This window comes from Puia dinghuensis, assembly GCF_014642875.1.
Lineage (GTDB): Bacteria > Bacteroidota > Bacteroidia > Chitinophagales > Chitinophagaceae > Puia > Puia dinghuensis.
Genome location: NZ_BMJC01000001.1, coordinates 1263092 through 1320762 on the forward strand (window position 1 = coordinate 1263092; position 57671 = coordinate 1320762).

General features: G+C 55.0%; 45 protein-coding genes (2 of these 45 running past the window's edge). 10 read left to right on the forward strand and 35 right to left on the reverse strand.

Annotated elements, in window-relative coordinates:
* The 24 genes from IEY39_RS29720 to IEY39_RS05090 form a co-directional block, all read right to left on the reverse strand.
* Positions 1-1942: the 5' portion of an eCIS core domain-containing protein gene (locus tag IEY39_RS29720; protein WP_229688774.1), read on the reverse strand. The gene continues 569 nt to the left of window position 1, outside the view; only the first 1942 of its 2511 coding nucleotides appear in the window; it begins with the start codon at positions 1940-1942; its stop codon lies beyond the left edge, outside the window.
* Positions 1943-1944: 2 nt separating this feature from the next.
* On the reverse strand, positions 1945-3180 hold the full coding sequence (locus tag IEY39_RS04980; protein ID WP_188929103.1) for a class I SAM-dependent methyltransferase: 1236 nt from the start codon (positions 3178-3180) through the stop codon (positions 1945-1947).
* Positions 3158-5293: a glycosyltransferase gene (locus IEY39_RS04985; RefSeq protein ID WP_188929105.1), complete on the reverse strand. Its 2136-nt coding sequence runs from the start codon at positions 5291-5293 to the stop codon at positions 3158-3160. Before IEY39_RS04985 ends, IEY39_RS04980 begins: the two co-directional genes overlap by 23 nt.
* Complete coding sequence (locus tag IEY39_RS04990; protein WP_188929107.1) at positions 5290-6246, reverse strand: hypothetical protein; 957 nt, start codon at positions 6244-6246, stop codon at positions 5290-5292. The genes IEY39_RS04985 and IEY39_RS04990 overlap by 4 nt, the downstream gene beginning before the upstream one ends.
* 2 nt (positions 6247-6248) lie before the next feature.
* Positions 6249-9815 (reverse strand): DUF6519 domain-containing protein, encoded by a 3567-nt coding sequence (locus IEY39_RS04995; RefSeq protein WP_188929109.1) that lies wholly within the window; start codon positions 9813-9815, stop codon positions 6249-6251.
* 26 nt (positions 9816-9841) lie between these two features.
* Positions 9842-12013: a hypothetical protein gene (locus tag IEY39_RS05000; protein WP_188929111.1), complete on the reverse strand. Its 2172-nt coding sequence runs from the start codon at positions 12011-12013 to the stop codon at positions 9842-9844.
* Positions 12010-14703 (reverse strand): putative baseplate assembly protein, encoded by a 2694-nt coding sequence (locus IEY39_RS05005; RefSeq protein WP_188929113.1) that lies wholly within the window; start codon positions 14701-14703, stop codon positions 12010-12012. Before IEY39_RS05005 ends, IEY39_RS05000 begins: the two co-directional genes overlap by 4 nt.
* On the reverse strand, positions 14700-17231 hold the full coding sequence (locus tag IEY39_RS05010) for a baseplate J/gp47 family protein (protein WP_188929115.1): 2532 nt from the start codon (positions 17229-17231) through the stop codon (positions 14700-14702). The genes IEY39_RS05005 and IEY39_RS05010 overlap by 4 nt, the downstream gene beginning before the upstream one ends.
* A gap of 7 nt (positions 17232-17238) precedes the next feature.
* The gene (locus IEY39_RS05015; RefSeq protein WP_188929117.1) at positions 17239-17589 is read right to left on the reverse strand and encodes a GPW/gp25 family protein; all 351 of its coding nucleotides are present in this window, start codon (positions 17587-17589) and stop codon (positions 17239-17241) included.
* A gap of 42 nt (positions 17590-17631) precedes the next feature.
* On the reverse strand, positions 17632-17952 hold the full coding sequence (locus IEY39_RS05020) for a hypothetical protein (protein WP_188929119.1): 321 nt from the start codon (positions 17950-17952) through the stop codon (positions 17632-17634).
* A 13-nt stretch (positions 17953-17965) separates the two neighbouring features.
* On the reverse strand, positions 17966-18490 hold the full coding sequence (locus tag IEY39_RS05025) for a phage baseplate assembly protein V (protein WP_188929121.1): 525 nt from the start codon (positions 18488-18490) through the stop codon (positions 17966-17968).
* Positions 18487-19611 (reverse strand): hypothetical protein, encoded by a 1125-nt coding sequence (locus tag IEY39_RS05030; protein WP_188929123.1) that lies wholly within the window; start codon positions 19609-19611, stop codon positions 18487-18489. The genes IEY39_RS05025 and IEY39_RS05030 overlap by 4 nt, the downstream gene beginning before the upstream one ends.
* A gap of 2 nt (positions 19612-19613) precedes the next feature.
* Positions 19614-20009, reverse strand: a complete 396-nt coding sequence (locus tag IEY39_RS05035; RefSeq protein ID WP_229688775.1) for a hypothetical protein — start codon at positions 20007-20009, stop codon at positions 19614-19616.
* 18 nt (positions 20010-20027) lie between these two features.
* Positions 20028-20702, reverse strand: coding sequence for a hypothetical protein (locus tag IEY39_RS05040; protein ID WP_229688776.1), 675 nt, complete (start codon positions 20700-20702; stop codon positions 20028-20030).
* Entirely contained in the window at positions 20702-20950 is a 249-nt protein-coding gene (locus tag IEY39_RS05045) for a hypothetical protein (protein WP_188929125.1), read from the reverse strand. Before IEY39_RS05045 ends, IEY39_RS05040 begins: the two co-directional genes overlap by 1 nt.
* Positions 20947-22911, reverse strand: coding sequence for an ATP-binding protein (locus IEY39_RS05050; protein ID WP_229688777.1), 1965 nt, complete (start codon positions 22909-22911; stop codon positions 20947-20949). Before IEY39_RS05050 ends, IEY39_RS05045 begins: the two co-directional genes overlap by 4 nt.
* A gap of 17 nt (positions 22912-22928) precedes the next feature.
* Positions 22929-24275 (reverse strand): Pvc16 family protein, encoded by a 1347-nt coding sequence (locus IEY39_RS05055; RefSeq protein ID WP_188929128.1) that lies wholly within the window; start codon positions 24273-24275, stop codon positions 22929-22931.
* Complete coding sequence (locus tag IEY39_RS05060; RefSeq protein WP_188929130.1) at positions 24272-25060, reverse strand: hypothetical protein; 789 nt, start codon at positions 25058-25060, stop codon at positions 24272-24274. The genes IEY39_RS05055 and IEY39_RS05060 overlap by 4 nt, the downstream gene beginning before the upstream one ends.
* Positions 25060-25791 (reverse strand): T4 family baseplate hub assembly chaperone, encoded by a 732-nt coding sequence (locus IEY39_RS05065; protein ID WP_188929133.1) that lies wholly within the window; start codon positions 25789-25791, stop codon positions 25060-25062. The genes IEY39_RS05060 and IEY39_RS05065 overlap by 1 nt, the downstream gene beginning before the upstream one ends.
* Before the next feature lie 9 nt (positions 25792-25800).
* Positions 25801-26331, reverse strand: coding sequence for a phage tail protein (locus IEY39_RS05070; RefSeq protein ID WP_188929134.1), 531 nt, complete (start codon positions 26329-26331; stop codon positions 25801-25803).
* A 42-nt stretch (positions 26332-26373) separates the two neighbouring features.
* Entirely contained in the window at positions 26374-27987 is a 1614-nt protein-coding gene (locus IEY39_RS05075; RefSeq protein ID WP_188929136.1) for a phage tail sheath family protein, read from the reverse strand.
* Positions 27988-28304: 317 nt separating this feature from the next.
* Entirely contained in the window at positions 28305-29474 is a 1170-nt protein-coding gene (locus IEY39_RS05080; RefSeq protein WP_188929138.1) for a hypothetical protein, read from the reverse strand.
* Positions 29475-29503: 29 nt separating this feature from the next.
* On the reverse strand, positions 29504-31582 hold the full coding sequence (locus tag IEY39_RS05085) for a hypothetical protein (RefSeq protein ID WP_188929140.1): 2079 nt from the start codon (positions 31580-31582) through the stop codon (positions 29504-29506).
* A gap of 273 nt (positions 31583-31855) precedes the next feature.
* Positions 31856-32914, reverse strand: coding sequence for a glycosyltransferase family 4 protein (locus IEY39_RS05090; RefSeq protein WP_188929142.1), 1059 nt, complete (start codon positions 32912-32914; stop codon positions 31856-31858).
* 280 nt (positions 32915-33194) lie between these two features.
* Between IEY39_RS05090 and IEY39_RS05095 the strand changes: the two genes are divergently transcribed.
* The 3 genes from IEY39_RS05095 to IEY39_RS05105 are packed head-to-tail and all read left to right on the forward strand — an operon-like array spanning position 33195 to position 36200.
* Positions 33195-34001, forward strand: coding sequence for a glycosyltransferase family protein (locus tag IEY39_RS05095; RefSeq protein WP_188929144.1), 807 nt, complete (start codon positions 33195-33197; stop codon positions 33999-34001).
* Between the two features lie 5 nt (positions 34002-34006).
* Entirely contained in the window at positions 34007-35818 is a 1812-nt protein-coding gene (locus IEY39_RS05100) for an ABC transporter ATP-binding protein (protein WP_188929150.1), read from the forward strand.
* Positions 35819-35867: 49 nt separating this feature from the next.
* Positions 35868-36200 (forward strand): hypothetical protein, encoded by a 333-nt coding sequence (locus IEY39_RS05105; protein WP_188929152.1) that lies wholly within the window; start codon positions 35868-35870, stop codon positions 36198-36200.
* A gap of 27 nt (positions 36201-36227) precedes the next feature.
* On the opposite strand, the gene IEY39_RS05110 is transcribed toward IEY39_RS05105, so the two are convergent.
* The gene (locus IEY39_RS05110) at positions 36228-36842 is read right to left on the reverse strand and encodes a peptidylprolyl isomerase (protein WP_188929154.1); all 615 of its coding nucleotides are present in this window, start codon (positions 36840-36842) and stop codon (positions 36228-36230) included.
* A 142-nt stretch (positions 36843-36984) separates the two neighbouring features.
* On the opposite strand from IEY39_RS05110, the gene IEY39_RS05115 reads away from it, so the two are divergent.
* Entirely contained in the window at positions 36985-37701 is a 717-nt protein-coding gene (locus IEY39_RS05115) for a 3-keto-disaccharide hydrolase (protein ID WP_188929156.1), read from the forward strand.
* On the opposite strand, the gene IEY39_RS05120 is transcribed toward IEY39_RS05115, so the two are convergent.
* Entirely contained in the window at positions 37696-38205 is a 510-nt protein-coding gene (locus IEY39_RS05120; protein WP_188929158.1) for an OmpH/Skp family outer membrane protein, read from the reverse strand. The genes IEY39_RS05115 and IEY39_RS05120 overlap by 6 nt on opposite strands.
* Positions 38206-38321: 116 nt before the next feature.
* Between IEY39_RS05120 and IEY39_RS05125 the strand changes: the two genes are divergently transcribed.
* Entirely contained in the window at positions 38322-38861 is a 540-nt protein-coding gene (locus IEY39_RS05125) for a hypothetical protein (RefSeq protein ID WP_188929159.1), read from the forward strand.
* On the opposite strand, the gene IEY39_RS05130 is transcribed toward IEY39_RS05125, so the two are convergent.
* Positions 38848-40215 carry an alpha/beta hydrolase family protein gene (locus IEY39_RS05130; RefSeq protein ID WP_188929161.1) on the reverse strand — a complete coding sequence of 456 codons (1368 nt, stop codon included), beginning with the start codon at positions 40213-40215 and terminating at the stop codon, positions 38848-38850. The genes IEY39_RS05125 and IEY39_RS05130 overlap by 14 nt on opposite strands.
* A gap of 84 nt (positions 40216-40299) precedes the next feature.
* Here IEY39_RS05130 and IEY39_RS05135 point away from each other — a divergent pair, with 84 nt between their 5' ends.
* On the forward strand, positions 40300-40938 hold the full coding sequence (locus IEY39_RS05135; RefSeq protein WP_188929163.1) for an HAD-IA family hydrolase: 639 nt from the start codon (positions 40300-40302) through the stop codon (positions 40936-40938).
* On the opposite strand, the gene IEY39_RS05140 is transcribed toward IEY39_RS05135, so the two are convergent.
* Positions 40925-42136, reverse strand: coding sequence for an acyltransferase family protein (locus IEY39_RS05140; protein ID WP_188929164.1), 1212 nt, complete (start codon positions 42134-42136; stop codon positions 40925-40927). The two genes, IEY39_RS05135 and IEY39_RS05140, sit on opposite strands and share 14 nt — an antisense overlap.
* Before the next feature lie 190 nt (positions 42137-42326).
* On the opposite strand from IEY39_RS05140, the gene IEY39_RS05145 reads away from it, so the two are divergent.
* Positions 42327-44711 (forward strand): ABC transporter permease, encoded by a 2385-nt coding sequence (locus IEY39_RS05145; RefSeq protein ID WP_188929167.1) that lies wholly within the window; start codon positions 42327-42329, stop codon positions 44709-44711.
* Here the strand turns inward: IEY39_RS05145 and IEY39_RS05150 are convergent.
* From IEY39_RS05150 to IEY39_RS05160, 3 genes are all read right to left on the reverse strand, one after another.
* Positions 44697-45530 (reverse strand): isocitrate lyase/PEP mutase family protein, encoded by an 834-nt coding sequence (locus IEY39_RS05150; protein ID WP_188929169.1) that lies wholly within the window; start codon positions 45528-45530, stop codon positions 44697-44699. The genes IEY39_RS05145 and IEY39_RS05150 overlap by 15 nt on opposite strands.
* 5 nt (positions 45531-45535) lie before the next feature.
* Complete coding sequence (locus IEY39_RS05155) at positions 45536-47248, reverse strand: vWA domain-containing protein (protein WP_188929171.1); 1713 nt, start codon at positions 47246-47248, stop codon at positions 45536-45538.
* Positions 47249-47341: 93 nt separating this feature from the next.
* Positions 47342-48241 (reverse strand): EamA family transporter, encoded by a 900-nt coding sequence (locus tag IEY39_RS05160; RefSeq protein ID WP_188929173.1) that lies wholly within the window; start codon positions 48239-48241, stop codon positions 47342-47344.
* A 213-nt stretch (positions 48242-48454) separates the two neighbouring features.
* Here IEY39_RS05160 and IEY39_RS05165 point away from each other — a divergent pair, with 213 nt between their 5' ends.
* Positions 48455-51397 (forward strand): FG-GAP-like repeat-containing protein, encoded by a 2943-nt coding sequence (locus IEY39_RS05165; protein WP_188929174.1) that lies wholly within the window; start codon positions 48455-48457, stop codon positions 51395-51397.
* A 1-nt stretch (position 51398) separates the two neighbouring features.
* On the opposite strand, the gene IEY39_RS05170 is transcribed toward IEY39_RS05165, so the two are convergent.
* Genes IEY39_RS05170 through IEY39_RS05175 form a run of 3 tightly spaced genes read right to left on the reverse strand, consistent with a single transcriptional unit; the run spans position 51399 to position 55116 of the window.
* A complete protein-coding gene (locus IEY39_RS05170; protein WP_308423210.1) occupies positions 51399-53762 on the reverse strand; it encodes a phosphoketolase family protein in 2364 nt (787 codons plus the stop codon).
* The gene (locus IEY39_RS29725) at positions 53678-53941 is read right to left on the reverse strand and encodes a phosphoketolase family protein (RefSeq protein WP_229688778.1); all 264 of its coding nucleotides are present in this window, start codon (positions 53939-53941) and stop codon (positions 53678-53680) included. Before IEY39_RS29725 ends, IEY39_RS05170 begins: the two co-directional genes overlap by 85 nt.
* A complete protein-coding gene (locus tag IEY39_RS05175; protein ID WP_188929176.1) occupies positions 53938-55116 on the reverse strand; it encodes an acetate/propionate family kinase in 1179 nt (392 codons plus the stop codon). Before IEY39_RS05175 ends, IEY39_RS29725 begins: the two co-directional genes overlap by 4 nt.
* A gap of 57 nt (positions 55117-55173) precedes the next feature.
* On the opposite strand from IEY39_RS05175, the gene IEY39_RS05180 reads away from it, so the two are divergent.
* Together IEY39_RS05180 and IEY39_RS05185 are read left to right on the forward strand one after the other, a co-directional pair.
* Positions 55174-55743 carry a hypothetical protein gene (locus IEY39_RS05180; protein WP_188929178.1) on the forward strand — a complete coding sequence of 190 codons (570 nt, stop codon included), beginning with the start codon at positions 55174-55176 and terminating at the stop codon, positions 55741-55743.
* Positions 55744-55764: 21 nt separating this feature from the next.
* Entirely contained in the window at positions 55765-57096 is a 1332-nt protein-coding gene (locus IEY39_RS05185) for a vanadium-dependent haloperoxidase (protein WP_188929180.1), read from the forward strand.
* Between the two features lie 127 nt (positions 57097-57223).
* On the opposite strand, the gene IEY39_RS05190 is transcribed toward IEY39_RS05185, so the two are convergent.
* Positions 57224-57671, reverse strand: the 3' end of a protein-coding gene (locus IEY39_RS05190; RefSeq protein ID WP_188929182.1) for a nucleoside phosphorylase-I family protein. The gene runs 659 nt beyond the window's last position; the window shows 448 of its 1107 coding nt (coding positions 660-1107); its start codon lies off the right edge, out of view; the stop codon is at positions 57224-57226.

Here is a 57671-nt window from a genome sequence, read left to right on the forward strand (position 1 = left end):
AATCGATCTTCGACTGACCGCCCGCGTCATCGCTATCATCGGAGAACGATCGGAAATTGGAGACAACTTTAATTGTCGTAGGCGGTGCCATGGCATTCAAATTGGCGACAGCCGTATCCACCCGCATTTTGATCCGTCGGAAAATATCATTCTTCCTGGACATCCGGCCCGTGAGGAAGCCGACCTGCTCTGCGGCGCTAAATTCCATGATATCGCGAACAATGTCCCGGTCAGCAGCATTGTCGGCTGTCGACGGATCATCCAAAAAAGCCCGCACCGGCCGCAGATATGCCTGCACGGTACGGCTCTCCGTACCCTTTCCCTGGCCCAACGGCATAAATCCCGGCGCCTCCATGGTGATGACGGGTATGTTCTGCCCCGGCTGGGCTTTACCCGGCGCCCAGGCCCCCAGGGAAGTGGCAGCGCTGACCTTCCCGGGCTGGTCCAGCGGATAGACGGGATTGAAGTCTTTCGGCTTAGTGCCCAGCTTGTTGCTGGGAATATCGGTGTCGGGATGCACCACCGTGGTTGCCATTCGTCTTGCCAGGGCTATTGCCTGGGGATCCGTGTTGGGGTCGGCAAATATGCCGCCGCTCTTAAGCTCACTGATGGCGTGCGTAGTGAGGATACGATCCGGCTTGAATTTCTGGATCACGTCCATGACAGCCTTCACTTCAGGCTGGATGGGAGCATTGTCCGTGTTGGCACAACCTTTATCCCCGGCCTTATCGCCCGTCGGAAAATTCCGGTTGAGATCGACGACCTGTCGGTTGCAGCGGTTGCGCCACATCTTTATCCCCGAGAGTTCATCCTCGATAGCGCCCGGATTCACCCGGGGTATGACAAGGGTATTGAAACCAAGACCCTCCGATCCGCCTGGAGCCTTCAGCTCATCTACCAGGGCGTCGGTGATCTCCCAGCCTGGGTGTTCGTCGCCGTGAAACCCACCCAGCACCAGGGCACGCCCTCTTCCCGGCCATAAGGCAGGGAAGAAATGCGCCATCACCGGTAAATTGGAAAGAGGAGGCGTTTTGTCTGGCGGGGGAATCTTCTTCACTGGCATAGTCTTATCCGTTTTTGGATCCAACTGCGAGGGGTAGTCCGCAGCCTTTGCGATCTCCCCGGAAGCATGCCTGTTATACTTAAAGTAAACCAGAGAAAAAGCCGGCGACGACTTGATCCCTGGCAGTGGAAAGGGTTTCTGCGCGAGTACATTGGCATCATCACTAATGGTATCGACATCGAAATCCGGCGCCCGCATAAGGCGGTTACTGTGCTGCTGTGCGACATGGGTCAGCTCATGGGCGATGAGGCTCCGGCCCGTCGTCGATTGCGTTTCATACTGCCCTTTCCCGAAAACGATATGCCGGCCAACCGTATAGGCCCGCGCCGCAACGGCATGCGCCGATTCCGCAGCCCGCTGGTCACGGTGCACCCTTACCCGGCTGAAATCATGGCCAAACCTCGGCTCCATGAATTCCCGCGTCCCCCTGTCCAGCGGCTCCCCCGGACTACGCAACACATCATTAACGATACCCGGGGCCTCCGGGGCCGCCATAGGCCCTGCCCCATCCGTCCCTGTCCGTGTCGAAGCGCCCCCACTTCCTTCACCCTTGCGATGCACCTTCTTGTCCTTGTCGTCCTCCTTGCCCGAACAGTTGGGGCATGTGCCGCCACAGCCGCAGTCCTGGTGACCACCCGGTGAAGGCATCCGCATAACCTTCCCCGCTATCTCGTCGGCTTCCTTCTCATCACTATCGCCAGGCGAGCTGACCCAATGCTTCGCCTGCAGCCCCACCGGCCTGGAATGGACGGCGACCTTACCAAAGTCATACGTCCATTTTTCCGGAGTAAGGCCAGACCCATCCGGCCTTCCTTTCGGCCGCGCCGGCACACTACCGGTCCCGGCGCCAGCCGGCTTCTGAGACAATACTTCCCGCATAACTAATTTTTATTTCGCCAGAATTCTCCCGAACAGAAATCCACATTGCTGCAGACCAACGACAACACCTTCGGCTTCGCCTGCTGGCAGCTGCCGATCCAGAACTCACAACCCAGACGCTTCGAGCTGACCCTGTCCCACAGCTGATAGCGCGGGTTCTCATAATAATGCCGGAAGTCCGCCAGCATACGCAGATACTGCGTGGAGGCATACCAGAAATTACCACAGAAATGGGAGATAGGAGGCATTTCCCGCCAGTTGACGCCGATGAGGTCATAGTTCGGCAGCTGCAGGATGCAAGTCTCCCAATTCTCGACCAGCTCACGCAGCATCAGCCTCCTCCACTTCGCCTTGTTCACGTCGGCGGGATTACTGACTCCCTTGCTGTGCAGGTAAAGCACAAATCCTTCATATCTCCTGGCGAAGCTTTCGATGGCCAGCATGGCCGGTCTTTCAAAATTATTCAGATCCTGCTCCTGGAAAAGAACCTCCACCCGCATATTCAGTTCCCTGGAAAGGGAATCCACCCAACACCGGTCGTCGTCAGAACCCAACAGGGTGAGGTTGACCCTATCGAAACCATTACGATGGAGATACTGCATCTCCTCTTCACACACTTGTTTCCAGTTGTGCATACAGGCTACATGCAGAAACACCTCCACCAGCCGGCGGAGATATTGCGAGACTCCTATCTTGTACTCCACCAGCAGGGGATAGTGGAGTTCATAGCTCAGTTCATCGGGTAGCTTACGCAACAGGGGATGCTGATGCTGGGAGGTGTCGATAACGGCACAGCCCCAGTCCATATCGATCAGCGAACAGCGGTAATACAGCTCGTTGAATAACCGCAACGCCGCCTTCCACACCGTTCCGTTCCAGGCCGTCCCTTCGACATAGTCCTCGGGCCCCCGCTGGTGCCAGGCATCGGGGGGCATACAATCATGGATCACGACGATCCCACCGGGGGTAAGACAGCCCAATGCGTTGCGTACATCCTTCAGTGCCTGTTGCTCCGTATGATAACCATCGACGAAGATGAGGTCGAACTGCTCGAAGTTGCGGGAGAAAAAAGCATTGGAGTCCCCATGGAAGGTGGCGCCGGGCATGCGTCCCACACTCACCTTATAGGCACAGTTCACCCTGTCGAAATGCGCCTCCTTATCCTTGAAACCGATCTCGAGGTAGCTCTGGCCTTTGCGCTGGCGCAGCAATAAATTAATGAGTTGTGTCCTGTTCACGGCATTTTTGTAAAATGATCAGGCTTCCCGTAAGATAAACCTTGTGATATACTCCCGACGCCAGGAGTTCGTTGACAAAAGCCTGCACCCCCGGAGAATAGTCCGCATAGTCATGAAAGGCGGCATAAGCTCCCGGCCGCATCCACGGGGAAAAAAGGGGGAAATCCCGCAGCAGGCTGACGTAGTCATGCAACCCGTCGATAAATAACAGGGAAATGGGTTGTTGCCAGTCGACCGCCAGCCCCACCCGGCCGTCATGGACGTCTATCGAATGGACCATCGCCTGCAAACAGAACGTCTTTATCAACCCCCCGAACAGCACGGTCGATTTGTCACGGCAACATCCTATCTCCACAATATGATGGATATCCTCCGTTTCCTTACAGGCCTTCAGCGTAACCCCGCTCAGCACACCCTCCTCTTCATCACTCAGCCATCCGGCTGTCTTGTGCATCCTGGTGATCAGCGGGACGATGCGCGAAGGAGTCCCGGTATACCCTTTGGCGCGCTTCCGGATATCGGCGCGCAGGGGATCCTCGAATTGGCGCGCTACCGGATGCATCCAGTAGACAGTTGACTTGCCCGTGGCGCATCGGACATCCTCCAGCGTCATGGGCTGCCGATACCTGACGTATTCATAACTGCATGGGTTATTCGCGATGGTATAACCAAGCAGCCGCACAACCGTCGGCAGGATCACTTCCTCCGAAGCCCAGATGGTCGAACGCTGCACCGTCTGCTGTAATAATTTGTTCTCCCTGAACACGCGGGTCAGGTCGCGGATGGCATCGGCCATAAACACAGTGGAAGGCCAGAAGGTCCAGTGGACAAAAGCATTTTCCCCGTTTGGAAAACTGTCGAGCAGCGGTTTCCATAATCCGTATTCCCGCCAGGCCTGTGCGGCGATCTTGTTGCTGTTGTCTTCGCGGGCAACCCTCGAACACTGACTGGAGAGCATCCCGATCCCGGCGCGGGAAGGCAGGGACTGCCCGAGGAAATGGGAATAGCCGCTCCGGACGGCCAGCTGGTCTGAATCGACGATCGTCAGCGTGTCGAAGGTGAAATTCGCCAGCGCGAATTCCATACATCGAAGGGCGAAAGAATGCAGATACCCCCATTTCATGGGTACGGGGTTGGGATAGATATGCGCCCCGTATGACCCAAGCAAGGAATGATCCTGCAACAGCCGCTGGTCCTCACCGCCATTATATAACAGGATGAGGGAGTCGGGGTCATGGTGATGCAGGTTGCGCACCAGGTCGATGACAGCCTCACGCTTCTCGTGCACCAGGCAAGCATAAATATTTTTTAAGGGCGCCCATCCCGGAGCCGGTGCCCGTCCCGGAGCCAGCGCCTGTCCCCCGGCCACCGCCGGCACGCTAACCGGCGCCGCACCAGACTCGGCACTCTCAGCCTGTCCCCCGGCGTGATAATAGGCCCAGTCTTCCTTCATGATGTGCTGTATCTCCTCTACGGGATGAGGATGCCACCAGGGGCCTTCCGTCTTTTTGGGGCTGACATTCCGGTCATGGATCATATGCACGGAGATGGACACATCAGGCAATACCGTGATGCGGTCGGCAGTCGTGCTCCAGACGAATAACCCGTCCATTCCTACATCGATGTCCGCAAAGCGATGGGCCTCCCAGAATTTTTTTCGGTAGCACAGCGAGCTCCCGATGAGCCACACCCGCTGGTCGCTGGGATAGACGTACTGATGGGCGCGATGATGACGCAGATCGTAATAGAGCAGCCGGTTGATGCCGCAGATATCGGTCTGCGCATGCAGCAAAGACTCCACCTGGTATTGCAGGCGGCGAACGGCATACCAGTCGTCGTCGTCCCAATGAGCGATGATATCGCCCCGGGCATATCCACAGGCCAGGTTCAATTTGGCGCCCAGCGTCATCTTCCGGGGAAACCGGTAATACCGGATATTCTCCGCCTCCGGCACCAGGTCCGTTACGGGATCCTCCCCGTCGTCGATAATGATCAATTCCTTCGCTTCATAGCCCTGCCGCAAAAAATACCGGATGGCATGCGGAACAAACTCCCGCCGGTTGTAGGTGGGCATGATGCACGAAAGAAAGGGTTGTTGCGTCTGGCTGATCATGTGGAGGATTTACCTTTCAACAACGCCTTGATCTCACTCTGGTCTCTCCGGATGGCATCCAGCTCCTGCAACAAAATGGCGATCTGCTGATCCTTCTGCGCAAGCGCCTGCCTGTTCGCCGAAATTTCGGTCTGCATGGCTTTCATATCCGTATGCACAATGGGAGCACCCGGCGCAAGGGGATTCCCGGGCACATTCGTCACGGGCGTCGCAGACGTAGTGGCAGTCACCACCGAATAATACTTCACCGTCCCATTCACCTCGTATAGGTTCACCTTTTGCCCGGACTTCAACGGCGGTATCGCACCTGTCATCATCTTCAACGAGCTCGAATCCATCGACGGGCGATAGGGCAGCACCTCATTCACTTGTATATTCTGCGCGCGTAAATTGCTGGTAGCGGTCGCCACATCCTTGTTTACAACAGCATTGCGGCTCATGTTCACCTTCAGCGGCGTCAGGTTGATGTTCTTGATGTAGTTCGACACCATATCCCCTACCATACCCCAGGTGCCACTCAAAGTCGTCTTCCCCTCATTGAAAACACCCAAAAAGTCCGATTTCTGCACAAAATTCGCGATGTTCAACGCCTGCCGGGCGCCGAGGCGGTCCTTGCCGGAAACAGTCTGCACCTGCGTATACAGGTAAATGGTCACATCTTCCTGCATCTTGCTGTTCCAGATGACATAATCGGCCGTATTGCCAAGCAGGTTCTTTCCATCCGCATCGTATACTTTAAAATAGAGGTCCGGCGGAGCGGGAAAATTATACTGCCGATATTCGATCCTGATAGTGAACCGGCCATTGCTGTCCGTGGTAGCCTTGCCCAGCGCGACGGTGATCTTGTTGGATGCGTCCCAGGCTTGCACGGTCAGCCCGTTCCTGCCCCGGTTGGTGGCCCGGTCGAGTACTTCACCGGTTACTTCCATCGGAGATTCATTGATAGCTGCCATAATTATTTCATTTTAGAGGTTGCTCCCATAACTGTACAACAGAACCGCGTCAGCGATTCCCTGACCACGGGCACTATCGGTATCGTCGAAAGCCAGTAGCCCACCGTCCTGAACGTCTTTACATATTTCCGCTTCCGGAAATTGCATATCTTATACACCCTGTTGCGCCGTATCTCCACACACCCGAGATAGATCTTCTCACCTGGCGTACAGGTGGGGCAGTCGATGAGGAATCGATCGCAGAAACTATCCTTAAAGAACTGCAGGAGGTGATGCAGCAGGTCCTGATAGGCGTCGAGTACCCCGGTGCGGTAGACATTGATGCTGTCGGTCGTCGACGGCGGATCGAGCGTATAGTCAGGCGGTGACGAGGTGTTGAAGACCTGGCTGAAATTGATCACGGTAAGGGTATTGACGAACATATTCAGCACGTACCCCGTAGACCCATCCGCACTCACCGCAACAGCCATGGGATAAATCTGCACAGGTATCCGGAAACCACTGCCCGCGGAGAGGTTGTTCAGATTGAGTCGGGCCGCCTTACACTGATCCGACATCGTTACCAGCAGGTAGTTACCGGTCACCGCCAGCCGGTTGTACGAATTTTGATCATTAAGAACAAGAGTGGTAAAAGGATTCGGGCCCGCGATCATATCTTCCAGTCCTAGTATCCAGCCCAGCGCCTTATGTCCGCTCCCGCCGGGGTCGTTACCGGTGACTAAAAGATATTCATTGCTGTACAACAGGTCGTTCTCCGCATCTACCCCGCTAAAGGGATGGCTTTGATAGTTGCCGCCCAGCAGGGTGGCGTTGGGGTCCATCGCAAAGATGATGATCTGGTCGAACGAGGTTTGTACCCCGCTCTGGTCCGACATCGCCGCAAAGATATACATGCCGTTGGGCTGATACCACGAGAACAGACCCGTGGCATTGAACACAGGCCCTATCTGTTTCGTAGCGAAAGCCGATGTTCCAATGGCCGAGATCTGGAAAAAGCCTTTGGTGACAACCGTCCCATACAGACTGATCGGGCTCGGCGGCGCCGGCGGTGACAGTGGCGCAGCAGCGGCGGATGCCCCTGGTGAAAATCCTATCCGCGCAAATTGTGTGGCGCAGGCCACGGAGGTAGACCCCCAGGTATAGGTGCCGCCTGCGGCAATGGTTGCAATGGCAAAATACGAGTCCAGGTTGTTCAGCACACCCAGCACCACCAGCTGCGTCCCATCAGGAGAGATGGCGATATCCTGGATGACGATGCTCGTGCTGGCTGGGAAGGTAAGGATATTCAGCAGCTGCATCGAAGCAAGATCATACATGTACACTACATTGCCGTTACCGGACGTATAGGCATATTGGCCGTCGGGACTGATCTGCAGCCGGTAATGGGTCTGCAACGGCGCACCGAATATCGTTTGCATCCCTGGGGCAATAGTATAGTCGGGAAAAGACCGGTCTCCGTCGAACATCCCGCAAAAGGTCTGGCTGGTCAGCAAGGTCTTCAGATCCTGGTAAAGACAATATAACAGCTGGTCTTCGTATTGTATCTCGACGCCACTACCCGTACAGTCGCTGCGCGTGCCTTGCACTCCGCTGAGAAAAGCGTATGGACCGCTGGCAGAGTTCAGCACCTGCGCCAGCAGGTTCAGCAAAGCCGTAAGCCGCCGCTGGCCTACAGGCACAGGAGCCACCGGCGTCAGCGAACCAAACTGCATCTTGATAAAGCTGATCAATTTCCCTACCGAATCGTCGTAAAAATCCTTTAGCAGCGTCCCTTCCAGCACCTCCTCCCAGAATGGCCGCTTGACATATTTCTCTACGGAAAAGGTAGGGGTGCCCGTCCCGCTGTTCAATATCAGGGCAACAGCTCCGCTGCCCTCGCCATTCAGATATTGTCTGGACGCTTCTACAATGGGATAGGTCGCCTGCTGCTTTATCCGGATAACATTGCCCTCACAGTCGATGGCATACCCTTGCTTTATCGTGACGGTTTGCCGCAGATAGCCACACACCACCTGCAGCCCACAGACGACCCCCGTTCCATGAAGGTACTTGTTGTGGTCCCGCATATTGTTGGCCGCACAAAGCTGGTCCAGGGCCTCTTGTACATTGACGGCGCCCGCCAGGTCACAGGTGCTGTTATTGAACTTTACATCTGAGGCATCGATCTCCGTGAGAGGCGGGAATTGACGCCGGCAATCCTGCGGGGTTATCACCCCCCCGCTCACTTCGATCAGCGCCAGCCGGCAATAGTAATGATGAACTCCCATCGGCGGCTGCGCAATAGGGCTGGCCGCGGTCTCCGGAGTAAAAGGAGGCCATTCGATATTACCCGTCGCCGTGCGCGCCGGTATCATCCAGAAATCGCCGGGGCAGTATGTTCCATCATGAAACTGTATCTGGATGCCGTTCTCCAGGTCGATCCAGCTGCCGCCCTGCATTTTCATACCATCCGCAGAGGCATTGGTGGACTGGTCCCAACGCCGGAGTTTTAGCCCGGCCAGACCATTGTATTGCTCCACCGGGTCGCTCACCAGCACTTGCATCCCGCCAGGGGTAGGGGTAATGTCCTGGATGGTAACGAGGGGGTTGGGTTTCCGATCGAGCGTCGACTCATCATCGACGACCTCTACCCATTGCCCATAGCCGAAACTCAGGGTCGCATTATCCCTGCCCAGGTCGGCGACGGTGATGGTCTTATTATCGATATCATCGATGATGGTTTCCACCGTGGCATTGTCCCGCGACCATTTAAAGGTAGCCGTGGCCAACGGGCCGCCGTTCTGCACTTCGACGCGATAGAGCTGGTTCTCCAGTCCCCTATAGCCCGAGGTCGGGGGCAGCACACAGGGGTTGGTAGGGTTAGCGGGCGTGACGACCCGGGCATTCATCCTGCCCGTCGGTCCGGCGATCTTTTGCTGCCAACCAGGGAAATAAGTGTCGCAGGTGACATCTCCACTCACCGGCTGGGGTAGCTGCCACAGCTTCACCTGCCACACATTCTGCATCCGGATGGCCGTATCCGCTTCGCCCAGCGCCACCTCATGTATATGAGGGTCGTCATGGAAATTCACCTCCCGCTGCCAGGCATCCAGGTAGACAAGGTAAACCCCGTCCTGTAGGGTGGTCACGGGAGGGCTCGACGGGGGACTGTCGGGCGGACTCGACAATGGACTGCCGGACGCACTGCCCGAACTCGCGGAACCGCCGCCGGCGCCACCCCCGGCAATATCGAAATAGCTCAGGTCAGGGTCAGGGTAATAAGGCTGATGTAAATACGTAGCCGCGGTGATCGTCTTCTCGAGTTCGCACAACAATCCGCCGACATAGATCCTGCCGGGCGATATTGTCAGGTCGCCACCACCCGCCACAGCGCCGATCTTGAATCCACCGCCTTTTTTAGGGACACCGGAAGTCCCGATCGTATCGACGGCTTCCGTCATGGTCCGGTGGCGTTCGATCTGCCATTGTTCGTTCCAGTCCGCATCCGTCTGTACGCGGCCCTGCTGAATGAGCACACCGCTGTAATGCTTCTCTTGTACAAATGAGTTACGTGAAGTATCTAGGGCCATAGTCTTAGCATTTAATATGAATAGGTTTATGAGGCACAAAAGATGCCCGCCTCCATGCTGAAGCGCAGGTATTCATCCAGTCGCGACTGCAGGTTAGCGATGCGTTGGGGTTGATAAAGAAGGTGAAAAGCGCCCATCTCCGCTCCGTCGTCAGCCCCCTGGCTGATGGCCACGGGACAGATAGCGCTCAACTGATAATAGCCCGGATCCCCATACCGCAGGGAGGTGAACGCGGGCTGCACCGTCACCGCCACGGCAGAACTTGCCGGTTGACAATGATAAGGCCTCGGGATACGCGAACCCGGCGGAAAATACGAGAACCGGGCACACCCTTGTTGCAGCCGTTCGGCCAGGACGGGTCCGGGCCAGGTATCATACTGCGACAGCCGCGAACGGAAAATGCTGTCGGAGGCATTTAAGATCATAGTATATACTTTACCGTTAATAGTGCTGTTGATGGTATTCAGGCTGGCGCCGGGCCCCTGTCCCGAGAGGTCGGCAAAAGCGACTTCCGTCTCCTGCCCCGCATCCAGTATGCTGTTGGTGATGCTGATAGTCGACCCGCCCACAGCCAATACCCTGCCCAGGATACAGCGGTCGACCGAGATCAGGATATCGGGCACCTCAGCCACCAGCCTGGGCAGAACAGGCTGGGCCGCTATCGGGCCGATGGCGGGTGTCGCCCCGGGCACCAGCGTACAGTGTTGCAGCGTGACGCTATGTAATGCATTGGACCCACCGGTGGGACCCAGCAATGGCATATGCAGATAGCCTCCGGCGATGAGGAATCCATTGAGATGAAAGGCCGCCTCCGCACCTCCATAGACCTCCAACGCACCGTTGAGCACCAGTACAGGCCGGCATTCGTCGGCAGCCCGCAATTCGATCGTGGCGGCAGCAGCGATATGCACCACCGGCGTCTCGAAATAATACCGGTTGCCCTCTACTTCCACGACACCTCCCGACACCGCCAGAAGATCGAGCGCGCTTTGTATCGTCGGCATATCGGTGGGCACACGTACTACCGTGGCTGGTCCGGTAGCGAATGTGGCCGATCGGCTGTATTCACCACCGCCGATATCGGCCGTCCATCCATAGTGATAGCTTGCCAGGACGTCGGCAGGTGGCGCCTGCGTCGCGGGAAAGGCCAGTCGCCCCCGCAGCGGGTCGATGGCCACCTTGTCCTGTGGCAGATTGTACCAGCCGGTCACCTGACCCGAAGCATCCCGCAGATCACCCAGATCGCAGATGGAGATATTTTCGGCCGCCACAGGCTGGCCTCCGGCATATATTGCCAGGCTCTTTCCCGTTCCGTAATAGGTGGACAGCCCCCTGTGAAGTACAGGCCGCAACAACGGCATCGGCACGTTGAGGGGCGTGGCAAGCGTAGTGATCGTTTCCTCGGACACGGGCAGGTTGTACAAAGCCCTGTCCATACCCAGCGCATCGAAGGTATAGCGCCGCATATCCACCTGGTATGGGGTCGCCATCGTCAGGGGATAGCTGTTGACACGCCAGAGAAAGACCCCCAGGTTGGGAATATTGTATTTACCCCGCAGGCTCCCGATACGCCGGACTTCAGCCGTATGCGGAGCCCGGTCGAAGGGGGTATTGAGCCAGGTCAGCATCGGGCGATCACGGAGATCGATATACGATCGGTTGTCCGGTCGCAGATGATTCATGTATTGCGTGGTACAGAGCCATTTAAAATACTCGACGACACTGGCATTCCATCCCGTTACATCCCGCGCCAGTTGTTCCACCACCGATGCCGTGCCCTTGCGGCGCCGGTAGCCGATGGTATTGGCGACGACGGGCCGCTGGCTAAAAGGCGCATCCGTTGCAGGCAGCAGCCCCTTCGTACCGATAAGGTCGCCGATATATGGCACCACCCACTCGGCACAGGTCTCGATAAACAGGTCGTCGTACAGCTGATCGAGGTTCTCATCCAATACGGCGATCTGCCCGGCAAGGATGGAGACCAGGGCCTTCAGCGGTCCACGTTGCAGTTCATCGATCTGCAGACGAAGCCCATCCGCGGCCTCTCCATCGGGGTCCACCGCTTCCACTGCCTGCAGTTGCAGGGCCGCAATGGCCGCCCGCACCTGCGGCGTCAGCAGGGACTGGCCAACCGCACTGTCCCGTATCCGGTACAACGACGGTAGCAATTCATACAAGGTTTTCAGATCAAAGCTCATGATGTGATCAAATTTATTTGCAGGTTCGAAGGGTCGATCATCAATAACTGGGCGGGGGTGGCGGAATAAGCGCCAGGCTGGGGCATACTGGCATCCAGTCTGTTTTTGATAGAGGGCGTGGCATCGGTGGACAGGTTGAAAGCGATCATATCCACGGCCACCACTCCTGTAACATCCTGTGCGACGGCTATGACTTCACTCAACGCCACCGGCTGGCCGAATGCCCGCTGGGCAAAGGAAAACCCTCCCAGCAAAGCCTTCTCCACCGCCGTCTGGACATCAGCCGCAATGTGAATAGGGTCCGGGATGATATTGGCTTGCAACAGAAAGAAGATCGGTTGATAGGACACGATCGTAACAGGCACATCGGGATCACCCGCCTCCAGGATGGCTTCTTTCAGATCGGTATACAGCGTGCTGGTAACATCGATGGCGGCGCCGTTGACACCCGCCAGCGTAAGATAGATGCACCGTTTCTGGGCATGCCAGGTCCAGGTAGCCAGCGCCTTGCCGATGCCCGCATAAGCCGCGGCAAAATCCTGGTAGTCTTCCAGCGAAACCACCCGGTCGAGGGTCATGATCGTCAGCGTAGCATGCATCCGGCCATCCGACAACCCCTCGGCATTGGCAGCACCATTGGCCGGGAGGGAGTTAGTCACCGACTTGACGCCTGGTGGCTTATTGGTCAGCTGGGTCAGCTGGTTGGCGCCCACCAGTCCCGGCAGCCCGATACCCTGGCGGTAGGTGGCCTTGATATTACCTGCACCGGTCGGCAGCCGGGCGCCGGTGACCCCATCGCCAAAGGTGACGGTCGTCATTCCGGATGCATCCTGCCGGGTGATATAGATCATCTCGCCCGGCCCATGGCCATAGAAATAGGGCACCTCCTTCCAAAGAAGATCGTTGACATAGATCACCAGCGTGGATATAATGCCGGCAGGTGTGGCGGCAGTGATGTAAGTAAGCGGCGATTGCTTCAGCTGAAAGGACTGAAAGACCTGGGTGGCATCACCGCCGCCAAGCGTCTCCTTTATCGTCATCCCGTGCGTAGCCATCGCCACATTGGCATTGATGGTCACGGACGATCGGACATAGCTATAGGTCAGGTTATCGACAAAGGTGAGTACGGTATATCCCTGTACGATGCTCACATCCTGCAAGGTGGCAGCCTCACTGGCCACCGTACCCGCCAAATCGCTTCGGCTACCGGAGAGAAGGATCACTTGCCCGTCCAGCAAGCCTGGGTAAAATCCATTCAATACTAATTGATTCCCCGTCACCGCCGAAGGGTCGGGAGTATCCGCGAGTGTCAGTAGCTCGCTCTGGGCATATACGGTGACCTGGCGGATCAGCGAAAGCAGCGGGGTCGACGCGCCCGACCAGGGAACATTTGCATCCAGGGACAAAGTCGTCGTCTTCGTGCTAAGCCCATAGGCCGTTCGTGAGCCCACATCCGCGCTGATGACCCCGAACACCGGCGCCTGATCGATCGCAACAGGCTGGGATGAGGCGTCCGGCTGTTGTATCCCGATATGGCTTCCGGCCAGTATTCCGCTGTAGGCGGCATCCAGGTATAACAGCGTACCCGTGTCCGTCAATGTCCACTCCTGCCAGGCGGAGGGTGGGTTCAGCTGGCCATTGGAATTATACGTCACTTGTAACGGAGCATTATATCCGAAGACGAGTGCCTGCTTACGCATGGCATACACCTGGGTGCCATAGGGGGTCGGTTGCGCCAGGGCATTCCTGACAGCTGCGACCAGGTCTTCCATCGACCACTGCCGCATCTGCATAATAGTAAGGATGTCAGCCGCCTCCCATTGCCGGGCCATGATACTGGAGACAAGGTCTGCAAAGCCCATATCCGGCCCGAAACCGCTAAGGCTGCCGGCAGGGACCATCTCCACGATCGTCGCACCGGCATCGCTCACCATAGTCGTTACATCGGCCAGCGTCACCGAGGTGGTCTGAGATAAGACACCGGGGGATATCGCCGCTACCTTCCGCATTTTACGCTGGTTGCTGGCATCGACGATCAGCACGATGTCCCCGACATTCAACGCAGTCGATAGCCCACGGAAAAGGATGCCCGTGCTATCGACACTCACCACCTGGGGAGAGGTGAGCCGGGGCGTCAGCGCATTCCATTCCACCCTTGCCGTAATGCCTTCTATCGTCTCGAAGGTCTGTGCTTGCTGACCCGGTGCAGGCACACTCTGCACCTGCGTCCCCGTGGGGATCATCACGGGCGGCTGGATGGCCGGGGCAGTGGCATTTGGGGTAGGGATAGGCGATGCGCTGTTGACAATAAAACTCAGGTAAACATCAGCGGCAACTCCGGGCCGCAGTTCATACCCTATGAGCCGGGCCAGTTCTATGACGGAAAGCTGCTCGATGGCCGTCCGCAGATAGGACTCATTGGCGATGCGCTCCTGATAAAAGGTGAGCACATCGGCCACAGTGGCCCAGGCATCCAGCAAGGCGATGGTAAAGTCATCATCGTTGCGCGTGGTCAGGCCATATAAAGCTGGTTGTCCGGAGGTCGCCAGCCCGGCCAGCATACTCTCCAAAAAGGTCGGCTGCGTGCCTACCCGGTAGGCAATGGCATTCAACCCGGGAAGGTTACTCACCAGTCCCGGTGTTTGCAGGGAGAGGCCCGCACAGGCGCCACAGGTCGTCGAATCGCTCATACGGTATTCATGGTTAGTTTGAAAATGCCCCTGTCGGGGTAATTGCGATCATTGTCCAGCCGCGGTATCTCCAGCCGGTGCATCTCTAGCTTCCCTGCTGCTATCCCGTTGGAATATTTATCGCCCTGGCGACGGAATCGGGTGATCTTTACACTGCTTACTCCGGCCGTTTGCTGCGCAGCCGCATACAGTGGACTGAGGTATACCGTCTGCCCGAAACCGAAATTCCCCGGATAGAAGACACCACGCGTCCCATCGGGCAGGATTTTGTTGCTGAACACCGCCAGCAGTGCCTCCTTTACATTGGCGGCGAAATAGCCCGCCGCTACACACACCGTCATATGGATCTCGAGCGACACATAAACAGACGCATCGACATCCAGGTCCTGCCCGGCCATCCGGTACCGGTCCATACAGTTCAACAGCGATTGCTTAAAAGTATCATCTACATGCACCATCGGAGTGGGGTCTACCGACAGAAAAGCCGTCCGCCAGCTGCCGGTCCACCTGAACGTACAGGCAGCAACTTGTATCCCGGGATTGCAGGTCTGGGCGAAATCGGCATAATCCTGTGCCGTAACGGCCCGCTCCTGGGTCCGAAAGGCATCGGGTGCATTCTGGCTGGCCGTATCCATAGACTCGGGCTCTACCCCACCCTGCGCGGGAAGGGGATTGGTGATCATGCCCGTCTGCGGGATGCTGCTAAGCAGCGCCGTATCGCTGGTAACCAGGTAGGCTATCGTTCCTGCGCCAATATTCCCGCTTGCGCCATTACCGATACGATAGGTAGCCATGAATCGACTGCCGGAGACGGGCCGCATGCCCTGCAGCCCATTGCCAAATCGGATTTGTGTTGATCCGTCTGATTCGACCTCGGCTACAAACGACAAGGTATCGGCGGCACTGCCCAACAGGTCGCGCAACGGCGTCCATGTGAAGACACCAGGCTCTCCCGCAACGGTCTGCGTCAGGGTGATCGCCGGGGCGGCGCTCTCCACCGTCCATTGCATACAGGCAGCCGCCGATGACAGCGCAACAGTAGCATCGAAAGGTGCGGCCTGCGTCAACGGCCCCCGAGAAAGCAAAGGATTGAACCGGGGCGGCGTAGGAGTCGCCACGGGCGTATTGCAATGGTCGGCGCACGAACCCGTCATAATAGTTAGCGCGGGGTCGGGTTGAGCGACGACCGATGGCGCAAGCGAAGAAGTTGTCGTATCCTGGATGGTGCTCCCGTAATCCGCCAGCACGATATTGCCAAGGGCCACGCTTACATTGTCGTAATAGTGCGTACCCACCAGGGAAGAGATGCACAACGGCGCCGGTAAGGCATCGGCCGCTGCCCAGCTGATCTCCGTCACAGCCACCCCATACAAGGGGTCGGACGAAGCCGTCACCGACGAGAGACATACGGGATACCGGTGCGTTGGATCGGCATCCGCCGCCGCACCTGTCTGTGGCCCCAACACCTCCTGTAGTATCAGCACCTGCCCCACCTGCAGATAGGGATGGCTGCCTGCCAGCGTAGCGGTTACAGCGCCTTGGGGCAGACAGCACTGGCTATCCCCCCAGGTATAAAAAAGCAATTGGTTATGATCGGTATACAACTGCACATCCTGCATCGGCTCGAACACCAGGGAGCCGGCGATCAACGCCGTCTGATAAAAAGCATCGGTTGGCCGGAAAACGGAAAGGCCGGCAGGAAGCGCGCTCACCTGGGTCAATAGCTGCGTGACGGCGCCGTTGAAAGTTCTCGTCAGCGGAAACCCAACAACACCCGGTCCCACCCTCACTTGTACCCATACCCGCGAATTACATCCGTCGTGCATAAAATAGTCGACAAGCCGGACATGCCTGCGGACGGATATCCGCCGGCGTGCAGTATGCAGATAGGCTTCCGTGGCAATGGCATCCTGCTTATAGCTGAGATAGTCGCCGACATAGGAAAGCATCTCCACCAGAACAATGCCCAGATCGGCAGCATGCCGCTCTGTCCAGTCGGGTACAAGCAGCGACAACCGGTCGAGCATCAGCTGCCGGAAGCTGGCATAGTCCTTCGCCACATAGTTGATGGCCGGGGCCTTTTGCGGCCCGGGTGCACAATCACAGGCGGGCTGACAATCGAAATCGCTCGGGCACGCGACCTTAAAACAAAAATCGATGGAAGAGAGGATAGGGTCGAAACCCGTCGGCGGAGCGTCCTGCTCGTGCTCCACGCTCTGCACTATTTGAAGGGTATAGGTAGAGAAGTCTCCAGCCTTGGCTACCTGGACGGACAGTACCTGGCTCTGTGCGACCGTCACGGCCGTCACCTGGATGTTTTGGATCCTGTCCCCGCCGGTAATGAGGATATTATCCACCGTAAGGCTCCCGGCCGTCAGCGGCTTCAGGAAATAGACGAATAGCTTCGTCTGGCGCTCATCGTATGGATCACCCGGGTTATCCATCACTTCCAGGAAATCGATGCCGTTCAGCACTGGATGTGCAAGGACATCGTCACGACGGGGATTATTACAACAACTATACTTCATAGATCAGCTAACTGGTGAATGTGGCAATAAAGGTTCGTTGGGTGGTCCGTACGGTATAGGATATGGTGACGGTCAGGGAAGAATCAACGCTGGTCACCTGCACATCGCCAATGGCGATAAGGTCGCCAAGCCACTGTTGCAAAGCCCCCTGCACCGTAAACTGCATGGTAGTGGCCAATTGATCGCTGTTGGGTTGAAAGACCAGCTGCATCAGCCCCGTCCCATACTGCGGACGGTTGACCCGTTCGCCCGGTATCGTGAACAGCACCTGCTCGATCATCTCACGGATATGATCGTTATCGTCCGTCTGCGCCGTACGGCCGCTTCCGTCGAACTGATATGGAAATTGTAGATTCATATAGACTCAATTTTATCGGCAGGCATCTGCCGTGATGTGCCGCTACATCGCCGAGACCATCGTTTGTGTTTCCGAAATGATCACCGGGGTTCCATTAGGTATGCAGGTGGCCTGGCTCGACAACACCAGCACCGGCAGTCCCATGGCAAAGACTCGGGTAGCGGCCGTAGTCCACTGGGCCGTAACACAGGGCATGGGAGCCCCCGATACATTGAACACGCACCCGACAATGCCATAAGGCGCCGGCTGTACGGTAACGGGCATTCCCATCACCAGCACGCGGGGGACCGTTACGGTCGGCTGGGCCAATCCCCCATGAACGCATTGGACTATGGCGCCTTCGTGTAAGATGAATCCTGGCATGAATTGAAATTTTTTAAATGATCGTCAGTGCGCCCTCATTGATCACAACGGTGTTGGCCGTCAGCACGATGCTGGCCCCTTTCCCGTTCTGGATGGTGATGGCGATATCATTGACGGTAATGGTTGCACCTAAGGTGCTCTTCAACATAATGCCACCCGCAGGTGTAGGCAGGTCGCTGATCATAATCGTATTCTGACCAGCCGACTGCATAAGGATATTGGGCGAGATGGGTAAACCGGCAAGGGCCAATGGCGGCACATTCTGCGGCCCCCCCCAACGACAGCCAACCCAGATAGGTTTATTCTGGTCCCCTTTCTCGAATTCTACCCAAACCGGGGTATCGATAGGCGGAACCATATATACGCCCATCTCCGGTCCCGTCGGCCCGGCCAGCGGTGTGCAGGGCTCGGCCCAGGGAGAAGGAATGAGTCCATAGACATCGGGAACATTGAGCAAGAGCCGCCCCCTGAACTCAGGGTCCTCGTTAAAAACTACGGTACCCTTGTATTTTCCAAAAAATTTTCCTGTTTCCTTCATGGTATTAGCATTGGTGTGTTGGAGATCAATCCGTCTCTTGACAGAGTAAAGTTCTGTTTGTATTCTCCCTGCTTGATATTATGGGTAACGCTATCTACATAGTACAACCCGTCGTAGGCAAGCCCCGCGCCGCGGACACCGACGATCAGGCGCGCCCGAAGAATCTGCTCATAACGCATGACATCCAGGCTTCCGCTGGCCGTGATAGCCGTCGAATTGTTCATCATAAACCCCAGAATGGTCTGAGCGGCCTCGTCGATAGCCAGTTCAGAGCCTTCCTGCGCAATCTCGAACCGGGCAGGCGGTGTAGGCCGCACCCCCAGCGGCGGCTTGAAAATGTTGACATTTGGTACGGGGACGGGTATGGGTATGGAGTCGGTGAATGGATCATAGATCGTATACAACCTGATCTTCTTGGCCAGCCCGTCAAGCGAAAAGCTCAGCGACTCGACATTCGTGGCGGAATCCATATTGATGGTCAGCGCGGGCTGAGGTATGGGAAGGTTTATATCCGGACCGAAATAGGCGATGCTCTGGCCCGGTACCGGTCCCGGATCTACGAAAAACACATACCCGTTGATCCTGGCCCTTTCCTTGATAAACTCCCTGTCCGTCCCCCGCTGTGTGATCCATCCATCGATTGCTGTTTTTATCACCGGGATAATGGGGGGGATCACCAGAGGCGTTACTCCCAGAACTAAGTATTTCGCCAGCACCAGGTTGACGATCGCCTCATCAGGCATAAAAGGATACGGGATCACCATGTCCAGCACGTCCATGGCCACGCTCAGATCCTCTCCCGTTATCGTCAGGACGGATTGCCCCACTTCATTGGACGGCGCATATTCCTGGTTGGTGATCAACCCGTCCATGAGGACATTCGGTACGCCGTTCAATGTTACGATGATCAGTACACGGGTGATAATGGGATCGAAATAACCCGCCGGCAACATAGTCGTGATCAGCGGCGAGTTCTTGGCCACGGCAAAGGTCAGCTGGAAACCGCTGCGGTCCTTGCTGCTGGTCACTTGCACACCCGTCAACGCATCGACCACCACCTGGGGCGCTATTAGTGGCACACCAGGACCGATCATCAGCGTCAGATAAATACCCTTCAGCATGGCTATTGTCCGTTGTTATTATTGTTGCCGTTGCTGCTGGTCTTGATCCCTTGCGGCAACGTGATCCTGATCTGCCGGCCGATTGTCACCGTCAGCTCGGCCGGATCGAGGACATTATTGGCATCACACAGCTGCCAGAACATCGTCGGGTCGCCGATATACTGGTTGGTGATGTTGTCGAGGCGCTGGCCCTCCGTCACGGTATGCAGCTGTAACAGCTGATACTGCCCGGCTCTGGGGACAAACCGGCGACGGACATAGTTGATAACCGCCCCATCGGCCGACGTGAGCGATGTCACCGCGATAGGGTAATAGCGGCTCGACGGGGCGAAATAGCTCGTCACCTGTCCGGTCTGCTGTAGGATGATCTGTAATGGGTTGGTAGGTAAGGAGGCCATGTGCTACAGGTTAAAATGTTACGGAATTGATTTGATGCCCAGCTGACTGAGGGTGCTGCCGGTAAACATGCCGGCCAGCCGCTCCTTGTTCTGCTGGTAGCTCATATAAAGACTGCTTCCCTTGTGATCGTAGTCGAGGTCGTCGATGTTCAATACCCGCATGCCAATGCTCACTTTGGCCCGAATAGGGTTGAGGTTGACATCGAAGGCCTCTTCTGTCACGCTGAAATCGGTGAGCCGGACGGGAAGTATCCGGTTCTTGTTCCAGATGAAAAGCGAGAGGGCCGATTCCATGGGTGCTATCTCCAATGTTCCCATCTGCGCCAGATTGTTGTTGGACACTATCTGGGAGCTATAGGGATAGATGATCGTCTCCAGCGCGGCCAATTGCGGGAGAATGCCTTCCTGCACCGCCGTCGCGTCGGCTACCTCCAGCTGATCTGTCGCGTCGATCTCCGCATCCAGTTTGATCGTCTCGACGGGCGGACCGGTAAGCCGCAGGGCCTCCGACCGGTGGCTGCTGTTATTCCCAATACCCTGCACCTGCAGGGTCCGCGACAAGGTGTCGGGATTGTATTGCAGGGTGATGATCCGCAATACCGCGGAAGTGTTCGGGTCGATCAGCACAATCCCTCCTTTGAGAATGGGCGGCGAACCGGGAAAAGTCCTGATCGTAGTCAGATTGTTACTCATTACTTGATTTTTGCATTTCTCATCCCATTAAATACCGCACCCGCGATCTCGCGTCCCCCGTTCGACTTGATCACTCCCCCATCCAACACTCCCAACCTTCTATCCCTCGTAAGGCCCTGCGGCATTCCATGCCGGGTCAGCAACAGGCTTAGTTCCCGTTCAACCGCCAGCCCGATGGCACGCGCATCATGTGGCTGCACGCCATGGACCACCAGCTCTTCGATATGTAATTCGATCTGCGTATTCATATGATGACCCCTGTCTCCAGGTTATTCAATGGTTTTCCCAGTTTGGCGTATTCGCTGCGCGCAGCACGGCCCACATGGGCCATGTGTACGGGTCGTCCTTCATTGGCGGCAATAAAAGCAGCGTTTAATGCGATGTTGCGGATGTTGCCACCGGCTATATTCATCCGGGCAAGCTTCGAGACATCCAGTCCCTGCGTGGGCGTGCTGGCAGGGAATACTTTCCGCCAGATCTCGGCCCGCTGTGTGGCGTCGGGAAAAGGAAACTGAACGACAAAACGGATGCGCCGGAAAAAAGCCTTGTCGATGGAAGACTTCATGTTGGTGGTGAGAATGGCAAGTCCACGGTAGGCTTCCATGCGCTGCAACAGGTAGCTCACCTCGATGTTCCCATAACGGTCATGACTGTCTTTGACATCGCCCCGCTTGCCGAACAACGCATCGGCTTCGTCGAACAGCAGCACGGCCCCTCCTTCCTCCGCTGCGTCAAACACCCGTTTCAGGTTTTTCTCCGTCTCGCCGATATATTTGTTCACCACCTGGCTCAGGTCGATGCGGTAGAGGTCCAGCTGCAGCTCGCTTGCCAGCACTTCCGATGCCATGGTCTTTCCCGTGCCGCTTTCGCCGGAGAAGAGGACGCTGATCCCCAGGCCACGCGAACCTGCGGCGCTAAACCCCCATTCCCCGTATACCTTATTCCGCTGATTCACCTGCGCCGCTATCTCCCGTAAAATATCCTTTTGCTCTTCCGGCAATACGATATCATTCCATCCTGCCTTCACCTCGATGCGCTGGGCCAGATCCTCTACATGCGGCCGCGTATGCGCACAACAGGTCTTCCACAACAACGAAGCCTGAGCTGCCGCCTCTATGCTCTCTCTGCGCAGCGCACCCGCCACCTCCACACTAACCGCCCGTATCGTACTTGCACTCAGATCGAACTGTCCCACCAGTTTCTCCAGAGCCCCGTCACGCGCCTCCATCGGCCTTTCCAAAAGGTATTTCCACAACCACAGCTGTTCCATCGTCGTCGGCTTATTGATATCGCATCGAAGCACCGGCCGGTTCAGCCGGGGTATCCATTGCCCGGTGCCGATAAACAGGAGCCCACCGATATGTTCGATAAAGGAGCTTACCGCCATCGTACGATCTCTGTCCGCAGCATCGAGCGCCGAAAGATCCACAAAGAGCGCAGAGGAGTTCAGCGCCGCCTGCCGGTTCCACAGCCTCGCCCATTCCATCCTGTCGGTAGCATGCGTGGGAATGGCAAGCGCGGATATCGAAAACAGATCGAGCCCAAGCAGCGAGCAGGTATAGGCGGCAACGGCTGCCTTATCCGTGGTCGTATTGCCATCCAGCTGCATGACGGATAAGAGGCTGACTCCGGCGCTCGCCGAACAGGTGCCAATGATCTTTTCCGCTATGGTCAGTTGCGACGGCACTAGCTCGTGCGGCGGAGCCACCGGCTCTGCAGCCCTGCGCAATCGATCATCCAATTGCCGCACACCCGTCAGATAGAACAAGATCGGTTCGTCGATCTTCAGCGGCATCTGGGTCAGCACCTGTCCTTGTTGCTGGTCCTCCAGCTCCACAAGATGCCAGTAACGCAGGGGCCCGTCGGGCGACAAAGCGCTCCAGTGCGCGTCACCGAATACCGAAAGGGCCATTCCGAAGGAGGGCAGCTGCCGGGTGGCCGATCCATTTAACTGGCCTACCAACCGGGCAAAGGAACCATCCAGCTCGACACCGGCACACATCAGCAGCACCTTTCGTTCGAAAGTGGAAAGCCCCAGAATGCCAACCAGCGTATCCAACGCTGAATCGCCGGCGGCATTCTCTACCTGCCCGGCGCTATCCACCGGCTCGCTGTCCACCGGCTCTCCGGATTGGGCCGCTTCCATTTCCTGCTGCACCTGCTTTAAAGCAGCCATCAGCGCTCGTTGATTCAATTGGCTATTCAACATTTTTTCTCGTTTGAACATCAGGTTAATACTACTGTGGGAGCATAGAATTTACCGGTAGCATCAGAATACACCGGACTCTCGGCTCCATCTACCTGCACCCGCACCAGGTAAGTTCCCGCAATGACGCGGTTCACCTGGGCCTGTACCTGGGCGACAGGACCAGGAGGACTCGTCGGTTCGACGGGCTGGGCAGGAAAGCTGTAATTATTGGGCGCAACGTTGCCTGCACTGCCCGGGAAATATTGATTCAGCAATAGCATTATGGTTTGCGTCGGCAGCACATCCGGGTTCAGCGAGAGGCTTAGCGTCGCCGACACCGTGCCATCGCTGTTGTCAACCTTGTTCGTTATCGTCACCGGACTGCCAAAAGGGTCCACAATAAACGGACTGAGCGTAAACGCAACGGCATTCGATCGGAACAACGACCGGTCGGTTGGCGGAGTACCCATCGCCTTCAACTGGTCCACCGTTATCGTATGAACACCCGCGGGCAGATCAGCAGGCAGAATGAAACTCACCTGCGATGGCGTGATAATATCCGGTACGATCATATCCCCGTCGATATCGGCCTCCACGATATCCCCCTTCAGTTGATCGCCATTCAGGAACAACCGGTAGCCGGTAAGGATCTTTTGGTTGGAGCTCAACGGCTGGCCAGGCGCTGCCTGTGACTGGATACTGTTGATCACCGGATGATTGAATGGTTGAACATATAATTTCCGCTCGCGCACCGGCAGCGCAACGTTGGTGGAATTCTCCGCCTGTATCAGTACGACAGTCACCTTGTACGCGGTGGTCGGCCGGTAATTAGCCTGGAAAGCCGTCCACAGCTTGGAGATCTCTTCTGTATTTAGCGCCTCGGGGACGATCTTGATCATCTCCACCTGGTCTGCCAGCCCCGACGTGGCTAACGACCGTAAATTGGCCGGCAGGGTGCCGGGTGAAAATCCCGTGGAAAGGGTGAGCGAATTGCGGATGGCATCACGCGGCAGCACCGGCGTTTCAAACAACAGCTGCATCCCGTATCCCAGCAGGATCTCGGGGTGCAGTTCATTCGGGCTATAGGCCGACAGCAGGTAGTGCAGGTCCAGAGCAAGATAGGGGTTAGTAAGCATCCCGTTACCCTGCTGATTCAGCGAGGGCATGTTCTGGTTACGCCAGCCCTGGTTGGGGGTAACCATGTACATGAAGAGATTAAGCTGGCTTTGCTCGCCTGATGCGGAAGTATCGATCCGGTCGGGTGGAAGACAGGTCACCGTTACATTTTCGCCTGTGGTGCCCGACACATCCCGATCGAGCATTCCTGTATTCAACAGGTCGCGCAACACTTGGGTCACCGAGGCTATGGCTAGGGCCGAACTCATGAGTGGTTGCTTTTTCTTTTACTAAGAAATTCTTCCAGGGACATCCTCGGCTTGGGCGGCTCCTTTTTCCGCACCGGTGCCGCCGGTGGCGCCGGCGTTGCGGTCTTCACTTCGATGCGGCCGATACTGACCCTGATGATCGTGCTCTCACTGGATGCTGTACCCGCCATCACTGACGAATCCTTCTTCCCGTTGAAGCCACTTTCCGCCCTCGCGGCCCTTGCATCCGGCGCAGTCGCAGGCATCACCGGCCTTTCAGTCGCATACCCGCCACCGGTATTAAGCTGCCCTGTTTCATCCTCCTTGCTCTCTCCCGGAGAAGCGTACATCCAGGCCGGCACAATCGGCGACCGCTGCTCCGGCGGGGCCACCGGCTCCTTAACGCGATCCTTTTTTTCTACCGGCGGCATCGGCCCGGTGATCCTCCTATCCTCTCCCACATCCGTCATCCCCTTCCACCGGGCGACGACCCTTTGTTCTTCGTTTGGTATCTTCCCTGATGGTGCTTCAGATGCAGACTTCTCCTTCGTCGTCCCTGCCCGATCATCGGTCCGTTTGCCACTACTTTCCTCAGGCGCCCGACTGGCAATGCTTTCCGCACGCCTTCCGGGTCGGCTCACTGGATCCTCTTCATCTCCCGGGCCGGGTCTCACCTGCGCGGGCATTGCCTGCCGGGACGGCATCCCCGGCTCCGGTTCAGGTTCAAACCAGAGCCGCTGCCGGGGCTGTATGGCTAACCCGGGCTGTAGGTGACGATCGATCAGATTTCTGGCAAATCGAAGCATTATGATAACATTTCCAGATAAAGCTGCCTGCGTTTAGGCGTCATGGTTAAAATATCGTATTCCGACCAGCCGAACGCCCGGGCCAATAGATAGACTTCGCGTAGGATACGGTGCGCCCAGTTCTCCACTTCCGCCCACAGGTATACGCCAATATCGAAATGGGTCTCCCACTGATGCCCGCAGGCGGGACAGCCGATCATCATCCGGATATCGGCCTGCGGATCCTGTTCCTCCATTTGCATTTCCAGGGCTTCCCACATCTCGTCGGGCAGATCAGCCGGTGCAAGGTCTTTTTCTTCGCCATTCACCGTGAGCACACAGCCCGCCAGCAACCGCCGGGGGTCCGACAGCTCTCCGGAGGCGGCCCTGATGAGGTCATGGCTGTTAGGAAGGCGGAATTGCAACCGCAGCTCGCCGCGGGATAGTTCGAATACCGAAGCCATTGCATCGGCTCTCGGCTCCTGCAGCCGGATATCACTCGTTTGAATCGCCCACTCCGCCGGCTCCCCGCATCGGGGACAGTTTATCCGGTTGAATAATTTCGTACCGAAAAGCCATTCCCGCAGCAGCAGCAGCCGCGCATCCCGCTCGCCGATGCTAAGCTCCGCTATGCTGTCCATGTCGGCAACCGAGCAGGCTGCCCCCAGGAGATGAAGCGATCTGCCCATGGGACTAAAGGGGACCCCATCCTCCCACACCTGAAGCAGTTCCCATGCGGATAAAGTACGCATAACCCGATTTTAGGATGCAGGGTTTGTAAAGCCGGGCTCGCTCGGTTCCGTTACCGATGTGTCACGCTCCCATCCTTCGTTCTCCAATTTGATATGCTGGATAAGCACCGCGCCGGTACCGTTCGCATCCAGATCGGATTCAGCCTGGTATTCTGAAACCCAGCAACGATGAATATTATAAGCCATCGCCACCTGGCCGGCCTCATTCAATACGACGATGCGCATTTCCTTGCGGAAGTCCTTCAGCGAGACCTCGGCGCCGGCTTTCGAGCCATAGTTCCAGACCTTGTTGGCCCATTGTTCAAATGCAACATCATTGGTTACGCCGCGCTCCAGTGTTATCGGATCGTAATCCGTCTTACCCGGAGACTTCCGGGTCGTACTGGGATCACCGCCCTCCCGGTGCTTGATCACTTCCGTGGTCTTCTTCAGACCACTCACCTTACTGATACCCGCAACAGGTTTCCTATCCCAGTATACAATGAATTTAAAATTCTTATACGGGTCGAAGCGTTGTGGATTGACTGTAAATTGTGCCATAGTGAGGATTTAATAGATAGCGGGCCAGAGGCCCGGATTGATTTAGGCATTCACCTGCCCCGCTAGCTGCTGGATTTGAATGATAACAAATTCCGCCGGCTTCAGCGGAGCAAAGGCGACAATGATATTGACAATACCCTGGTCGATATCATTCTGTGTTGTCGTCTCGGCGTCACACTTCACCAGGTAGGCCTGCTGCGGCGTCGATCCCTGGAACGCTCCCTGCAAAAAGAGGTTTTGCATAAAAGCTCCGATGTTGAGGCGGATCTGCGCCCACAACGTTTCGTCGTTGGGTTCGAACACCACCCATTGCGTGCCCTGGTAGAGACTCTTCTCGAGGAAAAGTGCCGTCCGGCGGACAGCAAGATATTTATAGTCGTCGGCTAATTGGTCGGCGCCACGCATGGTCCGCGCTCCCCAGGCAACCGTTCCCGTTATAGGGAATGTCCGGAAACAATTTATGCCTACCGGGTTAAGCTGCCCGTTCTCCGCGTCCGTCATGACATATTGCAGACCCGAGATCCCATTCAGCGAGGCGTCGATGCCGGCGGGCGACTTCCATACACCCCTGGTCGAGTCCGTCCGGGCCATGATCCCCGCCATGATGCCACAGGGAACAAAGGTGTCTAGCTGGTTATTCCACAACGGATCGGCCTCGAGCACACGGGGGAAATACAGGACGGCATTACGGGCATAGACACCCGTAAGTCCAAGACTGCTGAGTCCTCCCAGGGCCCGCGAAACCGCGGTTGCCGGGTTGGCGGCCCAGGCGATAGGGGGATCGACGATCAGCACGGCCCCATTATTGGCACAAAACGTCATCGCTTTCTGGTAGGTCGTGATAGGCGTATCCGTTCCACGAACGGGCGGCGGGATACAAAGCAGGTTGAACAGGCTGGCCATCTCCAGCGCATAGATACCGGTCTTGGCCAGCGGATCACCCTCATACTGCGTAAAGGTGAGATCGATGCCGTCGCTTCCTCCTTTCGCATCCGTCTCGCTGGTCAGCATGGGCCTGCCCGGTACGATCCAGTTGCCGGTGGCGTCCTGTGACACGCTGAACAAGGTGGAATTCTGTTGCAGCACCCGGGGAAGATACAGCGTATCCGAAGGATTGATCGACACCCTCAGATAAGTCTCCTGCACCTGATCGGGGCTTCCGTCCGTACTCTTTTGATAGATGCGCAGGTTGAACAGATGGGGGTCAGTGGCGGTAGGCGGGGATGTCACAGGCGCCGTCGGGTCCTGCGTATTATAGTCCACCTCGGCATACAGCTTGTTCGCCCAGGCGCCCGGGTCAAGCGCCACCAGTGTCAGCGGCTCACCCGGCGGGCTTCCACCCGCAGTCGGCAGGACAATCTGCGCGATGCCCGGCCCGACGGAAATATCCTCGTTATAAAGCCGGACGATCACAGCCTGATTGCCACCATTGCCGAAGAAATCGTTTACGGCATAGCTCATGGTGCTGGAATACCATAATCCACCAAAGTTTCGCTCATAGTCTCTCCAGCTATTGATCACCGTTGGTTGATTCACCGGCCCGAACAACGCACGTCCGATAAAGGCCGTGATGGAAGTGGCGACTCCGGTAATGGTGTGTACCCCACTTGGTATCTCCTCGATATACACACCCGGATAGGTAGTTTGAACTGGCATATTGGTAAAATATTGATATTGACAAGATTAAAATGAAAGCATGAGGATCCCGATGCAATCGTCGCTTTGCATTTTTCAAGGGTAGGATCGCGCAGGTGATCAGATGAGGGTATACAGGCAGCACGCAGGGTAGGACCCGCAGGTGTACAAGGGGATAGGAATTGTAAGGTGGTAAGTAGAGTTGATACTAATCAAGAGTGGATGAATTAAAACTAGAATATCTTTTTTGAAAAAAGAAACTTTTTTTTTCTTTTCCAGGATTAAGGAACAACTACGCATCACCCCTCAGGTGTTTCTACCGGCGCCAACAGGTAGTTCTACGCTCCCGGAAGAATAAAGGCGATCGGGGAGAAGGTCCCCTCTTCGATATAGATCTTTCTGTCAGCCAGACGTTCGTGTTCCTCCTGCGAAATATAGTCAGGCTTTAGCGATGGATACTGGCGAAGATAGTCGAGACAGGTGATCTCGCCAGGCTCATGGTAGCTGGCATACAGCTCGGGGAAGGAGGTATGCAGATCCTCGATTACATAAAGGTTGGTATGCTGAATCTTGCTCACCAGCGAGATAAGCTGCTGCTTCGTCCGGTGCCCTCCGTCATCGATGATGATATCATATTGCGGCAGACCCGATAAAAAACTCCGGTCCGCCTGGTCGCCGACATAGACCGTCGCCTGAAGTTCAGGCTTACTTTCGATATCCGCGCCCTCCACGACGAACTGAGGCAGGGCCTGCTGCCACAGACGCAGCGACTCCCCTTTATACACGCCGATCTCCAGCAGTCGGCCACGCCGAAAGCGGAACCCGGATAGATACAATTCATAGAAGGGGATATAACCATGCGCTTTCTTATCGGTGTCGTATCGTTGCACGATGCCCGCAATAGGTGTATCCAATATTCGCATGTCCAGGAAAGCGCCCATTTCCCCTTCCCCAAGACCAATCCATAATTCGCAATCGTATCTCGTCTGATGGGGTGATAATATGGGACTGGGTAATCGTTGAATATAGGAAGAACGTGCCCACCAGAAATTCCCGGCGATATAAGGCTTCTGACCCGGCAGCCCCGTAGTACTCATAGCTCCGATAAAATCATACCCACCTGCTTCCAGCAAGGCAATCGAGTTCTCCGCCAGCTGAACGGTGTAAAAATTCATCAGGTTGCGCCAAAACACCGCCTGCGCATAATCCGTCGTGGCGCCCTTGGTGTGAAAATAGCCTACATAGTCGTAGTTGGAAGCTTCCCGGAAAAGACAAGCCATTGTGTCGAACTCGAATTCCCGGCGGTCAGGGGTCCTGACATCGTCGATCAACGGACAGGCCCGCAACAGGTTCATGATGCTGTCGGTATCCTCCCCCACCTCGCCAACCCCCGTGATCACAGCCGTGACAGGAAAAGGCTGGCTCCGGACAAAGCGAAGCTGCTCAGCTACGATCGCCGGCGTCCGCGCCGTGACAAAAACATGCCAGTATAGCCTTGCCCTTATCATATGGTCATGCGAAACTAAGATAATTTTTTTCAAAGCTTCCCTTCCCTCACCAAAACCAGCCTGGGCTTCTCTCCCACCTCCACCGTAACCTTCCCATCCATCACCTTCCTGCCCACCACATCACCGTCGACCGAACCGGCAGCAAAATTTATCTCCTGCGCTTCTCCTGCGACATTCCCCACTTCCAAAGCAAAGGCCGGGTCTTTCCACCCGGTATGCGTAGGCGAATAGATAAAATACGCAACCGAATCCGGCGAAAGGACATTACGATACTTATATACCCACACGTTTCCTTTTTCGCTGACTATCTGGTCAGGCCTGTAATTGCCCAGCCTGTTCTCGAGTGTACTGATATAAAACCAGGAGGGATAGGGTTGAATGCTGCCATCCGGCATCTGCCGCACCACGCCGGAGGTGAGGTACACATTCGCATCATCGGCAGGATTGTTATCCTTGAACCAATACAGGATGTACGAGTCGAACCCCGAGAAGGCTGTCGCATTTATCGAACGCAAAATAAACACCGCCTGGCATTCCTCGGGGCTAAGTCCGGGTAGCAGCGGGGTAGCCTGTCTCGTCCGCTGCGATTTGTCATACCCGTTCTCACCCAGGATACAGGGGATTCCCGGCTCCAGGCGATCGGTAAAGGATTTCACCTTCGCCAGCCTCCACCGCAAAGAATCTTCTTCAGGACTGATGCCATGCCTGCCATCGCTGGAATAATGATGGTATTGTACCCCACCCTTCCAGATGAAGGCCTTATCCTTACGAAGGGTATTGCATAGGAATTTATAGACCCTGATACGGTTGGTGTCGAGACTGATCAATCCCGATGTTATGAGGGCACTGCTGCTGTCTGCGTTGTGGATGCCGCACCGCGCGCCCAATGCCCCTTCCGCGCCATCATAGTCCGCGCTGCTTTGGGCAAAATAGTCCATCGGATCACAATATCGTTCCCCTGTCCAGAAGGCGTCTTCTTCATTGCCATTCTCGTACAGCTGCATAGTTCCGCGGCCCGCAGTCCGGGGGCGATGGTCCAGGGACAGCAAATTTGTATCTCTTTTGGTATGGCCGAACCAGGCGGCAAGGGTCCACATCATCGCACTATGCCGGACGTAAGACCGCGGGTCTTCGGGATCCATCCCCCATTGTGTCACAGGCCGGCCTTTCTTGTCCTTTTCGTCCTTTGCCATCCATAAAGGCAGTCCTTGCATTGTATACCAGACCACATGATGGTTTTGCTTCACGTTATCCTCCGTCCCATAATGATAATCATGGATACTATTGTCCCAATAACCAAAGTGGGTCATATTGTATTGGACATCCGGGTATCGGTTGATCGTGTCCCGGTCGAAATCGACGGCAAAGGAATACATCCGGCTATAATAAAACGGCTTCAACCATTTCGCATCGACCGCGCTATAGTCATTCACTCCCAAAAATTCCTTCATCGCCTTCCTTGTAAACGGTGGGTCCTTCGGCGCAGCAGAGGGCGACGCAGCAGAGGGCGGCGCCGCAGAGGGCGGCTGGGCCCCAGCCCCACCAGCACAACCATACAACACCATCTCGGTGATCGCCGTCTTGTAACTGCTGAACCGGATCATTACATATCTCGAACTGTCGTCCAAAGGAACCCTCCGCCACCGGGACGACTCGAAATACGATATAGCCGTAAACGCCGCTTTTAGCTTCCAATGCAGCATATCGCCAACATATAGCCAAACGCTGTCCGGCGAATTGCTCCGGTCGTAGAGCCAGGCGTCGGTCAGCCTGCCGGTCGCTCCCAGATCGATGACAATGCGATTGCCCTTCCCCGCAGGAAAATAGATCCCGGGATGAGCAGCAGGCTGCGGGTTGGTGTGCGGTTTATAGGACCCGTCAGGATCATTTGCCGGATCTACCAGTGCATTCTCATCAAAAAGACAAAAGGGGTCGCCATTCCCTTCGTCCGCATACCCATTGAGATCGTATACATTGTCCTTATAAACTGCGATCTTCTTTGGATAAGGACATAAAACGGATGGACGAAGCCGGCCCTGCTGCTTTTCATTACACGACAAGCAGGCGAATAACAGGAAAATGATCGGGATGTGCTTAAAAATCACCACAAAGGAGTGTTATAACAAAAATAGCCTCCTTTCCGGAAGGGTAAAGAAAAAAATAAACCCCTGTAGAAACAGGGGTCGTAACCAAAACTAACTGCTTATGAGAAAATTGACTGCTTAAAAACTAAATAATAACGCTGATTATTACAACCCAAAATTACGCCCCTTCTCCACAAAAATCTGTTTCAGCACTGTTAATTTGACAATAAAGAAACGTTAAATACGCGGCTTTTACACAACGCTCTGGCAACAATGCATTTAGCGGTCGCCGGCCGCTCAATCCAGTAGCAGCCTATACTCCTGCAGGTATTGCCGGGCCGTTCTGTTCCAGCAGAATTTACCCGCCCATTGCCGGATAGCCATCGCCTTATTGTTTTGTTGATAGTAGTCTGCCAGCACCTTCATGGTCTTATCGCTCATGTATTCGGGGTCGAAATGCTCAAAATAATAGGCCTCTTTTCCACCTATTTCCGGTAATGAAGTACAGGTGGACAGCAGAACGGGCTTGCCGAAATGCATCGCTTCTATAACGGGAAGACCAAAACCCTCGGCAATAGAGGGGAAGGCAAATGCTTCACAATGCTGCAAATACCATGTTTTTTCCGCTTCGGTTACCACCCCTACCAGGTGCACCCTGTCCTGTACCCCCAGGGCCTTCGCCGCATTCTCGATCTTCAATTGATACTCGGGGCTGAGACAAAGACCCGCGATCACCAGGTGGAGATCATTCTTTAACAGCATGGCGGGCAGTACGTGGAAATTCTTTTTCTCCATGATCGTGCCGACCGAAAAAACGAACGGCGCCTCGGGGATATACATCGGATGCTGGGCGACGGCCCCCTGCGGGATATTACATCCGTTGTGGATCACCTTTACTTTCCCCGGGTAGACAGAAGTATATTGAAGCAGATCGTTCTTTACGAATTCCGAAATAGCCACCACGGTATCCGCCCTTTCCAGTTTCTTTTCCAGCCGGGCAAGGTATTTCTTTTGCTTTGCCGCCGGCTCGCCTTCATGCAAAAAATTCAGGTCATGAACGGTCAGCACCACCTTCCCCTTAAGACAAAAAGGAAAATAGTTGGTCCCCTGAAACGTCGAATGAAAAAGCTGAAACTGCGCCAGGAAAGGCTGGTAGAATTTGTGGAACGAAGAATGAGCGACAACCGAAATCCGTTGATTGAAGATGCTCTGCTCCTTCTCGGGTGCGTATGTGCTCAAACAATATTCGCCGGCGTGGTTGTGCACGGCAAGCGCATTGATCAGATGCCTGCAAAAGTGGTACAATCCGGTGTGAAGATACTTCGTTCGCTCTGCGTCGATAAGAATGTTTTTCATAGATAAAAAGGGAAAGCCCCATACTTTAACCGATACGATGCCCGGTTGAAAAAAGTTGGGTAGCTGACAAAATAAATTCTATTTCTTTGCGTGTAGGATAAAATTCAATCCAGACAGGTCGGTGGGATCAATACTGACAGTAAAAAAAACGCACTCTTCAATTATGAATCTTTTAACAAAGTTACGGCTAAAAGCGACTGCGCCTGATAAAGATACATATAAACATTTAAAGCAGATAGAAAAGTACAAAGCTCGCTTAAAAAAGGTAACTCCACCATCCTTGATAATTCCCGAAAAAAGCCCGCTGCATTTCAAGCATAGTGGCAATTGTGGCGATATCATTTACGCCATCCCTGCTATGAAGGCCATGGCTGGAGATCAGGATATCTTCCTTCATCTCCGCATCGATCAGCCGGCAGAGTATGCCAAACATGTCAAACATCCACTGGGAAATGTGACGCTCAATAAAAAAATGGTCAGCATGCTACAACCCTTATTGCTGGCGCAGCCGGGATTTAAAAGTTGTGAGATCTACAACGGACACACCGGCTGCATCGATCTGGATAAGATAAGGGAATATCCGCTATTGCTGGATAGGGGAAATATAGCCCGCTGGTATTTTTTGATCTTCCCGGTAAACTACGATCTTAACCAGGCCTGGCTCCGGGCCAATCCCGATCCCGGGGCGAAGAACGCCATAGTCATAGCAAGGAGCAATCGCTACCGGGCTCCGGGTGTCAGCTACAAATTCCTGAGAAACTATCCCGACGTGCAATTCATCGGGCTGCCGGAAGAATATGAAGAAATGAAAAAAATGATTCCCGACCTCGAACACCGGCCCGTAAAAGATTTTTTGGAGATGGCTTCCGTCATCGCCGGTGCAAGACTGTTCATCGGCAACCAATCCTTCCCTTTTTCCGTAGCAGAAGCGTTGAAAGTAAACCGGCTCCTGGAAGTGCATTTCCAATGCCCCAATGTAACGGTGTACGGTGATAAAGGTTTTGATTTTTGTTTTCAACCTCAATTCGAGCAACTGGTAAAATTACGCTACGACGCCGCGCAAATAAATAACCGCGCAGATAAATAACTAAAATGAAAAAATTCAGTCGCATCTTAAAATATATCGGGTATTACAAAGGGAAGATCGCCGTGTATATGTCCCTGACGATACTCGCCTCTTCGCTCTCGGTGATTTCCATCGCCATGCTTGCCCCCCTGACATCGATCATCTTCAATACAAAAGGCAGCGAAGCCGCCAGGCAAAGCATCGAATCCGGGAAGGCGGGAAAGCTGGTCTCACAGGTTCTCTCCCACGCCATCCAGCAACACGGCCAGATGTACGCCGTCGCCATTTGCTGCGGCATGATCATCTTAGCCACCTTTCTGAAGAACCTGTTTCTCTATCTGTCCTCTTATATCTCCGTCCCGGTGAGAAGCTCGATCATCATCCGCTTGCGGAATGATATGTTCGCCAAGGTGCTGACCCTGCCCATCGGCTACTTCAACGAGCAAAGAAAAGGGGACATCATGTCCCGGATGACGAACGATGTCAGCGAAATAGAAAGCTCCATCGTCAGCACCATGGAAGGGCTTATAAAAGACCCGCTGCTGGTTTTGAGCTACCTTGTAACGATGGTCTACATCAGTCCGACGCTCTCGCTCTTTTTGTTTATCCTGCTCCCCCTCACCGCTTTTGTCATCGGCCGCATCAGCCGCACCCTGAAAAAACAATCTTCGGCCGCATCCGTCCGGGTCGGCGAAACGCTTTCTATACTGGACGAGACGCTTGGCGGCATCCGGGTGGTAAAGGCTTTCTCCGCGGAATCGCTGATAAAAAACCGCTTTGAAGCGCTCAACAACACCTTGTTCACCATCAGCAAAAGGATGAGCGTCCGCCGTGACCTGGCCTCTCCCCTGACCGAGCTCCTCGGCGTCGTCGTGTTGTGTGTGATCTTATACTTCGGCGGCAGCCTGATCGTGCACGGCAATTCCCTCAGCGGCGGCGACCTCATTGCCTACATCGCAATCTTTTCCCTGATGATCAACCCGGCCAAGACGCTGTCCACCTCTTTTTTCAATGTGCAGCGCGGCTCGGCAGCTATCGAACGCATCGAAGAGCTCTTACAGGCGCCGGTAGTGATAGAAGATACCGGCACGCGACAGTTGGAAACATTCGCCGGCCAGATAGAGTTCAGGGATGTCAGCTTCAGCTATGCGGACAAAACGGTGCTGAAGAATATCAGTTTCACCATCCCGAAAGGGAAAACGGTGGCGCTGGTAGGCAGCAGCGGGGCGGGCAAGAGCACCTTGGCCGATCTGGTCCCGCGCTTTCACGACGTCACAGCTGGCGAAGTGTTGATAGACGGGGTAAATATCAAAGAATACAGTCTTGCCTCCCTGAGAAAACATATAAGTATCGTGACCCAGGAGCCTATTCTGTTCAATGAATCCTTCGCCGGCAACATCGCGCTGGGCAGGACTGACGTCCCGATGAAGGATATCGAACAGGCCGCAAGGATAGCAAACGCCTACAATTTCATCCAGTCGAAAAAAAGTAAATTCGACACCAACATCGGCGATAGGGGCAACAAACTCAGCGGCGGCGAAAAACAGCGGGTAACCATTGCCCGGGCCTTATTAAAAAACCCGCCGATCCTCATCCTCGATGAAGCAACTTCCTCTCTTGACACCGAAAGCGAACGGCTGGTACAGGACGCCATCGACAATATGATGCAAAACCGCACCTCCCTGGTGATCGCCCACCGGCTCAGCACCGTGCGTCACGCCGATGAGATCATTGTCCTTAATAATGGAGAGATCGCCGAACGGGGCGCACACAACCAATTGATGCAGATAGAGAACGGCATCTATCGGAAACTTGTCACCATGCAGGAAGTAAAATAACCATTAAACCTTTCACGTTATCCAATATCTATATATAAAACTTAAAATCATGAAGAAACTTACTATCACCACCGCGCTTGCCTTTTTCGTCAGCGCCATTGCATTCGCCCAAGGCCCCGGCCACCAACCCACCCATCTGAAAGACCATCCCCGGGTGAACCAGGTCAACAGGCGCGAGGATAACCAGGAAAGGAGGATCACTGACGAACGCAAGGAAGGAGATATCTCCAAACAGCAGGCACATCAAGACCGGCGCAATCTCAGAGAGATAAACCAGGAAAAACACGATATGCGTAAGCAGGATAATGGCCATCTCACCAAGGCCGATCAAAAGGCCCTGAACCAGCAGTTGAACCACAACAGCAGAAAGATCGGTCAATAACATCAGTCACCAAGGAAGAACTATAGGCTATCGTCCATTCGCACGAAGGACGGTAGCTTCTTTTTTATCATCATCGTCGTAGGTCTTTTTGACGATATAGTGCCAATTCCGCTCGGATACATCCACAAAGAAGATATCTCCGGTCTTGTGCGCCTTGACGGCATCCTGAAATTCCTTCGGCATCATCTCTTCCCCAAAGAACCAGCCGGTATCGCCATGGGTAGTATTCCCATCCATCGTATACTGATCGGAAAGCTGGTTCCATTCGGCGCCTTTGGACGCCTTGTCTACGATGATCTTTTTGAGACTGTCGATCTCGGTGTTCGACAACGTTCCCCCATCCAGGAAAATATAACTTGCGCGGTAGGTGACCTTTTCGGTCGCTTCCAGAACCTTATAGGTAACATAGCCTACGGAGAAGACATCGCCCTGGTTCTGGCGTAACAATCGCTTGTCGATGAGCGTACTATCTTTTAGGGAATTGAGGTGGAGGATGGCCGGCTTCAGGGCCGCGTTGGACGCTATCCATGCCTGGGCCTGCTGTTCGGTCGTGATCTTGGCGAACTGGTCGTGTACCTGATTTTGTGCGAATGCTGACGAAGAAAGGAGCAATAAGAATGCACCCACGAAGCTAATTTTCATATATTTAATTTACACCGCTATGAAGATAGCATTTTTTCCAGTATACGGAATTTCCGCCCGGGGTGTTGCCTCGCTCCGTAAATTATTAGCTATCAATAGCAGATGATATTTTATTACATTGGGCCCTCAAAAATCACGATCAATGCAAAGAACCCTGGCCATTTTGGCCCTTGTCCTGCTAGGCGGCGCCGGCTTCGCTCAGGCCCCGAATACCCTTACCAAAAAAGAAAAAAAAGAAGGTTGGAAATTGCTGTTCGACGGCAAAACAACCCAAGGCTGGCACACCTATCTCCGGGATACAGTAGGCTCGAAATGGCAGGTTAAGGAAGACGCCCTGGTTTTCGACCCCTCCCAGCCCGCCGGCGGCGGCGGGGACATCGTCACAAACGATGAATACGAGAATTACGAGCTCAACCTGGAATGGCGCATCTCAAAAGGCGGCAACAGCGGCATCATTTTCGACGTCCAGGAATCCCCCAAACACCGGGCGACGTATGAGACCGGACCGGAAATGCAGGTGCTCGATAACAAGGATGCGTCGGACAACAAAAAACAAAATCATCTGGCTGGCTGCCTCTACGATATGGCCGGTGACTCGACGGTCTCAAAACCCAAACCTATTGGTGAATGGAACCAGGTGCGGCTGATCCAGGACAAAGGTCACCTGACGTTCTGGCTCAATGGAATAAAAACCTTCGATGGGCAGATCGGCAGCGACGAATGGAACAAGATGATCGCAGGCAGCAAATTCAGAAACCCGGAATTCGCCGACTTTGCCAAAGTAGCCAAAGGAAAGATCGCCCTGCAACAGCATCCGGGCTCCAGCGGCTGGAGAAATATAAAGATCCGGTTGTTATAATATTCCCAGTTTCTTCTTCACCAGGGGGAGAATGTCGGCCGAAGGCGGATAGACATGCAGGTTCTCTTTTTCGAAGATAAAGGCATAGCCGTTCTCTTTGGACACCTGCCATATCGCGTCTTCGGCCTTCTTTTGGATCGGCATCAGCAACGCCGACCGCTTCTGATTAAAGAGGTTGCTCGCTTCCTGGTCATACCCCTGTATCCTGGCCAGCAGTTCGGCCAGGCTTCTACGCTTGAGATCGATCTGGCTCCGGGTAAGTTTGACGGTATCGCGCGAGGCCAGTAAAGCAGCCTGCTGACTGTACTCCGATTGAAAGGCGTCGAACTGTTGTTCCAGGGCCGTCTTGTATTCCGCGAGGGCACTGTCGGCCTTCTTGGTCTCCGGCATCACAGAAAGCAATTCATTTATACTGATGCAACCCGTCTTGTCCTGCGCCACCGCCCGCGACGCCACCGATAGCAGGCTGCCGGCAAATAAGAAGATAAAAGCAGTCTTTTTCATTTGAAAAGTTTTACCAATAATACGAACATGTTCGTACAACTTCCCGCCCCCGGAAATCTTTTAACACTTTTTTGAATTCTTATTATCTTGTTCACTGTTATCAACTCCTATTGACAATGAGACCCTTCCTATCTCTCCTCCTTCTTCTCCTTTCCCTGCATGGCTTTTGCCAGCAACCAGTAACCGTCAACCTCCCCAATAGTCACATTACCCTCCAATTACCCAATGACAAATGGAAGCCATCGGCGGAAACGGATTCTACCAGGGGAATTTATTTCTTCAAACGGAAACCGGTAACAGACCCCCACGGCCGGGCTATCATTCCCGCCATTATGCTGTTTGTCGAAGATGCCAGAAAATTTCACGGGGATATCGTCGAATTTTCGATCAACAAACGGGCGCAGTTTCAGGGTAGAGGGGTGAAAACAGACACGACTATGTTCCCAACAAATAAAGGATTTCCCCTCACCTACCAGGATGCGCTTTTGATGCGATGCTCCTATACCTCTAACGGGCTGGACCACGTACTCTACATGATCCATATCATCGACAAGCATAACGAAGCCATCCAGTTTTACCTGGATATGACAAAGGACCTGGGAGAGCAATACGAAAAAGAATTCCAGACGACCATCCGTTCGATCAGGGAGAACTAAGCCGCATTTTACTCTCGATCCTTGAAAAGGCAGCCGGTGGAAAGGATTGTTGAAATTCCGGCTGTCTTCGCATGCGATCTTTATCCCTAAACCCGACGCCCACGGCCTTCACCAGATCGGTCTCGGCAACAGGCACATGCCCCTCGCGGATATCCAGCACAGCGGAAAAATACCAGGCCTCACTGTTAGTAGGGTCGGCCATCTTGTACAGCTCCACGAAATGCCGCGCAACATCGTTGCGTCCCGCGGTCATCTGCTGATTGCTGATCGAATAAAAGGCCAGCGACAAATAGGCCAGCAGCCGATGATACATCCCCCTCTCAGGCCCTGCCACCGCAGCCTTTGCATCGAGGTCCTTTATCGTCTGCTGCCAGTATCGCATATCGCCCTGCTGAAAATGCTGCATATAATCAGCCTTCATATTCTGCTCCCGGGCAAAAAGGGCCTCCCGAGCCTGTTCCTGTTGCCGAAATTTCGGATCACTGCTAAGCGTTGCCGCTTTTTGTTTGAACCAGTCAGCTTCCTTCGTCAGGCCGTCAAGAAAGCTCACCGCAACCCGGCAACCCTGTTCTGCCCGGACAAGCTGGTCTGCCCGGATGGCCGCCCCCACCCTGTTCTTGTCTTCCCCGGCGGTCTTGTTGATAAAGGCCTGGTCCCTGGGAAAGACACCATCCCGCATGGCCTCCAGCTGCCACCCCGCGAATGCCCGGTCCATAACAGCCAGGGGCGCCCATTCGTGCTTGCCGTCAAAAACGATGATCCGGTGACGGGTCCGGGTCTTGTCAAGTTCGCTGCTAAAGGCGACAAGGTCGGTGAGGTTCATATCCCCTTCACCCGCCAATGCGGTAAAGCTAAACGGGAAGTCGCCCGCCGAAACCCCATCCGGCAACCCCGCTCCACCCGCAATGACACCTCTTACACCCGGGTGTTGGATGGCAACATACCCTGCGACCTTAGCGCCACCGGAAAACCCGCAGACATAGACCCGGTTGCCATCGATCGTCAACCGGCGTCGGGTGTCTTCCGCCAGTTTCGCCCAGATATTGCCGGTGGTCGCCCAGTCATTACCGTTTTTGGAATTGTTACTGCCGACAAGGATAAACCCATACTTGTCGGCCAGCAGCTTATATCTCTTCACCGGAAGCGACCCATCGCCATGCGGATCGAAGAAATAGACGACAGGCAATACACCCCCCTTTTTTTGTGAAAGTGGAATATACAGGGCATATGACTGGGTAGGGTCCGCTTGACAGATCACCGGACTGATGATCCTGCCCGCTTCCAGCCCGCCCTGATCCGCATACAAACTGGTATAGGCCCCCATCACCAGCATAATAAGCCATACTCGATTCATAACCTAAATTTAGCGGCAAAAAATCACCTTCCACCAATTTTTTGCCGCAATCCTTTTATATTGCATTACACAAAAACAACAGCAATGGCAACCAATTCAACATCGGCCCCCGTGACGGCGCTGTTCCTCGACATCGGCGGAGTAATGCTCACCAATGGATGGGACAGACGTTCACGCGAAGCCGCGGCAAAGCAATTCGGACTGGATATTGACGAACTGAACGACCGCCACCGCATGACCTTCGACACCTACGAAGCCGGCAAGCTAAGCCTCGATGAGTACCTGAAACGAGTAGTGTTTTGCAGAGAACAACCTTTCACCGTGGAGCAGTTTCGCACCTTCATGTTCGAACAATCCGCACCTTACCCGGAAATGATCGATCTCGTCAAGGCCCTGAAGGCCCGCTACGAATTGAAAATAGCGGTGGTGAACAACGAAGGCCGCGAGCTCAACGAACACCGCATCAAAACTTTCCGCCTCAACGAATTCGTGGATTTCTTCATCTCTTCCTGCTTTGTCCACTTCCGGAAACCGGACGCGGACATCTGGAAGGTGGCCCTCGACATCGCACAGGTGCCAAAGGAAGACGTGGTGTACATCGACGACCGGCCCATGTTCGTCCAGGTAGCCCAGGGACTCGGCATCAGGGGCATCACCCATAACTATAAGAATGTAGGCAAGACAAAGGATGCCCTGGCGGCGATGGGGCTCACCCTGGACTAGGGCCCTGTTGCACGCTCATTTGCCTTGCACGACGGCGTGCAGCGGGCCCTCTGAAAAGCCTGATCACCGCAGGCTGAAAATAGGATTCCATCAACCAGGTGAGCAAGGCAATGCTGGAAAGACCAACCAGCAGGTAAAGCGCTACGCTGTAGTGGAAATAATGCGAGCAAAGCAGCAGGATGGGTACGTGTACGATATAGAGGGAGTAAGAATATTTTCCTAACACCGCACCCAAACGATTGACAATAACGACTGCCCTGGCTGCAAAACCACGCCGATGTATGAGTGCAAACAGCAACACCAGCCCGGGCGGCGTCAAGGTACACATCACCTTGGTAAGCAGGGAATAGCCGGGCTCCCGCAGGAAGAGCGCAACCACACCAACACATACCAACACCGGAATGAAAATAGGGAGTTTTTTCCCCGAAGGCGCCGCCTGTATACAATACCGGAAAAAAGGAATGGCGACGATGGCAAACAGAAAATGTTTCAACGGATCTACCCCCGGCCATTGCGCAGCGAATGTCAATCTCGACAGGATAGGAAGGGTGCCCAGGCTTATTGCCGCCGTGTACCCATCGACATAGAAGAGGTTCCGGTATTCGTATACATAATACCCAACCAGCCAGATGGCAGAGAAAGCGAACATGGCTATGAAATGGTCGGCCACGCCGATATGGGGCAGATGGTAGCAGAAAGGGATCATGCACAAGGCAATGACAAGCCAGCACAAAACAGCTTTCCTGCGGAAGCGTCCGATAGTAAGCATAAAGATCACGTAAAAGAACATCTCGAAACTGAGGCTCCAAACCACCGAATTAACGCGGTAGGATTCAACGATGAAACCCTGCAGCGTGCTTACCATGAACACATTCCCCAGCAGCTGCCAAAAGGAAGGTAAAGCCTTTCCCAGGCACCAGGCCGCCAACAGGCCAAACAATACTCCGAGTAAGAATTGCGGCACCAGGCGCAGTAGCCGCCTGGACATAAAATCCCATCTTGACCCAGGCTTGCGGCTATAGGAAATATTAATAACACAACCGGAAAGGATAAAGAATAGGATAACCGAGTCCGTGCCCAGGGTGGTCATGGAAAATCGTCTGAACTCAGTCGGGGTAAACCAGGACTCGGGTAGGTGATAGATCAGTACACCTACGGAAGCAGTCCCCCTTACAAACTCCAGGTAAAGTTTCTTCATATAAAATCATTTTACGTGAATAAACTTCCCGGCGGTCTGATACCGGTCATAGGGGGCCTGATCTTCATCACAGCACTTCCGGACAGCGATTGTATCAAAACCGGACAATGTCTATTGTAAAATTACGCGTAAAATACTTGCCGTCAACGCATTTTAAACGCGGCAAATAATTTGTAGCCTAATAAGGATCATGCTAAAAAACCTCCTGACCGTTGCGCTCCGCAATTTCAAAAGAGACGGCTGGTACAGCCTGCTCAATATCCTGGGCCTGACCATCGGCATCACCTTTAGCCTCTTCCTCATTTTCTATATCAAGGACGAGCTCAGCTTCGACCGGTACAATCAAAAGGCCGACCGCATCTTCCGCATCGCCTCCAACATAAAAGAGCCGGACAAGGATACCATGCGATGGGTCGCGACCCAGGTGCCCCTGGCGCCGACCCTGAAAAAAGACTACCCGGAAGTGGAAGAGGCGGTGCGCTTCATAAGTGAAGACAAAAAGATGTACAAAAAAGGGGAATTGCGCATCTACGAGGACAAAGTATATTATGCCGACAGCAATGTCTTCCGGATCTTCACCTACCCCTTTATCCAGGGGGATCCCCGCACGGCGCTCGTCGCCCCCAACTCGCTCGTCCTCACCCAGTCCGTCGCTACGACATTCTTTGGCAAGGGCGATGCCGTCGGCCAGGCCCTCGAGGATGCGAAAGGAGATGTTTTCAAGGTCACCGGCGTCATCAAGGACATCCCCTATAACTCCCATTTCCGCTTCAACGTCCTTATCTCGGCAACCACACTGCCCAAAGATTTCCAGGACAACTGGGGCGGGTTCAATATCTTCACTTATGTACTGGTGAGACCCCATACCGATGCGGCAGCCTTCGAGAAGAAGCTGTTCCCCATGTACGACAAATACATGGCGCCCATCTTTGCCAAATACAATATCAAGATACATTACGCCGTACAACCCATCCTAAGCATCCACCTCCATTCCAACATGCAGGGCGAACCGGAAGAGCTTGGCAGCATGTCCTATATTTATATCTTCTCGGCCGTAGCCTTTTTTATGCTGATCATTGCCTGCATCAACTACATGAACCTGACTACGGCGCGGTCGGCGCGCCGGGCAAAGGAGATCGGCGTCCGGAAGGTGACTGGAAGCACGCAGCCGCAGCTCATCGCACAATTCCTCATCGAATCGATGCTGGCGGCGCTCATCGCCTTGTTGCTCAGCATAGGCCTGGTCGCCCTGCTGTTGCCGGTATTCAATTCCCTGGCCGGCAAGTTCATTTCTTTTGGCGCCCTGCTCCAACCCGGCACCCTGCTTATCCTGCTGGCCATTGTACTCTTCGTCGGCTTCCTCGGCGGCAGCTATCCCGCCCTCTACCTCTCGAAATTCGACCCGATCCATATCCTAAAGGGGAATCTCTCCAAAGGTTCGAGCAACGTGACCCTGCGGCGGATACTGGTCGTTACCCAGTTCTCCATCGCCATGATCATGCTCATCTGTACCCTCGTAGTATTCAGGCAGCTCAATTATATCCGGAACAAGGATCTGGGCTTCGACCGGGCCGAGGTGTTGACGATACCGGTAAATACGAATCGCGATGCCCGCAGCCAGATCTTCGCCTTTACCAACGCCGTGCGGAAAGATCCCCGCGTGCTGTCGGCCAGCACGGCCGATGCCGTACCAGGCCAGGATGTCAGCTTCAACCTCTTCTCCATACAGACCAGCAAAGGATATGTCGATCAGGGCGTCTTCACCTACGCTGCGGATGAGCACTATTTCAAGACCCTGGGGATGCAGATAAGAAAAGGCAGGGACTTCTCCGGCCCGGCGGACACCCTGCATAGCATCATCGTCAATGAGAGCATGGTCAACTACTTCGGTTGGGATAACCCCATCGGAAAAAGGGTCAAAATTCCCGGCGACACCTCCGGCAAGCGGTATTGGGAGGTAGTGGGAGTAGTAAAAGACTTCAATCAGCGAAGCCTGTATAATCCCATTGCGCCGCTGCTTCTTCGCTACCGGCCCAACGCGGGAAATATCCAGCTCAAGCTGGATGCCAGGGACGTACAGGCCGCCATCACAGGTATACAACAATCCTGGCGCAGCATCTTCCCCGATCTCCCATTCGACTATACCTTCCTCGACCAGTCCCTCAACTCTCAATACGAAGCAGACCAGAAACGCGGCAAGATCTTCACCGCCTTCTCCGTCCTCACCGTCGCGATCACCTGTCTCGGCCTCCTGGGACTAATCGCCTTTACTACCCAGCAGCGGCAAAAGGAGATATCCTTACGTAAGATCATGGGCGCCGGTGTTGCCACGCTGGTCACACTGATCACCCGGAATTTTGTGGCATTGGTGGGGATATCCTGTCTCATTGCCTTCCCCGTCGCCTGGCTGTTCATGGATAAATGGCTGAAGATATTCCCCTATAATACGGGTTTGTCGGCCACCCCCTTCCTGCTGGCGGCAGTGACGGTACTACTGATCACCTTCCTCACCGTTATCTATCATACAGTGAGAGCGGCGCTTGCCAATCCATCAAAGAGTCTAAGAGCCGAATAGCTTGTTAAACTCCGCATAAGGGACACCGGTCTTAGAGAAAGTAAAGCTCCCTTGCTGGTGAATCTCCTCCGCCGCCCGGAGAAAGTGGCCATAGGCAGCACGGGCAAGCGACGATCCCAGGCTCACCCGGCGGACCCCCAGCGCAGCAAGTCCATCCAGGGTAAAGTCACCCTTGCTCAAACCCATCACCACATTGACGGGTTTTGGCGCCACGGCACGGACGACGGCGCTTATCTCTTCAGCAGTGGTGAGCCCCGGCGCGAAAAGCACGTCGGCGCCCGCCTCCGCAAAGGCCACCAGCCGCCGAATCGTATCTTGCAAATCGGCACGTCCATAGATGAGATTCTCCGCCCTTGCCGTCAGTGCAAAAGGGAACGAAAGGCTTCGCGCAGCCTTCACCGCGGCCTTCACCCGTTGCACGGCAAGATCAAAAGGATAAATGGGATCATCAGCCCTGCCGGTATGGTCTTCGATAGAGCCACCCACCAGGCCCGCACCCGCCGCCAAAAAAATGGTCTCGGCACAGGCCTCAGGTTCGTCACCAAAACCATTTTCGAGGTCAGCAGAGACGGGCAACGGCGTAGCCTCCACTATCGCCCGGGCATTAGCCAGGGTCTCCTCCCTTGAAACGGCATTCAGCCCGTCCGGTTTGCCAAGGGAAAAAGCCAGCCCCGCACTGGTCGTAGCCAGCGCTTCAAATCCAAGATGAGTGAGTATCTTCGCCGACCCCGCATCCCAGGGATTGGGGATAGCAAATATCCCCGGTCGCTGATGAAGATGCTGTAATGCTTCCGCTTTGTCTGCCTGTGTGTTTTTCATATCGCTTATTTATGTTCGTAGATCGTTCTTGCCTTGATCACCATATTGATATACTCTCTATCGATAAAATTGTTCCCGGCAAAGATCTTTCTGGTCATTTTCTCGACATCCCCCCAGCCGGTACCGGCCACATAGGCCGACTCCTTCAGCTTCATCCCGAATAAGGCAATACAGGCGGCCTTTTTCAACGGGAGATCAGCCCGGTCAAAGGGCACGGGGCTGTTCGGACAATCGTAGTAGATCGTCCGCCTCGCCTTCTTGCCGGGAAGACAATAATTGATCTGCACTTTTGCGATCTTCTCGATGCTAATGTCATCCTTACGAGGGATGATCTCGAATAACACCGTCATGGAATGGGCGCTGCTGACCGTACTCCCTTCCATGTGCAAAGCCGTATCCGCCAGCAGATTTCGCTTGTTGTCATAGCCGATGAGCCGGTATTCGCCCACCAGCGTCGAATCAAAGCCGGCGGTGACCGACACGCTGTCGGCAACGGAAAGCAGGCCCTCATCCAGTTGCTTCAACAACAGTTTTTCGCCTTCCTGCTCGTCTCCCATACAGGCAAAGGTTCCCTTGCCTCTTTCGGCCAGGATGGACAATTCGCTGCTCTCTCCTTGCGTTATGCCGACCCCGATGCAGGATAGGGGGATGCCGGCCTCGCTTTCCTGCGCGACAAGATCCTCCAGGTCGGCCGCGGCGGTTTTGTCTTCACAGACATCCCCATCCGTTATAAGGATCACCCGGTTCGATCCGTTTTTGATATATAGCTTATGTGCCACCCTATAAGCCAGCTTCAACGCAGCCTCTCCCGGTGACGCTCCATCGGGACGCAATTGCTCGATAGCCCTGATGATGTCCGCCTTGCGCGACCCTGGTATCCCCGCCAGCACGCTCAGGTTGGCGCCATACTGGACGAAGGATACCGTATCGATATCCCGCAGATTCCGTACCAGCAGCCGCATCCCGGCCTTTATCAAAGGCAATTTATTGGGCATATCCATCGAACCCGAAGCATCGATGGCGAAAACCAGGTGGCAGGGCGGATTTCCTCTCATATCCCCCCGCCGGGCGCTTATATTCAGACATAGCAGCTTGTGCGCCTTATTCCAGGGACAGGACACAAGGTCCGAGCTGCAGTGGAAGAGTTCGGCAGGGGCGGGCTCCTCATAGTTAAAATTAAAATAACCCAGCATCTCTTCGATCTTCACGGCCTCGGACGGAACAGGCGTCCCCATGTCCAGGAATCGCCGGATATTACAATACGAAATACCGTTAGGATTGCCCGTAAAGGAGATGTTGGCCGGCCCCGTCAGAAAGGGGTTTTCGATCACAGTATGCTTGTTGTCCCAGGTATACACCGGATACGGATCGCACCCCTGCCACGGGATCAGGGAGGTAAGCCTGATCTTCGGTGGGGTCGATGGCGGAGTCAGCTCCTTGAGGGTCACCCGAAGAAAATCCGTAGACTTGATGGCCGTGGTATACCGTTCGTACCCGTTATAGGCAAAGGTGAGGGAATCATCGGCTATTCGGGAAGTGATCTCGAAACTCCCATATCTGCCGGTCTCATAGATCATGCCGGTGGATTGGACGATGATGGCTACCCGTTGCAATTTGTCGCCATGAAGGTCCTTGACCTCCCCGGTGAAATAGTATTGGGCAGAAAGCGGGGTATATAGGAGGCTGCAAAGCAGCAGTATTAAGCCAGTCAGTTTCACAAAGTCAATTTGCCGCGTTAAAATACAACATTCCGGCTACATTCCCCAAGCCGGTCTCACTCAGGATTAACGCAGCAGATCCCGCACCCGTGACTATTTTGCCGCCGCCTGCGCCCGTATGGCGGGGTTGAACCAGTTGAAAAGCACCACCGCCAGTACGATGACGCCATAGGCCGATAGTTGTAAAGCATCTACCTTTTCTCCAAAAACCGTCAGGGCCAGCATAAACCCAAGCACGGGGTTGATATAAAGGAGGATGCCCACGGTAGAAGACCGCAACCCTTTGAGCGCATACAGGTTGAGCCAAAGCGGGAAGATGGTAAGAAAAACAGCGATCACCGCAATAAGGATGTAGAACCGGCCCGCTACGGGAACAAGGCCATGATAGACAGGATAAAAAGGCAGTAGCAGCAAGGCGGAGAAGAGTATCTGTCCGCTTAACAGCAGAAACCGGTCGGCGCCATAGTTCTTCCGCTGGCTCACGAGATAGAGGGCATAGGAGAAAGCGATCAGCAGGCTATAGAGCAGGTCGGTCAAATGACCAACAGCCAGGATCCCGCAACCGGTGGCACTCAGCAACACGGCTACCCACTGTCCCCGGCTAAGATGTTCCTTGAGGATGGCCCAGGCCAACACAGTCGTTAAGACCGGACAGACCAGGTACGCAAAAGCGGAAGCCTTTATACTTACCTCGTTGGTAACATATATAAAAAAGTACCAATTGGCCGTAAGGAACAGGCCACCGCCAAAGAGCTGGAACAGCAGCCCTTTTTTTTCTGCGGCGGACAAAGCCGCGAAGTGCTGCCGGTTCTCCGTCCACACTTTTCTCCGCAGCAATATCCCCACCAGCAGCATCAGCCCACCGCTGACAAATACCCGGTAGAAAAGAATGTCGAGGGAAGGATAGGTCTGCAAAGGCCGGAGCACGAGACTAAAGAACCCCCATATCGTAAAGGCAGTTATGGCTGCCAGATAGTGCTTTGTATTTTTCATTTGTAGTACAAAAATGCTCCAAAAAGCCTAAAAAACAAGTGATTCTGATAGTTACATAATTATTTTAGCCTATGTGTTTTCATTTATTCAATCTTTCTATTATCTTACCGCCAAATTCAATACCTCATGCCGAACCGTTACCCTGGCATTAAACCAACTATTGGTTGGGGACGCCCCTACGTCTTCCTTCTGATTGCGTTATACTTCCCCTTTTTGGTTTCTGCACAACCCATTATTCACAATTTTGTTCCGCAATCGGGCGCGGTAGGGTCAACAGTGACCATTCACGGTAAGAATTTTAGCGCTACCCCTTCCGCCAATATCGTTTATTTCGGATCGGTGCAGGCGACGGTAACGGCCGCCACAACCACTTCCCTCACGGTGACAGTACCCGCCGGCACCAGCTATCAGCCGCTAATGGTGACCACCGCCGGCCTGACGGCATTTTCGACACTCCCCTTTATCACGACCTTTAACGATCCGGGACAATTCATCCCCTCCGCTTTTTCCACCCGTTTGGATATCTCTACAGACAAGGGACCGCAGGCCATCTTCTCCATGGACATGGACGGTGACGGCAAACCCGATCTTGTCGTCGCAAACGGCGACTCCAACACCGTAACAATATATCACAATACCAGCACCCCCCACTCCATCTCATTCGCACTTGCCGTCGATTATCTTCTTCCGGCCGGTTACTATCCCGTCGGCATTACGGCCGGCGACCTGGATGGTGACGGGAAACCGGAAGTCGCCGTCACCTGCTATGGTTCGCCACAGCTTGTCATCTTCCACAATACCAGTACTGCAGGGACTATCTCCGTTGGTGCTCCCATCTATTATGCCCTCGGTAACTATACGACCGGCATCACGATCGAAGATTGTAACGGTGATGGGAAACCGGAGATCGTAGTAGCCAGCGCCGCGGACAACGTTATATCCCTCTATGCCAACAACAGCACGATTGGAAATCTGAGCTTTTCCCCGAAAATGGACCTGCATCTCCCCTCGGGAACGCTGCCTTTCAACGTCATCGTCTCCGACCTGGACGGCGATGGCAAACCAGATCTTGCTTCGGTGAATTCGGCTACCAATACCGTATCGACCTTTCTCAACACCGGCACCGTCGGGGGCGCCCTCTCTTTTGCCACCAACGTCGACTTCTCCGTCGGCGGTTCTCCGCAGGACCTCGCAGTAGGCGACCTGGACGGTGATGGCAAGCCCGATCTGGCGGTCGTCAACAATGGCGACGCGACGATCACCTTGTTACAGAACGCCTCTACGCCCGGCACCATAAGCTTCAATCGGTTAACAGATGTACCCACGGGCACACAGAACCCCGGCAGCCCCTGGGCGCTTGTCCTGGCCGATTTCGATGGCGACGGTAAACCCGATATCGCCAGCATCAACCAATTGGATAATACAGTCTCCGTACATCGTAACACCAGTACCGTCGGCTCTCCCTCCATTGCCGCCAATGTCGACTATGCTACCGGCAGCACGCCTTGGGCGATCACTACGGCCGATATGGACGGCGACGGCCTGCCCGATCTGGCCATCATCGATAATACGACAGCAAAAATTACCCTGCTGCGGGACAAATCCTCGCTTGAACCCGCTATAACCTCTTTTACCCCCACTATGGGCGTAAATGGTCAGGTCGTGACCATCAAAGGCGCTCATCTCACAGGGACCACGGCCGTCAGCTTTGGCGGTACGCCGGCCACTTCCTTCACCGTCGTCAATGATTCGACCGTGACGGCAACCGTCGGCAACGGGTCAACAGGCGCCGTATCAGCCGTAACACCCGGTGGCACCACTTCTCTTGACACATTCAAATATGGAATACCGGCACCGGTGATCAGTAGGTTCTCCCCTGATTCCGCCTCAGCCGGCACAACGGTAACGATCAAGGGGTCTCACTTCAGCAACGCCACGGCCGTCAGCTTTGGCACTACACCCGCCGCCTCTTACACCGTCGTGTCCGATTCGGTGATCACCGCTATCGTCGCCTATGGCTCCACGGGCGCCGTTGCCGTCAAAACAGGCGGAGGTAAAGATACCCTTTCCGGTTTCACCTATATAGCACCGCCCATCGCCATAACTTCCTTTAGCCCACAGTCGGGTGCACAGGGCGCCCAGATCGTCATTCGCGGCACCGGTTTCTCAACCCATCCGGCCGTCAGCTTTGGCGGCGTCCCTGCTTCGAACGTCACCTGGTATGGCGATACTTCCATGATCGCCGTGGTTTCCACCGGCGCCACCGGCAAGGTCGCCGTCACCGGCACCAACGGCGCGGATTCCATGGCCGGCTTCACCTTCATAACCAATACACCACCGCCACCGCCGCCGCCGTCCAACCTCATTACCATTACTTCCTTCAACCCAACCGCCGCCACTACAGGCGACACGGTATATATCTACGGAACATATTTGACCACTGCCAACAGCGTCAGCTTTGGCGGCGTCCCGGCCGTGTACTACAAGGCGATATCCGATTCCCAGCTGCTGGCCGTCGTCGGCAGTGGAGCGACGGGCCAGGTAAAAGTGAGTAACAACACTTCGTCCGATTCACTACCCAACTTCGTATATACCTTTGATTCGACGAAATTGCAAAGCGCCGCTTTCCAACTGATACTGTTCACCGGCTCACTGGCCGGCAACAATGCCCAGTTGCAATGGCAGGTGCGCAATGACGCCGGTATTTCCTATTATGCCATCGAGCGCGGGATGGACAGCATCCAGTTCACCGTCATCGCCACAGTAAGATCCACGCGGTCTAACGGCGCCAGCCATAACTATACATTCACCGATCCCAACGCTATCAGCGGGATCACCTGGTACCGGCTTAAAATGCAGGATACGACGGCCGCCTTCACCTATAGTTCGCCGGTGAAAGTTCAGCCGTTGAGCCAATCGATGCCCATCCATCCCAACCCGGTGAAAAATGGTTTCTTCCTGGTAGACATTCCGGATGTCGGCAGTACCTCGCAATTCATGTTGTTCGATATGTCGGGCAAACAGCTGAAGATCGTGCAGGTCGCCGCCGGGATATCCGAAATTCGCATCAACGTGCCGGGGCTGTCCAGGGGAACCTACCAGCTGAGATGGACGAATGGAAAACGTAACACAGCACAGACGCTGCTCGTGCTATGATCTATTTCCATTTCCAGTTTAACACCTCCGGCAGATCGATACCCTCTTCGCGGATATACTGCCGGTGCCGGATAAGCGTATCCTCCATTTCCTGCTTGAGATAGGCCGCCCGCTGTCCCAGCTGGGGCAGCCGCTCGACGACATCCATCACGAGGTGAAAACGGTCCATGTCGTTGAGCACGGTCATATCGAACGGCGTAGTGATCGTCCCCTCTTCCTTATAACCCCGGACATGGATATTACCATGGTTCGTACGCCGGTAGGTGAGCCGGTGAACAAGCCAGGGATAGCCGTGATAGGCGAAGATCACCGGCTTGTTGCGGGTAAACAGCAGGTCGAAGTCGAAGTCACTCAACCCGTGCGGATGTTCGCTTTGCGGCTGCAGCTTCATCAGATCGAATACATTGATCATCCTCACCCGCAATTCGGGCAGTCTTTCCCGTAATATAGAGATGGCGGCAAGTATCTCGAGCGTGGGCACATCCCCCGCGGCAGCCATCACGACATCGGGCTCCCCATCCTGGTCATTGCTTGCCCATCCCCAGATGCCGACCCCCTTCGTACAATGCAGGATGGCCTCATCCATCGGCAGCCATTGCGGCGCAGGATGCTTACCCGCAACAATGACATTGACATAATGCCTGCTGCGCAGGCAATGGTCCATGGCCGAGAGCAGACAGTTGGCGTCCGGCGGCAGATAGACGCGGACGATCTCCGCCTTTTTATTGATGACATGATCGATGAACCCGGGGTCCTGGTGAGTAAACCCGTTGTGATCCTGCCGCCATACATGGGAGGCCAACAGATAGTTGAGCGAGGCGATCTTCCGGCGCCAGGGTAGCTCCCGCGTTACCTTCAGCCATTTCGCATGCTGGTTGAACATGCTGTCGACGATATGGATAAAGGCTTCGTAGCTGTTGAACAGGCCATGACGCCCCGTCAGCAGATAGCCTTCCAGCCAGCCTTCACACTGGTGCTCGCTAAGCACTTCCATCACCCGCCCTTCATGGCCGAGATACTGATCCTGCGGAATGATCTCCGCCTCCCACTGCCGCGAGGTAGCCTTGAAGACGGCATCCAGTTTGTTCGACAGGGTCTCGTCAGGCCCGAAGATGCGAAAGTTGCTTTCGGCAGCATTGTATCGGATGACATCCGCCAGGAATTCGCCAAGCACAAGGGTATCGGAGGCCTTCACCGACCCATGGCCGTCCACAGGACGGACCACAGGTTCGTCGGCCGAAGGCCCATCATTAGCCGATGTCGCCAAGGGCGTATTTTTCCCGGCAAGCCCGCCGGCGACATCCACGGCATAGCGGCGAAAGTCGGGCATCTGCAGGTCCTTAAGCAGCAGACCGCCATTGGCATGAGGATTGGCGCCCATCCGCCGCGTCCCCACCGGCGCCAGTTCGGCCAGTTCGGCCCGCAGGGTTCCCCGCTCATCAAACAACTCTTCCGGCCGGTAGCTTTTCAGCCAGGCCTCCAGTTGCCGCAGGTGTTCGGAGTTGGTAGCAGGGTCGACGATCGGCACCTGGTGACTGCGGAACGAGCCTTCCACCGGCAGGCCATCGATCACCTTCGGTCCCGTCCATCCTTTTGGCGTCCGCAACACCAGCATCGGCCAGCGGGGCCGCTCAAACTGGCCCGACGTACCTATCCCGCCGGAGGCTTCCCTGGCCGCGGCTTCCCCGCCAGCCGCTTGCGCCGCCCCACCGCGACGCATAGACTCGCGAATGATACGGATATTCTCCACGATGAGGTCGAGCGTGGCGGCCATGGCCCGGTGCATTTCCTCCGGCTCCTCCCCTTCTACAAAATAAGGTTCCCATCCATAGCCGAGAAGCAGCTGCTCCAATTCCGGCTTTGTCACCCGCGCCAGCAGCGTGGGATTGGCGATCTTATATCCATTGAGATGCAGAATGGGCAATACAGTGCCATCGGTGACGGGATTCAGAAATTTATTGGAATGCCAGGCCGTGGCCAGGGCGCCTGTCTCCGCTTCGCCATCCCCGATGACACAGGCCACCGTAAGCCCGGGATTGTCAAAGACGGCGCCAAAAGCATGACTGAGGGAATATCCCAGTTCCCCACCTTCATGGATAGACCCCGGACATTCGGGCGAGACATGACTGGGGATGCCGCCCGGAAAAGAGAATTGCTTGAACAGCCGCTGTAATCCCGCTTCGTCCCGGCTGATGCTGGGATACACTTCGCTGTACGTCCCTTCGAGATAGGTGTTGGCCACCAGCGCAGGGCCGCCATGACCCGGACCGGCAACATAGATCATATCCAGGTCATATTGCCGGATAAGCCGGTTGAGATGGACATAGATAAAATTCTGCCCGGGTGTAGTTCCCCAGTGCCCCAGTGCCCCAGCAACAGGTGCTTGATATGCCCGGGAGCCAGCGCCTGCCGCAGCAGGGGGTTGTCCCGTAAATAGATCTGCCCGACGGACAAATAGTTGGCGGCCCGCCAGTAGGCATCCATCTTTTGCACCATCTCCGCAGTTAGCAGGTCTTGCGGCTGGTTCATGGTTTCTGTTATCATAAAAGATGTTTTACGATCCTTGCGATCATCCATTCCTCATCAGTAGGAATGGCATAGACCCCGACGCGGGTATCTTCGGCGGAAAGAAAAAGCTCGTCATGGGCATTGGCCCGCTGATTCAGCCCGATACCCAGGTATTCCAGGCCGGCGCAGATGCGGCTCCTGATCGCCGGTGCTCTTTCCCCGATACCCCCGGTGAAGACCAGGGTGTCCAGACCGCCGAGCACGGCAGAATAGGCGCCGATGGTCTTCTTCACCTGGTAACAAAAAAGCTGCACCGCTTCCGCCGCCCGGACATCGGTACTTTCCCTGTCGAGCAGGTCCTTCATATCCGGGCTTGTCTCGGAGACACCCAGCAGCCCGCATTCGTGGTTGATCAGTTGGTTGAAAGCAGTAGCGCTCAGTTTATCATTGTCCAGCAACCACCACCATACCCCCGGGTCCAGGTCGCCCGGCCGGGTGCCCATGACAAGACCACCCACCGGAGTAAAACCCATGGTCGTATCCACACTCACCCCGTCTTTCACTGCCGCCACGCTTGCACCGCTGCCCAGGTGCGCCACGATCACCGCTCCACCGGCCGCCGCCGGGCCGGCAATGCGGGTCAGCTCCTCCAGGATATAAGCATAGGACAATCCATGAAAGCCATAGCGCTGGAGACCTTGCTCTTCATACCGGCGGGGTATCGGCAGCAGCCGGGCCACCCGGGGCAACGTACTGTGAAAGGCTGTGTCGAAACAGGCTACCTGCGGCAACCCGGGATCGCGGCTCCGGAAAAGCCGGATAAGCTCGATCTCCCCCGGTAAATGATCGGGGTCGTATGTGCTGATCCGTTGCAGGTCTCCCAAAAGCACATCGTCGATAAATGCCGCCTGCCGGTGCTGGAGACCATGCACCACCCGGTGGCCAACCGCTGCCAGCGGAGCGTCCGCCTGTTGCCCCAGCCAGTCGATGAGGAAAACGGCGGCTTCGGAAAGCCCTTCCGCCTTCACGGGCAATTGCCCTTTTTCTTTATTTCGATTATTGGTAAACGTTAGCTCCGTATCCTTCAGGCCGATGCGGGTGATCTTGCCGGAAAGCCATTTCGCCGGTGGCTCATCTTGCGTATACAGGGAAAACTTGATACTGGATGAGCCGCCGTTGACAGCCAGAATATTTTTATTTCCCGTATTCATTATTTACTTAAAGTTAGCTACCTTGTATTGTTGATTAAAAAGATTGCTACCATATTATTGTTAACTCTCCTTTTCTTTAATTGGGTGGGGTACTGGCTGTTCATCTCCTGGTTCGAATGCCGGGCTGACGCCCGTTGGGAGACGCGGCTGGACAACGACCAGTATGACGCCAGCGATTTGATCCTCTTTAAAGTATCCGCGGATGCGATCCCTTATTCCAATGCTTCCGGTACATTCGAACGCGCGGATGGAGAACTGGAAGTCGGCAGCATCCATTACAGATATGTCCAAAAAAGGTTGTACGCCGATTCCGTGGAATTTCTCTGTATCCCCGATGGCGAGACCAGCCGGCTGCTTTCGGCCAAAAACGAGATCATCCACCTCGCCACAGGTGTGCCGGATAACAGCGGTCACGGAAGATCAACCCCCTGTGGAAAACCATCGCCTGATATGCTGAAGGTCTTTTATCAGCAATCACCCGCCTTATGCATTGCCAATTTTCCGGCCAGGGGAGTAAAAAAGGTCTGCGGCCAGACTCCGGCTCCCTGTCCCGGTCATACCCGCATAGGCTGCCAGCCGCCGCGAAGGACAACAGACCTTATCCCCCTTCTCAACCCGATTGTATAGTTTAATTCAAGTTATTCCTTCATGAAACGATTATTTCCTTTCGCCGCTATAGCGATCTTCTTCTCCGCATGCCATTCCACCAGTGATTATGAAAAAGTATTCAAAGATCCCAACCTCTACTGCGCAACAGTTCATCAGCTGAACACCGTCGTCATGGGCAACAATTTCGGCCCCATCGTCGCTTCGCGCAACTATCTCTACGCCGCGGTAGCCGGCTATGAGGTCATCGCCGGAGGTTATCCCGATCGTTTCCCTTCCCTCGCCGGGCAGCTGCACGGTTTACAGGCCGTCCCCAAACCCGATACCACCACACATAAGATCGATTTCGAACTGGCGTCCCTCCTGGCGTATTGCAAGCTGGGCGAGGCGGTGACTTTCCCCGAAGGGAGTATGCGGGGCTGGGTAGACAGCCTTAAACAAATGGCCAAAGATCATGGCATGCCCTCCGATATGTTCGAGGCTTCAGTAGCCTATGGCGATACCGTGGCCGCCGCTATCAAAGCCTGGAGTAAAAAAGACCATTATGCCGAAACCCGCGGCGCCCCCGAATACATGGTCAATCCTGATTCTCCCGGGAGATGGGTGCCCACCCCCCCGGCCTATACCCCGGCCATGGAGCCCCACTGGCGCGAGATCCGCTATATAGCCATGGACAGCGTTCAGCAGTTTATGCCCCACCCACCCTATACTTTCGACGTGAAAGACAAGAATGCACCTTACTACAAGGAAGTAAAACTGATCGAGAACAAAGGCGACAGCTTAAGTCCGGAAGAGACCTGGATCGCCGACTTTTGGGATGACAACCCCTTCAAATTGAACGTCTCCGGCCACCTGATGTTCGGCACGAAGAAATTCTCCCCCGCGGGCCACTGGATGAGCATCACCGGCATCGCCGCGCAAAAGGCCGGCGCCGACTTCGCCACCACCACCGCTGCCTATGCAAAGACAGCCGTGGCCCTCTTCGACGCCTTTATCCAATGCTGGAATATCAAATACACCTATAACACCCTGCGCCCCGAAACGGCCATCAACAAGTATTTCGATCCCAACTGGCGGCCCCATCTCCAGACTCCGCCCTTCCCCGAATATACCTGCGGGCATTGCACCATCTCCGCCTCCGCGGCAGAAGCCCTCACAAGCATCTTCGGCGACAACTTCGCTTTCAACGACACGACAGAACTGGAATTCGGCATCAAAAGCCGCAGCTTCCCTTCTTTCCGTACCGCGGCGGTGGAGACGGCAAGTTCCCGTTTCTATGGCGGCATCCACTATAAATATTCTACCGATGTGAGCCATGTGATGGGCACCGAGATCGGCCAACTGGTCGCCGATCGCATCAAGATAAAAAAATAAGGCGCGGCTAACGCCGCGCCATTCAAGGCGGCTCCGGTAACCCGGAGCCGCCGCCCCCGGCAAGCTCCGCTTGCCGGACGTAATGACAAAACGAGGTCGTCTACTTTTCCCTTGAGACGGCCTCGTTTTATTTTAATTGCGCATCGAGCAAAGCCCAGGCGACCAACGCCCCGTTATAGCTGGTATACAAACCATAACTGGTATATACCGCGCTGCCCCAGGCTCCCTGGATTTTAGCAGGTAGAGCGGCATTCTGCACCGGATCAGAGATATTGCGAACAAAACCGAAATGTGTTCCTGCCGCCGCGCATGCTTCACCGATGACAGCATCGTCCATCTCCACGCTGGCAAAGTCAGCCAGGTTGCCCGCCGTCGTGGCGACAACAAAGGTAGAAGTCGTCAGCAAGGCCGTACCGGCCGCCGTTTGGTTATGCAATACCGGCGCCGCATCGCCCATATTGACATTGCCGGGGTTCAGCTCGCTCAGCGGAAAACTGGTCCCATAAAAACTGTTGAACTGCGAACACAACGAACTCAGATCGCCTTCCGTGGTGGGAATAGGGAAAAGCAGCTTG

Coding starts and splice junctions, on each gene's coding strand:
- IEY39_RS04985 (WP_188929105.1), bottom strand. CDS start 5,293: ATGATCAGCCAGACGCAACAACCCTTTCTTTCGTGCATCATGCCCACC.
- IEY39_RS04990 (WP_188929107.1), bottom strand. CDS start 6,246: ATGGCAGCTATCAATGAATCTCCGATGGAAGTAACCGGTGAAGTACTC.
- IEY39_RS04995 (WP_188929109.1), bottom strand. CDS start 9,815: ATGGCCCTAGATACTTCACGTAACTCATTTGTACAAGAGAAGCATTAC.
- IEY39_RS05000 (WP_188929111.1), bottom strand. CDS start 12,013: ATGAGCTTTGATCTGAAAACCTTGTATGAATTGCTACCGTCGTTGTAC.
- IEY39_RS05005 (WP_188929113.1), bottom strand. CDS start 14,703: ATGAGCGATTCGACGACCTGTGGCGCCTGTGCGGGCCTCTCCCTGCAA.
- IEY39_RS05010 (WP_188929115.1), bottom strand. CDS start 17,231: ATGAAGTATAGTTGTTGTAATAATCCCCGTCGTGACGATGTCCTTGCA.
- IEY39_RS05015 (WP_188929117.1), bottom strand. CDS start 17,589: ATGAATCTACAATTTCCATATCAGTTCGACGGAAGCGGCCGTACGGCG.
- IEY39_RS05020 (WP_188929119.1), bottom strand. CDS start 17,952: ATGCCAGGATTCATCTTACACGAAGGCGCCATAGTCCAATGCGTTCAT.
- IEY39_RS05025 (WP_188929121.1), bottom strand. CDS start 18,490: ATGAAGGAAACAGGAAAATTTTTTGGAAAATACAAGGGTACCGTAGTT.
- IEY39_RS05030 (WP_188929123.1), bottom strand. CDS start 19,611: ATGCTGAAGGGTATTTATCTGACGCTGATGATCGGTCCTGGTGTGCCA.
- IEY39_RS05035 (WP_229688775.1), bottom strand. CDS start 20,009: ATGGCCTCCTTACCTACCAACCCATTACAGATCATCCTACAGCAGACC.
- IEY39_RS05040 (WP_229688776.1), bottom strand. CDS start 20,702: ATGAGTAACAATCTGACTACGATCAGGACTTTTCCCGGTTCGCCGCCC.
- IEY39_RS05045 (WP_188929125.1), bottom strand. CDS start 20,950: ATGAATACGCAGATCGAATTACATATCGAAGAGCTGGTGGTCCATGGC.
- IEY39_RS05050 (WP_229688777.1), bottom strand. CDS start 22,911: ATGTTGAATAGCCAATTGAATCAACGAGCGCTGATGGCTGCTTTAAAG.
- IEY39_RS05055 (WP_188929128.1), bottom strand. CDS start 24,275: ATGAGTTCGGCCCTAGCCATAGCCTCGGTGACCCAAGTGTTGCGCGAC.
- IEY39_RS05060 (WP_188929130.1), bottom strand. CDS start 25,060: ATGCTTCGATTTGCCAGAAATCTGATCGATCGTCACCTACAGCCCGGG.
- IEY39_RS05065 (WP_188929133.1), bottom strand. CDS start 25,791: ATGCGTACTTTATCCGCATGGGAACTGCTTCAGGTGTGGGAGGATGGG.
- IEY39_RS05070 (WP_188929134.1), bottom strand. CDS start 26,331: ATGGCACAATTTACAGTCAATCCACAACGCTTCGACCCGTATAAGAAT.
- IEY39_RS05075 (WP_188929136.1), bottom strand. CDS start 27,987: ATGCCAGTTCAAACTACCTATCCGGGTGTGTATATCGAGGAGATACCA.
- IEY39_RS05080 (WP_188929138.1), bottom strand. CDS start 29,474: ATGATAAGGGCAAGGCTATACTGGCATGTTTTTGTCACGGCGCGGACG.
- IEY39_RS05090 (WP_188929142.1), bottom strand. CDS start 32,914: ATGAAAAACATTCTTATCGACGCAGAGCGAACGAAGTATCTTCACACC.
- IEY39_RS05100 (WP_188929150.1), top strand. CDS start 34,007: ATGAAAAAATTCAGTCGCATCTTAAAATATATCGGGTATTACAAAGGG.
- IEY39_RS05105 (WP_188929152.1), top strand. CDS start 35,868: ATGAAGAAACTTACTATCACCACCGCGCTTGCCTTTTTCGTCAGCGCC.
- IEY39_RS05110 (WP_188929154.1), bottom strand. CDS start 36,842: ATGAAAATTAGCTTCGTGGGTGCATTCTTATTGCTCCTTTCTTCGTCA.
- IEY39_RS05115 (WP_188929156.1), top strand. CDS start 36,985: ATGCAAAGAACCCTGGCCATTTTGGCCCTTGTCCTGCTAGGCGGCGCC.
- IEY39_RS05120 (WP_188929158.1), bottom strand. CDS start 38,205: ATGAAAAAGACTGCTTTTATCTTCTTATTTGCCGGCAGCCTGCTATCG.
- IEY39_RS05125 (WP_188929159.1), top strand. CDS start 38,322: ATGAGACCCTTCCTATCTCTCCTCCTTCTTCTCCTTTCCCTGCATGGC.
- IEY39_RS05130 (WP_188929161.1), bottom strand. CDS start 40,215: ATGAATCGAGTATGGCTTATTATGCTGGTGATGGGGGCCTATACCAGT.
- IEY39_RS05135 (WP_188929163.1), top strand. CDS start 40,300: ATGGCAACCAATTCAACATCGGCCCCCGTGACGGCGCTGTTCCTCGAC.
- IEY39_RS05140 (WP_188929164.1), bottom strand. CDS start 42,136: ATGAAGAAACTTTACCTGGAGTTTGTAAGGGGGACTGCTTCCGTAGGT.
- IEY39_RS05145 (WP_188929167.1), top strand. CDS start 42,327: ATGCTAAAAAACCTCCTGACCGTTGCGCTCCGCAATTTCAAAAGAGAC.
- IEY39_RS05150 (WP_188929169.1), bottom strand. CDS start 45,530: ATGAAAAACACACAGGCAGACAAAGCGGAAGCATTACAGCATCTTCAT.
- IEY39_RS05160 (WP_188929173.1), bottom strand. CDS start 48,241: ATGAAAAATACAAAGCACTATCTGGCAGCCATAACTGCCTTTACGATA.
- IEY39_RS29725 (WP_229688778.1), bottom strand. CDS start 53,941: ATGATAACAGAAACCATGAACCAGCCGCAAGACCTGCTAACTGCGGAG.
- IEY39_RS05175 (WP_188929176.1), bottom strand. CDS start 55,116: ATGAATACGGGAAATAAAAATATTCTGGCTGTCAACGGCGGCTCATCC.
- IEY39_RS05185 (WP_188929180.1), top strand. CDS start 55,765: ATGAAACGATTATTTCCTTTCGCCGCTATAGCGATCTTCTTCTCCGCA.